Annotated in this window: 67 protein-coding genes, 1 rRNA gene and 2 other annotated features (1 of these 70 only partly in view); all 68 genes read left to right on the top strand. The window is 41.5% G+C overall.

Annotation, left to right across the window (positions count from 1 at the left end; all coding sequences use genetic code 11):
- Positions 1-26 precede the first annotated feature (26 nt).
- Positions 27-143: ribosomal RNA gene (gene rrf / locus KHA88_RS20380) — 5S ribosomal RNA — on the top strand.
- A gap of 698 nt (positions 144-841) precedes the next feature.
- The gene (locus KHA88_RS20375) at positions 842-1303 is read left to right on the top strand and encodes a CtsR family transcriptional regulator (protein WP_213108793.1); all 462 of its coding nucleotides are present in this window, start codon (positions 842-844) and stop codon (positions 1301-1303) included.
- 16 nt (positions 1304-1319) lie between these two features.
- Positions 1320-1868 carry a protein-arginine kinase activator protein McsA gene (gene mcsA / locus KHA88_RS20370; protein WP_213099981.1) on the top strand — a complete coding sequence of 183 codons (549 nt, stop codon included), beginning with the start codon at positions 1320-1322 and terminating at the stop codon, positions 1866-1868.
- Positions 1865-2938 carry a protein-arginine kinase McsB gene (gene mcsB, locus KHA88_RS20365; protein WP_213099982.1) on the top strand — a complete coding sequence of 358 codons (1074 nt, stop codon included), beginning with the start codon at positions 1865-1867 and terminating at the stop codon, positions 2936-2938. The genes mcsA and mcsB overlap by 4 nt, the downstream gene beginning before the upstream one ends.
- 11 nt (positions 2939-2949) lie before the next feature.
- Entirely contained in the window at positions 2950-5388 is a 2439-nt protein-coding gene (clpC, locus tag KHA88_RS20360) for an ATP-dependent Clp protease ATP-binding subunit (RefSeq protein WP_213099983.1), read from the top strand.
- A 106-nt stretch (positions 5389-5494) separates the two neighbouring features.
- Positions 5495-6871 carry a DNA repair protein RadA gene (radA, locus tag KHA88_RS20355; protein WP_213099984.1) on the top strand — a complete coding sequence of 459 codons (1377 nt, stop codon included), beginning with the start codon at positions 5495-5497 and terminating at the stop codon, positions 6869-6871.
- Positions 6872-7276: 405 nt separating this feature from the next.
- On the top strand, positions 7277-8374 hold the full coding sequence (locus KHA88_RS20350; RefSeq protein WP_213099985.1) for a PIN/TRAM domain-containing protein: 1098 nt from the start codon (positions 7277-7279) through the stop codon (positions 8372-8374).
- Positions 8375-8392: 18 nt separating this feature from the next.
- Entirely contained in the window at positions 8393-9082 is a 690-nt protein-coding gene (gene ispD, locus KHA88_RS20345) for a 2-C-methyl-D-erythritol 4-phosphate cytidylyltransferase (RefSeq protein WP_213099986.1), read from the top strand.
- A 43-nt stretch (positions 9083-9125) separates the two neighbouring features.
- Positions 9126-9608: a 2-C-methyl-D-erythritol 2,4-cyclodiphosphate synthase gene (ispF, locus tag KHA88_RS20340; RefSeq protein ID WP_213099987.1), complete on the top strand. Its 483-nt coding sequence runs from the start codon at positions 9126-9128 to the stop codon at positions 9606-9608.
- 78 nt (positions 9609-9686) lie between these two features.
- Positions 9687-11144, top strand: coding sequence for a glutamate--tRNA ligase (gltX, locus tag KHA88_RS20335; protein ID WP_213122745.1), 1458 nt, complete (start codon positions 9687-9689; stop codon positions 11142-11144).
- A gap of 35 nt (positions 11145-11179) precedes the next feature.
- Positions 11180-11420: a binding site (T-box leader), on the top strand.
- Between the two features lie 253 nt (positions 11421-11673).
- Positions 11674-12333 carry a serine O-acetyltransferase gene (epsC, locus tag KHA88_RS20330; RefSeq protein ID WP_249306365.1) on the top strand — a complete coding sequence of 220 codons (660 nt, stop codon included), beginning with the start codon at positions 11674-11676 and terminating at the stop codon, positions 12331-12333.
- A complete protein-coding gene (gene cysS / locus KHA88_RS20325) occupies positions 12323-13720 on the top strand; it encodes a cysteine--tRNA ligase (RefSeq protein WP_213099989.1) in 1398 nt (465 codons plus the stop codon). Before epsC ends, cysS begins: the two co-directional genes overlap by 11 nt.
- Before the next feature lie 4 nt (positions 13721-13724).
- Entirely contained in the window at positions 13725-14147 is a 423-nt protein-coding gene (locus tag KHA88_RS20320; RefSeq protein WP_213122744.1) for a Mini-ribonuclease 3, read from the top strand.
- Complete coding sequence (rlmB, locus tag KHA88_RS20315) at positions 14144-14887, top strand: 23S rRNA (guanosine(2251)-2'-O)-methyltransferase RlmB (protein WP_213122743.1); 744 nt, start codon at positions 14144-14146, stop codon at positions 14885-14887. The genes KHA88_RS20320 and rlmB overlap by 4 nt, the downstream gene beginning before the upstream one ends.
- A 3-nt stretch (positions 14888-14890) precedes the next feature.
- Positions 14891-15400, top strand: a complete 510-nt coding sequence (locus KHA88_RS20310) for an NYN domain-containing protein (protein WP_213108790.1) — start codon at positions 14891-14893, stop codon at positions 15398-15400.
- 66 nt (positions 15401-15466) lie between these two features.
- Entirely contained in the window at positions 15467-16120 is a 654-nt protein-coding gene (gene sigH / locus KHA88_RS20305) for an RNA polymerase sporulation sigma factor SigH (RefSeq protein WP_213108789.1), read from the top strand.
- A 114-nt stretch (positions 16121-16234) separates the two neighbouring features.
- Positions 16235-16384, top strand: coding sequence for a 50S ribosomal protein L33 (gene rpmG, locus KHA88_RS20300; protein WP_213108788.1), 150 nt, complete (start codon positions 16235-16237; stop codon positions 16382-16384).
- Between the two features lie 47 nt (positions 16385-16431).
- Positions 16432-16617, top strand: a complete 186-nt coding sequence (gene secE / locus KHA88_RS20295; RefSeq protein ID WP_213099995.1) for a preprotein translocase subunit SecE — start codon at positions 16432-16434, stop codon at positions 16615-16617.
- 183 nt (positions 16618-16800) lie between these two features.
- A complete protein-coding gene (gene nusG, locus KHA88_RS20290; protein ID WP_213099996.1) occupies positions 16801-17334 on the top strand; it encodes a transcription termination/antitermination protein NusG in 534 nt (177 codons plus the stop codon).
- Between the two features lie 159 nt (positions 17335-17493).
- A complete protein-coding gene (rplK, locus tag KHA88_RS20285) occupies positions 17494-17919 on the top strand; it encodes a 50S ribosomal protein L11 (RefSeq protein ID WP_213099997.1) in 426 nt (141 codons plus the stop codon).
- Positions 17920-18028: 109 nt separating this feature from the next.
- Positions 18029-18730: a 50S ribosomal protein L1 gene (gene rplA / locus KHA88_RS20280; protein WP_213099998.1), complete on the top strand. Its 702-nt coding sequence runs from the start codon at positions 18029-18031 to the stop codon at positions 18728-18730.
- Positions 18731-18776: 46 nt separating this feature from the next.
- Positions 18777-18920: a sequence feature (ribosomal protein L10 leader region), on the top strand.
- Positions 18921-18955: 35 nt separating this feature from the next.
- Complete coding sequence (gene rplJ, locus KHA88_RS20275; RefSeq protein WP_213099999.1) at positions 18956-19456, top strand: 50S ribosomal protein L10; 501 nt, start codon at positions 18956-18958, stop codon at positions 19454-19456.
- A gap of 51 nt (positions 19457-19507) precedes the next feature.
- Positions 19508-19873, top strand: a complete 366-nt coding sequence (gene rplL / locus KHA88_RS20270) for a 50S ribosomal protein L7/L12 (RefSeq protein WP_213100000.1) — start codon at positions 19508-19510, stop codon at positions 19871-19873.
- 84 nt (positions 19874-19957) lie between these two features.
- Complete coding sequence (locus KHA88_RS20265) at positions 19958-20560, top strand: class I SAM-dependent methyltransferase (RefSeq protein WP_213122742.1); 603 nt, start codon at positions 19958-19960, stop codon at positions 20558-20560.
- 247 nt (positions 20561-20807) lie between these two features.
- Positions 20808-24359, top strand: a complete 3552-nt coding sequence (gene rpoB, locus KHA88_RS20260; RefSeq protein ID WP_213100002.1) for a DNA-directed RNA polymerase subunit beta — start codon at positions 20808-20810, stop codon at positions 24357-24359.
- Positions 24360-24416: 57 nt separating this feature from the next.
- Entirely contained in the window at positions 24417-28007 is a 3591-nt protein-coding gene (rpoC, locus tag KHA88_RS20255) for a DNA-directed RNA polymerase subunit beta' (protein WP_213100003.1), read from the top strand.
- Between the two features lie 149 nt (positions 28008-28156).
- The gene (locus KHA88_RS20250) at positions 28157-28405 is read left to right on the top strand and encodes a 50S ribosomal protein L7ae-like protein (protein WP_213108787.1); all 249 of its coding nucleotides are present in this window, start codon (positions 28157-28159) and stop codon (positions 28403-28405) included.
- 103 nt (positions 28406-28508) lie between these two features.
- A complete protein-coding gene (gene rpsL / locus KHA88_RS20245; RefSeq protein ID WP_213100005.1) occupies positions 28509-28928 on the top strand; it encodes a 30S ribosomal protein S12 in 420 nt (139 codons plus the stop codon).
- Positions 28929-28970: 42 nt separating this feature from the next.
- A complete protein-coding gene (rpsG, locus tag KHA88_RS20240) occupies positions 28971-29441 on the top strand; it encodes a 30S ribosomal protein S7 (protein ID WP_213100006.1) in 471 nt (156 codons plus the stop codon).
- 57 nt (positions 29442-29498) lie between these two features.
- Positions 29499-31577, top strand: coding sequence for an elongation factor G (gene fusA, locus KHA88_RS20235; RefSeq protein WP_213122741.1), 2079 nt, complete (start codon positions 29499-29501; stop codon positions 31575-31577).
- Positions 31578-31707: 130 nt separating this feature from the next.
- Entirely contained in the window at positions 31708-32895 is a 1188-nt protein-coding gene (tuf, locus tag KHA88_RS20230) for an elongation factor Tu (RefSeq protein ID WP_213100008.1), read from the top strand.
- Positions 32896-33258: 363 nt separating this feature from the next.
- Positions 33259-33567 (top strand): 30S ribosomal protein S10, encoded by a 309-nt coding sequence (gene rpsJ, locus KHA88_RS20225; RefSeq protein WP_213100009.1) that lies wholly within the window; start codon positions 33259-33261, stop codon positions 33565-33567.
- Between the two features lie 35 nt (positions 33568-33602).
- Positions 33603-34232: a 50S ribosomal protein L3 gene (gene rplC / locus KHA88_RS20220; protein WP_213122740.1), complete on the top strand. Its 630-nt coding sequence runs from the start codon at positions 33603-33605 to the stop codon at positions 34230-34232.
- Positions 34233-34261: 29 nt separating this feature from the next.
- Entirely contained in the window at positions 34262-34885 is a 624-nt protein-coding gene (rplD, locus tag KHA88_RS20215; protein WP_213100011.1) for a 50S ribosomal protein L4, read from the top strand.
- On the top strand, positions 34885-35169 hold the full coding sequence (gene rplW / locus KHA88_RS20210) for a 50S ribosomal protein L23 (RefSeq protein WP_249306345.1): 285 nt from the start codon (positions 34885-34887) through the stop codon (positions 35167-35169). Before rplD ends, rplW begins: the two co-directional genes overlap by 1 nt.
- Positions 35170-35206: 37 nt before the next feature.
- On the top strand, positions 35207-36040 hold the full coding sequence (gene rplB / locus KHA88_RS20205) for a 50S ribosomal protein L2 (RefSeq protein WP_213100012.1): 834 nt from the start codon (positions 35207-35209) through the stop codon (positions 36038-36040).
- 60 nt (positions 36041-36100) lie between these two features.
- Positions 36101-36379, top strand: a complete 279-nt coding sequence (gene rpsS / locus KHA88_RS20200; protein ID WP_213100013.1) for a 30S ribosomal protein S19 — start codon at positions 36101-36103, stop codon at positions 36377-36379.
- Positions 36380-36397: 18 nt separating this feature from the next.
- Complete coding sequence (gene rplV, locus KHA88_RS20195; RefSeq protein WP_213100014.1) at positions 36398-36739, top strand: 50S ribosomal protein L22; 342 nt, start codon at positions 36398-36400, stop codon at positions 36737-36739.
- Positions 36740-36742: 3 nt separating this feature from the next.
- The gene (rpsC, locus tag KHA88_RS20190; RefSeq protein WP_213100015.1) at positions 36743-37399 is read left to right on the top strand and encodes a 30S ribosomal protein S3; all 657 of its coding nucleotides are present in this window, start codon (positions 36743-36745) and stop codon (positions 37397-37399) included.
- 2 nt (positions 37400-37401) lie between these two features.
- Positions 37402-37836, top strand: a complete 435-nt coding sequence (rplP, locus tag KHA88_RS20185; protein WP_213100016.1) for a 50S ribosomal protein L16 — start codon at positions 37402-37404, stop codon at positions 37834-37836.
- Positions 37826-38029, top strand: a complete 204-nt coding sequence (rpmC, locus tag KHA88_RS20180; RefSeq protein WP_213100017.1) for a 50S ribosomal protein L29 — start codon at positions 37826-37828, stop codon at positions 38027-38029. The genes rplP and rpmC overlap by 11 nt, the downstream gene beginning before the upstream one ends.
- Before the next feature lie 20 nt (positions 38030-38049).
- Positions 38050-38313, top strand: coding sequence for a 30S ribosomal protein S17 (gene rpsQ / locus KHA88_RS20175; RefSeq protein ID WP_213100018.1), 264 nt, complete (start codon positions 38050-38052; stop codon positions 38311-38313).
- A 42-nt stretch (positions 38314-38355) separates the two neighbouring features.
- A complete protein-coding gene (gene rplN, locus KHA88_RS20170) occupies positions 38356-38724 on the top strand; it encodes a 50S ribosomal protein L14 (RefSeq protein ID WP_213100019.1) in 369 nt (122 codons plus the stop codon).
- 41 nt (positions 38725-38765) lie between these two features.
- The gene (gene rplX, locus KHA88_RS20165; protein ID WP_213122739.1) at positions 38766-39077 is read left to right on the top strand and encodes a 50S ribosomal protein L24; all 312 of its coding nucleotides are present in this window, start codon (positions 38766-38768) and stop codon (positions 39075-39077) included.
- Between the two features lie 26 nt (positions 39078-39103).
- Positions 39104-39643 carry a 50S ribosomal protein L5 gene (gene rplE, locus KHA88_RS20160; RefSeq protein WP_213100021.1) on the top strand — a complete coding sequence of 180 codons (540 nt, stop codon included), beginning with the start codon at positions 39104-39106 and terminating at the stop codon, positions 39641-39643.
- Positions 39644-39667: 24 nt separating this feature from the next.
- A complete protein-coding gene (rpsN, locus tag KHA88_RS20155) occupies positions 39668-39853 on the top strand; it encodes a 30S ribosomal protein S14 (protein WP_066145251.1) in 186 nt (61 codons plus the stop codon).
- Between the two features lie 29 nt (positions 39854-39882).
- Entirely contained in the window at positions 39883-40281 is a 399-nt protein-coding gene (rpsH, locus tag KHA88_RS20150) for a 30S ribosomal protein S8 (protein WP_213100022.1), read from the top strand.
- Positions 40282-40311: 30 nt separating this feature from the next.
- Positions 40312-40848: a 50S ribosomal protein L6 gene (rplF, locus tag KHA88_RS20145; protein ID WP_213122738.1), complete on the top strand. Its 537-nt coding sequence runs from the start codon at positions 40312-40314 to the stop codon at positions 40846-40848.
- Positions 40849-40880: 32 nt separating this feature from the next.
- Positions 40881-41243 (top strand): 50S ribosomal protein L18, encoded by a 363-nt coding sequence (gene rplR, locus KHA88_RS20140; RefSeq protein ID WP_213100024.1) that lies wholly within the window; start codon positions 40881-40883, stop codon positions 41241-41243.
- Positions 41244-41266: 23 nt separating this feature from the next.
- On the top strand, positions 41267-41767 hold the full coding sequence (gene rpsE / locus KHA88_RS20135) for a 30S ribosomal protein S5 (RefSeq protein WP_213100025.1): 501 nt from the start codon (positions 41267-41269) through the stop codon (positions 41765-41767).
- 13 nt (positions 41768-41780) lie between these two features.
- Positions 41781-41963 (top strand): 50S ribosomal protein L30, encoded by a 183-nt coding sequence (rpmD, locus tag KHA88_RS20130; RefSeq protein WP_213100026.1) that lies wholly within the window; start codon positions 41781-41783, stop codon positions 41961-41963.
- 31 nt (positions 41964-41994) lie between these two features.
- Entirely contained in the window at positions 41995-42435 is a 441-nt protein-coding gene (gene rplO / locus KHA88_RS20125; RefSeq protein WP_213100027.1) for a 50S ribosomal protein L15, read from the top strand.
- 1 nt (position 42436) lies between these two features.
- Positions 42437-43729: a preprotein translocase subunit SecY gene (secY, locus tag KHA88_RS20120; protein ID WP_213100028.1), complete on the top strand. Its 1293-nt coding sequence runs from the start codon at positions 42437-42439 to the stop codon at positions 43727-43729.
- Positions 43730-43794: 65 nt separating this feature from the next.
- The gene (locus KHA88_RS20115) at positions 43795-44448 is read left to right on the top strand and encodes an adenylate kinase (RefSeq protein ID WP_213122737.1); all 654 of its coding nucleotides are present in this window, start codon (positions 43795-43797) and stop codon (positions 44446-44448) included.
- A complete protein-coding gene (gene map / locus KHA88_RS20110; protein ID WP_213122736.1) occupies positions 44445-45191 on the top strand; it encodes a type I methionyl aminopeptidase in 747 nt (248 codons plus the stop codon). The genes KHA88_RS20115 and map overlap by 4 nt, the downstream gene beginning before the upstream one ends.
- Before the next feature lie 15 nt (positions 45192-45206).
- On the top strand, positions 45207-45542 hold the full coding sequence (locus KHA88_RS20105) for a KOW domain-containing RNA-binding protein (protein ID WP_213100031.1): 336 nt from the start codon (positions 45207-45209) through the stop codon (positions 45540-45542).
- Positions 45520-45738, top strand: a complete 219-nt coding sequence (gene infA / locus KHA88_RS20100) for a translation initiation factor IF-1 (RefSeq protein ID WP_207521113.1) — start codon at positions 45520-45522, stop codon at positions 45736-45738. Before KHA88_RS20105 ends, infA begins: the two co-directional genes overlap by 23 nt.
- A 35-nt stretch (positions 45739-45773) precedes the next feature.
- Positions 45774-45887: a 50S ribosomal protein L36 gene (rpmJ, locus tag KHA88_RS20095; protein WP_003156543.1), complete on the top strand. Its 114-nt coding sequence runs from the start codon at positions 45774-45776 to the stop codon at positions 45885-45887.
- Positions 45888-45907: 20 nt separating this feature from the next.
- Complete coding sequence (gene rpsM / locus KHA88_RS20090) at positions 45908-46273, top strand: 30S ribosomal protein S13 (protein ID WP_213100032.1); 366 nt, start codon at positions 45908-45910, stop codon at positions 46271-46273.
- A gap of 25 nt (positions 46274-46298) precedes the next feature.
- Positions 46299-46688 (top strand): 30S ribosomal protein S11, encoded by a 390-nt coding sequence (gene rpsK / locus KHA88_RS20085; protein ID WP_213100033.1) that lies wholly within the window; start codon positions 46299-46301, stop codon positions 46686-46688.
- A gap of 167 nt (positions 46689-46855) precedes the next feature.
- Positions 46856-47800, top strand: a complete 945-nt coding sequence (locus KHA88_RS20080; protein WP_213100034.1) for a DNA-directed RNA polymerase subunit alpha — start codon at positions 46856-46858, stop codon at positions 47798-47800.
- Between the two features lie 54 nt (positions 47801-47854).
- Complete coding sequence (rplQ, locus tag KHA88_RS20075; protein WP_213100035.1) at positions 47855-48217, top strand: 50S ribosomal protein L17; 363 nt, start codon at positions 47855-47857, stop codon at positions 48215-48217.
- A 278-nt stretch (positions 48218-48495) separates the two neighbouring features.
- A complete protein-coding gene (locus KHA88_RS20070; protein WP_346729018.1) occupies positions 48496-49335 on the top strand; it encodes an energy-coupling factor ABC transporter ATP-binding protein in 840 nt (279 codons plus the stop codon).
- Positions 49311-50180: an energy-coupling factor ABC transporter ATP-binding protein gene (locus KHA88_RS20065; RefSeq protein WP_213108783.1), complete on the top strand. Its 870-nt coding sequence runs from the start codon at positions 49311-49313 to the stop codon at positions 50178-50180. Before KHA88_RS20070 ends, KHA88_RS20065 begins: the two co-directional genes overlap by 25 nt.
- Positions 50177-50974, top strand: a complete 798-nt coding sequence (locus KHA88_RS20060; RefSeq protein WP_213100038.1) for an energy-coupling factor transporter transmembrane component T family protein — start codon at positions 50177-50179, stop codon at positions 50972-50974. Before KHA88_RS20065 ends, KHA88_RS20060 begins: the two co-directional genes overlap by 4 nt.
- 17 nt (positions 50975-50991) lie before the next feature.
- On the top strand, positions 50992-51732 hold the full coding sequence (gene truA, locus KHA88_RS20055; RefSeq protein ID WP_213108782.1) for a tRNA pseudouridine(38-40) synthase TruA: 741 nt from the start codon (positions 50992-50994) through the stop codon (positions 51730-51732).
- Positions 51733-51896: 164 nt separating this feature from the next.
- A complete protein-coding gene (gene rplM / locus KHA88_RS20050) occupies positions 51897-52334 on the top strand; it encodes a 50S ribosomal protein L13 (RefSeq protein ID WP_213100040.1) in 438 nt (145 codons plus the stop codon).
- 19 nt (positions 52335-52353) lie between these two features.
- Positions 52354-52397, top strand: partial view of a 30S ribosomal protein S9 gene (rpsI, locus tag KHA88_RS20045; protein WP_213100041.1) — the start only. It continues 349 nt past the right edge of the window; 44 of the gene's 393 nt are visible here — the first part of the coding sequence; it begins with the start codon at positions 52354-52356; the stop codon falls past the right edge of the window.

Below are 52397 nucleotides of genomic sequence, written 5' to 3'. Positions count from 1 at the left end.
TTGAGGGAATGAATACCTCAAAATAGTCTGGTGACGAAAGCGAAGAGGTCACACCCGTTCCCATCTCGAACACGGAAGTTAAGCTCTTCAGCGCCGATGGTAGTTGGGGGATCTCCCCCTGCAAGAGCAGGACGTTGCCGGGCAACTAAGAACACGGTATGGTTTAATCCATATCGTGTTTTTTTGTGTTTATAATTAAAGAATCAATTTCTGGAAGCTTGTCCATGTCGGCTTCATGAGTAAAGCTTTTACTAAAATACGAAGTTTCCTGTCCTCATGACGTCTTTATGAGGACAGTTTTTACCCAAATAAGAAGATTCTTGTCCTTATGACGACTTCATAAGGACAGCATTTACCAAAAAGGGTCAAAGTCTGTCCTCATACCCACCCTTTGAAGTCAGATTTATCCAAAAAGAGTAGCATTCTGTCTTCAAACCTGCTCTATAAAGACAGACTTATCCCAAAAGAGTAGCATTCTGTCTTCATACTTGCTCTATGAAGACAGATCTATCCTAAATGAGTAGCATTCTGCCTTCAAACCTTCTCTCTGAAGCCCTATTTATCCAAAATGGGCTCTTTCTTATCCTCATATCTGTTTCATAAGTACTGTTTCCAGCTTTAAGAGTAGGTTTCAGTCCTCGTGCCCCTTCATCGGTTAAAAGCAGTTTCCAATCCCCATGCCCTTCTTTTTAAATTTTTCTATCTTTAAATGGTTTCGTATTATAACCTCGTGGATAAAATGATGTTAAATATAGAAAATTGCCTTTTACGCACATTTTCCTGTATAATATAAGTCAAATATAGTCAAAGTCAAGCATACATATAGGGAGGCGGCTTGATGATGCGGAATATATCCGATGTGATTGAAAACTATTTAAAAAAAGTGCTTGAATTAAGTGAAGGTGAAATAGTTGAAATAAAAAGGAGTGAGGTGGCAGATAAATTTCAATGCGTACCTTCCCAAATTAACTATGTAATTAACACTCGCTTTACGATTGAACGAGGTTATATGGTGGAAAGCAAGCGGGGTGGTGGCGGCTATATTAGAATTACAAAAGTGAGAATTCATGATAAGGCCCACTTAATTGATCAATTAAAAGTATTAATTGGTCGAAGTATCTCCCAGACGAGTGCCCAGGATGTAATATTCCGCCTTGTCGAAGAAGGAGTGGTCTTGGAGAGGGAAGCAAAGTTAATGTTAAGTGTAATCGATCGCTCAGTCATTTATATTGATCTGCCTGTTCGGGATGAGCTAAGGGCAAGATTGCTTAAGGCGATGATTCAGGCAATTAAATACGATTGAAAAGTAGGTGAAGGCGATGATCTGCCAAGAATGTAAAGAAAGACCAGCCACTTTACATTTCACAAAAGTAGTGAACGGTGAAAAGACGGCTATTCAGCTTTGTGAAAAGTGCGCTCAAGAGAAAGGTGAGTTTTTTATGATGGATGGAGCCGGGGGCTTTTCATTCAATGATTTACTTGCGGGCTTATTAAATCTTGACCCTTCCATTCAGCAAGCACAATCAGCCCCTTCTCCGACACATCAAATTATCCAATGTGAAGTATGTAAGATGACTTTTCAACAATTTATTAATATCGGCAGATTTGGTTGTGCCAATTGCTATGAAGCATTTAAAGGCCAAATGACCCCCATTTTAAAAAGGCTGCATAGCGGTAACATTCAGCATGGAGGAAAGGTGCCTAAAAGAATTGGCGGCTCTATACATTTAAAGAAACAAGTTCAGCTTCTAAAGGAGGAGCTACGTTCGTTAGTTGTACAGGAAGAGTTTGAAAAAGCTGCCGAAGTACGTGATCAAATCCGATCCCTCGAAAATAATTTATCTAACGGGGAGGGAAAAAGCAGATGAGCCTAGAAAAGTTTCTTAATAAGGCAGTCAGTTCTTGGATGAGCGCAGAAGGTCCTGATTCCGATATTATTCTAAGTTCTCGCATTAGACTAGCTCGTAACTTACGCAATTATAAATTTCCTACATTGTTTAGTAATGATGATGCAAGGGAAATAATCAACAAGGTTAATGAAATCCTCCAAGCAAAAGTTTTCCAACCATATGGAGAAATGGAGCTTCTACAAGTCGATGAATTAAAATCCTTACAAAAAAGAGTACTTGTTGAAAAGCATTTGATTAGTCCTCGACTTGCAGATGACGCTTCCCACGGCGCTGTACTTTTATCTGAAAATGAAGATATTAGTATTATGATCAATGAAGAGGACCATGTTAGAATTCAATGTTTGTTCCCAGGATTACAACTTACCGAGGCGTTGGAACGGGCAAACGCGATTGATGATATTCTGGAAGAAAAGGTGAACTATGCTTTTGATGAAGATCTTGGATATTTAACAAGCTGTCCAACGAATGTTGGTACAGGATTAAGAGCTTCTGTCATGGTCCATTTGCCAGCTTTAATTTTAACGAGGCAAATAAACCGGATCATACCCGCAATTAATCAGCTCGGACTTGTCGTTAGGGGAATATATGGGGAAGGCAGCGAGGCGCTTGGGAACATTTTTCAAATTTCCAACCAAATTACCCTTGGTAAATCTGAGGAAGATATTATCGGTGATTTAACGAGCGTAGTGCAACAAATCATTGCACAGGAAAGGTCTGCAAGGGAAGCATTAGTAAAAACATCTAACATACAATTAGAAGATAGAGTATATCGCTCCTATGGAATATTGGCAAACAGCCGAATAATTGAAACAAAAGAAGCGGCAGAATGTTTATCTGACGTTCGATTGGGCATAGATGCAGGATATATCAATCATTTATCGAAAAATATTTTAAATGAATTGATGATTTTAACGCAGCCCGGATTTTTACAGCAATATGCAGGCGGACCTCTCCGACCTGTTGAACGCGATATAAAAAGGGCATCATTTATTCGTGAACGTTTGAAACTTGAAGAGAGAGATAGTTAGGAGGAGATCGTATGATGTTTGGCCGTTTTACAGAGAGAGCACAAAAGGTATTAGCTTTATCCCAGGAGGAAGCCATTCGTCTTGGACATAGCAATATTGGTACCGAACATATTTTACTTGGACTTGTAAGAGAAGGAGAAGGTATTGCTGCAAAAGCTTTATACGGACTTGCTCTTGGTCCGGAAAAAATTCAAAAAGAAGTTGAAAATTTAATTGGTCGAGGCAAGGATACTGCTGCACAAACAATTCATTATACACCCCGAGCAAAAAAGGTCATTGAACTTTCCATGGACGAAGCAAGAAAACTTGGCCATTCCTACGTTGGTACTGAACATATCCTGCTCGGCTTGATTCGTGAAGGAGAAGGCGTTGCAGCAAGGGTTCTTAGTAATCTAGGAGTTAGCTTGAATAAAGCCCGACAGCAAGTACTTCAACTCCTTGGGAGTAATGAGGCAAATAATCATACAGGTGGAAGCTCGTCTAGCGCCAATACACCTACACTAGATAGTCTTGCCCGTGATTTAACAGCAATTGCAAGAGAGGGAAGTCTAGATCCGGTCATTGGGAGAGGTAAAGAAATTCAAAGGGTAATTGAAGTGTTGAGCAGACGTACAAAAAACAATCCTGTGCTTATCGGTGAGCCAGGGGTTGGTAAGACTGCAATTGCCGAAGGACTTGCTCAACAAATTATCAATAATGAGGTTCCGGAAATTTTACGAGATAAACGCGTCATGACCCTTGATATGGGAACGGTTGTAGCTGGAACAAAGTATCGAGGTGAATTTGAAGATCGCCTGAAAAAAGTAATGGATGAAATTCGACAAGCAGGTAATATTATTCTGTTTATCGATGAACTGCATACCTTGATTGGTGCGGGTGGAGCGGAAGGGGCCATTGATGCTTCAAATATTTTAAAGCCATCGCTTGCCCGTGGAGAGCTGCAATGTATTGGTGCAACTACTCTAGATGAGTATCGTAAATATATTGAAAAAGATGCCGCGCTGGAACGTCGTTTCCAACCTATCCAAGTGGATGAGCCAACTGCTGAGGAATCCGTTCAAATTTTGGAAGGTCTTCGAGACAGATACGAAGCGCATCACCGTGTATCGATTACCGATGAAGCCATTCAAGCAGCCGTAAAATTATCCGATCGCTATATTTCTGATCGTTTCTTACCTGATAAGGCAATTGATTTAATTGATGAAGCAGGTTCTAAAGTGCGACTGCGTTCTTATACAACGCCTCCTAATTTAAAAGAATTAGAAGTGAAGCTTGAGACAATCCGTAAGGAAAAGGATTCAGCTGTTCAAAGTCAGGAATTTGAAAAAGCCGCATCTCTTCGTGACTCTGAACAACGTTTACGTGAAGAGCTAGAAGAAACGAAGAAGACTTGGAAAGAAAAGCAAGGGCAGGAAAATACGGAAGTGACAGTGGAAGACATTGCACATGTTGTCTCAAGCTGGACGGGAATCCCGGTTTCAAAACTTGCCGCGACAGAAACGGAAAGATTGCTAAACTTAGAAGATATTTTGCATTCAAGAGTGATCGGTCAAGAAGAAGCAGTCAAATCGGTTGCAAAAGCGGTTCGCCGCGCGAGAGCGGGACTAAAAGATCCAAAACGCCCAATTGGGTCATTTATCTTCCTTGGGCCTACAGGGGTAGGTAAAACAGAATTAGCGAGAGCACTTGCCGAATCAATGTTTGGTGATGAAGATGCCATGATTCGTATTGATATGTCAGAATACATGGAGAAGCATTCCACTTCGAGACTTGTCGGTTCACCTCCGGGTTATGTCGGATTTGAAGAAGGTGGTCAGCTAACAGAAAAAGTACGACGCAAGCCTTATTCTGTTATTTTGCTAGATGAAATTGAGAAAGCACATCCGGATGTGTTCAATATTTTACTTCAAGTTCTTGAAGACGGACGTTTGACGGATTCCAAAGGAAGAACAGTCGATTTCCGTAATACTGTGCTAATCCTGACATCAAATGTCGGTGCTGAAGCTCTCCGTAGAAATAAATATGTCGGCTTTAGTATTCAAGATGGAGAACAGGATTACAAAGATATGAAGGGCAAAGTCATGGAAGAACTGAAAAAAGCATTCCGCCCAGAGTTTCTAAACAGGGTTGATGAAATTATTGTTTTCCATTCTCTTGAGAAGCCGCATCTAAAAGAAATCGTAACATTAATGTCAGAGCAATTAACGAAGCGGTTGAAAGAACAGGATATGGATCTTGAACTTTCAGAAGCAGCGAAGGAAAAAATTACAGAAGAAGGGTATGACCCTGAGTATGGAGCCCGTCCGCTGAGAAGGGCGATTCAAAAATTTATTGAAGACCGTTTGTCTGAAGAGTTGCTAAAAGGGACCATTGCTACTGGAAACCATATTTTAATCGATGTGGAAAATGGGGAATTCACAGTAAAAACTACAGAAGAATCGGTATCTTAGAAAAGCGAAGTAGATTGAGTACTTACGCTAAACAGTTCTTAAAGGAACGGGGTACACAGGATCCAACCGTGTACCCCGTTTATTTTAAATGGGAGGAAGAAAAGGGTTGGCTAAGAAAAAAACTAAATTTATGTGTCAAGCTTGCGGATATGAATCTGCAAAATGGATGGGCCGTTGCCCTGGTTGTGGTGAATGGAATCAGATGGTTGAGGAAGTAGATATTGTTGGGAAACAACCTAAACGATCATTCCAACATTCCGCACCTGGGATTCAATCTAAGGCAACTTCCATTTCTTCAATCGAGACAAAGCAAGAACCACGAGTAACAACTGACTTAAAAGAGTTAAATAGAGTGCTTGGCGGCGGTGTCGTACCTGGCTCTCTCATTTTAATTGGTGGTGACCCGGGAATTGGCAAGTCGACGTTACTCCTGCAAGTTTCCGCCCAATTAGCTGTAGCAAATCAAAAAGTGCTCTACATATCTGGTGAGGAGTCAGTTAAACAAACAAAGCTAAGAGCTGACCGCCTTAATGTAAATTCTCCGGAATTATATATATATGCAGAAACGAATCTAGAATTAATCCACCAGACGATAGAAGATATATCCCCTCAGTTTGTCGTGGTTGACTCCATACAAACCGTTTATCATCCAGAGGTTACATCTGCTCCTGGCAGCGTCTCTCAAGTAAGAGAGTGTACAGCTGAATTAATGCGCATTGCTAAGACGAAAGGTATCGCAATCTTCATTGTCGGCCATGTTACAAAAGAAGGAGCTATTGCTGGACCAAGGCTTTTAGAGCATATGGTGGATACTGTTTTGTACTTTGAAGGTGAGCGCCATCATACATACAGAATTTTACGTGCTGTAAAAAACCGTTTTGGCTCAACCAATGAAATGGGTATATTTGAAATGAAGGAAGCGGGCCTTGAAGAAGTAGAGAATCCTTCAGAGATTTTTCTTGAAGAAAGATCGAAGGGAACTTCCGGTTCCACTGTCGTTGCCTCCATGGAAGGGACAAGACCTGTACTTGTTGAGATTCAGGCATTAATTTCACCAACGAGCTTCGGTCATCCACGGAGAATGGCGACTGGCATTGACCAAAATCGCGTTTCTTTGCTAATGGCGGTATTGGAAAAGCGTGTCGGGTTACTTCTACAAAATCAAGATGCTTATTTAAAAGTCGCGGGAGGAGTCAAGCTTGATGAGCCGGCAATTGATCTTGCTGTAGCTGTTAGTATTGCTTCAAGCTTTCGTGATAAGCAAACGAAGGCGACCGATTGTATCATAGGCGAGGTCGGATTAACTGGTGAAGTTCGCCGTGTCTCCCGAATTGAACAACGAGTTCAAGAAGCAGCCAAACTAGGTTTTGAACGGGTTTTGGTGCCGGCTAATAACATCGGAGGCTGGAAATTTCCCGATGGAATCCAAGTGATTGGTGTCGGAACAGTGGGTGAGGCATTAAAAGAGGCATTTTCTGAATAAATAAGATAGTTTAAATTCCTTTATAGATTTCCTTTGAAACTCAGTCAATGCATGTCTAGCTCCAGCTCCTAGCCCCTCGAGGTCAAATAACCCGAGCCAATCAAAGTCAAGACCGGACTTTTCTTGTCTCAGAACATTTGCTTGTCGGAGGCCCGCAGGATGCGGGTCAGGACGGCGTTGCCACAGGACGTGGCGATTTTAGCCGTTCTTCCTATAACAAGTCACTTCCGCTTTTCCCATTAAAATTGACAATAGGAATAAATATTGCTACCTTTTGGGAAAGGAATATTTTACAATTATTGTTATTTACCTATATGATTAGGTTAATTTTGATAAATATTTAAATCTATGACGTTTTAAAGCTGGTTTATTGTTTATAATTATTAGAAGGAGGTGACAGGATGTATGTTAAAACGCATTGTGCAGGCTTGTTTTTTACTGCTGGGCGGGACACTCGGGATTTTTCTAATACCAGAATTACTGAAATTGGTAAAACTCGACGAAGTGGCATTAATCAATAATCCTTATATTACTGCTATTATAGGTGCTATTATTTTTTATTTACTTACTTTTTGGGCGGTTGATTATCTTGTCAATATAGTGAAGTGGCTGGAAGACATGCTTGTTAAAGCGCCGGTTACAGATATTTTATTCGGAAGCCTGGGTCTTACATTCGGATTAATTGTGGCATTTTTAGCTGGACTGGCCATCAATCAAATGGAAATTCCGATTCTCAATACATTTGTCCCGATTTTATTAACGTTACTGCTAGGATATCTTGGATTCCAAGTTGGCTTTAAAAAACGTGATGAACTTACAAATTTATTTTCCATTAATCGCGCTGGAAAAAAACGCGGTGCAGATGGCGATGATGAGAAGGAAGAAGCTCGATCACGAAGCTTGAAAATCCTTGATACGAGTGTGATCATTGACGGAAGAATCGCTGATATTTGCCAAACTGGTTTTTTGGACGGGGTCATCGTCATCCCACAATTCGTCCTTGAAGAACTTCAACATATTGCCGACTCATCTGATGCATTAAAACGAAATCGAGGGAGAAGAGGCCTTGATATCCTTAATCGTATCCAGAAAGAAGTGGATATTCAAGTTGAAATGTATGAAGGTGACTTTGAAGACATCCAGGAAGTGGATAGCAAGCTCGTCAAATTAGCTAAAATTACAGATGGAATTGTTGTGACAAACGATTTTAATTTAAATAAAGTGTGTGAATTTCAGAACGTTAACGTGTTGAATATTAATGATCTAGCGAATGCGGTGAAGCCAGTAGTGTTGCCGGGTGAGGAACTGAGCGTTCAGGTAATTAAAGATGGTAAAGAGTACAATCAAGGTGTTGCATATTTGGATGATGGAACGATGATTGTCGTCGAAGAAGGCCGGAATTATATCGGTAAACGAATAGATGTTGTTGTCACAAGTGTGCTTCAAACTTCTGCAGGACGGATGATTTTTGCAAAGCCGAAGCTAATGGAAAAAGCATTATAAGATTGGGGAAAATTAATAATGGATTATCAGGTGATTATTCCGGCAGCTGGATCTGGGAAAAGAATGGGTGCAGGGCATAATAAATTATTTTTAAAACTGGGAAAACGACCAATCATTCTTCATACAATGGATGTTTTCACTGCTGATCCAAATTGTCGCAAGGTGATTCTCGTTATTCAACACAATGATGAAGAATACTTTAAAGAAATACTTGAAGATGTCGATCATTCGCCGAAAATCCAGCTTGTTTATGGCGGTAATGAACGTCAAGATAGTGTTTATAATGGTTTGAAGGCCGCCTATGCAGATGGAATTATTCTCGTCCACGATGGAGCTCGCCCTTTCATTCGTCTTAAAACGATCAGCCAGCTAGTGAGATCAGCGGTTGAAAGCGGAGCAGCCATCGCTGCAGTTCCTGTTAAAGATACGATAAAAAAGGCCGTTGGTCATGAAGTGGTTGAGACAGTTGAACGATCTAGCTTGTGGCAGGTGCAAACCCCACAAGCTTTTCGTTTTTCTGTGTTGTTGAATGCACATGAACAAGCAAGGAATGAATGTTTCTTAGGAACGGATGAAGCATCGCTTGTAGAGAGAACGAGCCATACGGTGAAAATTGTAGAGAGTGATTATGATAATATTAAGTTGACAACGCCGGAAGATCTTTATTTTGCAGAGGCGATTATGGAGAAACGGAAGCGCTTTGGCTGAAACTAGGCTTTATTAGACCTAGTGATGGAAGGAGAACGTATATATGTTTAGAATTGGACAAGGCTTTGATGTTCATGAATTTGCTGAAAATCGCCCCTTAATTATTGGCGGCATTAAGATACCTTATGAAAGAGGACTAATTGGTCATTCTGATGCAGATGTGCTGCTACATACCGTAGCTGATGCTTGTCTCGGAGCGATTGGAGAAGGTGATATTGGCCGTCATTTTCCAGATACGGACCAAGAATTTAAAGATGCAGATTCTGCGGAATTGTTAATTCATGTGTGGAAACTTGTAAAAGAAAAAGGCTATACATTAGTTAATATTGATTGCACGATTATGGCACAAAAACCAAAGATGGCGCCTCATATTGAAAAAATCAGTGCACGAATTGCGGAACTGCTCGAAGCTCGTACAGATCAAGTGAATGTTAAGGCAACAACGACAGAAAAGCTTGGCTTTGTAGGCAGGGAAGAAGGAATTGCTTCCCAGGCAGTTGTATTGCTTCAAAAGGTGAACGCTTGAGAAGCGTAGCTTTATTGATTAACTGAACTATTGTAAAATAAGGAAAGTGAATTAAGAGATTTTTGAGGAGGCAATCACATGTCAAATGACATTAGAGTACGTTATGCGCCGAGTCCAACTGGACATCTACATATTGGAAACGCACGTACAGCATTATTTAACTACTTATTTGCCCGTAATTTGGGTGGAAAGTTCCTAATCAGAATTGAAGATACAGATCTGAAGCGTAATATAGAGGGCGGAGAGCAAAGCCAGCTCAACTTTTTGAAATGGCTTGGAATTGACTGGGACGAAAGTGTCGATAAAGATGGCGGCTACGGCCCATACCGTCAGTCCGAGCGAATTGATATTTATAAAAAATATTATGATGATCTTTTGGAAAGAGGATTAGCTTATAAATGCTATTGTACGGAAGAAGAACTAGAAGCAGAGCGCGAGGCTCAATTAGCTCGTGGTGAAATGCCGCGTTATTCCGGGAAGTGTGCGAACCTTACAAAGGAAGAACAGGAACAGCTTGAAGCGGAAGGTAGAAAGCCAAGCATCCGTTTTAAAGTACCTAAAGGGAAAGTATATGCTTTTAATGACATGGTAAAAAGCGAAGTTTCATTCGAATCAGATGGTATTGGTGATTTTGTCATTGTTAAAAAAGACGGCATCCCAACGTATAACTTTGCGGTGGCTATTGACGACCACCTCATGAAAATCAGCCATGTTCTTCGCGGTGATGATCATATTTCCAATACACCAAAACAATTGATGATTTTTGAAGCTTTTGAGTGGGAACCACCGATATATGGTCATATGACGCTAATTGTGAATGAAAGCCGTAAGAAACTAAGTAAGCGTGATGAATCAATTATTCAGTTTATTGAGCAATACGCTGATCTTGGCTACTTGCCAGAAGCCCTTTTTAACTTTATTACTTTACTTGGATGGTCACCAGAGGGCGAGGAAGAAATTTTCTCGAAAGAGGAATTCATTAAAATATTTGATGCGAACCGACTATCTAAATCCCCAGCTTTATTCGATAAGCAGAAGCTAGCTTGGATGAACAATCAATATATGAAAAAACTCGACTTGGATGAAGTTGTGGCGCTTTCTTTACCCCATCTTGTAAAGGCTGGTGTACTTAGCGATCAGATGAATCCTGAAGAGGAAAAGTGGGCGAGAGGCTTGATTGCCTTGTATCAGGAACAAATGAGCTATGGAGCAGAGATTGTTGAGCTATCTAGCATGTTCTTTAAAGATGACATTGAATATGATGAGGCAGCTAAAGCTGTTTTAGAAGAAGAACAAGTTCCTGAAGTGCTTGCTGCTTTTTATGAGGAAGTCGATGCGCTTGAGCCATTTGAGCCAGATGGCATCAAAAAAGCAATTAAAGCTGTCCAAAAATCTACAGGGCATAAAGGGAAAAAATTATTTATGCCAATTCGGGTTGCAGTTACTGGCCAAACTCAAGGACCGGAACTTCCAAATGCGATTGAATTGCTTGGTAAAGAAAAAATAAAAAGGCGTTTGGAGAGTCTAAGGGGTTAACAATTAGAAAGAAATGTAATATATTAAAGTTATAATCGAAATCGTTGAAGAGGAAAAGTAGAAGAACGATGCTGATCAGAGAGAACCGCCACCGGCTGAGAGCGGTTCAAGCCTCCCGTTTTTTGAAGTGCCCCTCTGAGTCCTGGGCCGAACGGTAACTAACCAAGTAGGTACAGGCGGTAGCCTTGTCGTTATCAAGGGGGAAGCCGGGTCATTGCAGCATTTATTCAAAGCAATGGCCAACCAGAGTGGAACCGCGCCAAAAGCGTCTCTGATTTTTCAGAGGCGTTTTTTATTTTCCAAAAAGTAAAGAAGTTTCCTAATAATGTCTAGCTCCAGCGCCTAGCCCCTCGAGGTCAAACAACCTGAGCCAATAAAAGTCAAGACCGGACTTTTGTTGTCTCAGAACATTTGCTCGTCGGAGGCCCGCAGGATGCGGGTCAGAACGGCGTTGCCACAGGACGTGGCGAACTTAGCCGTTCTTCCATCGCAAGGCGCTTGCGCTTTTCTCATGAAAGGAGCGGCAAACATGTTCAAACGAATGAAAGAAGATATCGATACTGTGTTTGATCAGGACCCTGCTGCACGCAACAGCCTGGAAGTCATTTTGACTTACTCGGGGCTGCACGCCATTTGGGCCCACCGAATCGCACATGCTTTTTATAAAAGAAAAATGTTTTTCTTTGCCAGGGTCATTTCCCAAGTAAATCGATTTTTTACCGGCATAGAAATTCATCCGGGAGCTAAAATTGGCAGGCGCTTTTTCATTGATCATGGAATGGGCGTCGTGATCGGCGAAACTTGTGAAATTGGTGATAATGTGACTGTTTACCAAGGTGTGACCCTTGGAGGAACGGGAAAAGAAAAGGGAAAGCGGCATCCAACTATAGAAGATTATGCATTAATCGCAACGGGTGCGAAAGTGCTCGGGAACATTATTATTGGTGAAAACTCCAAAGTAGGCGCAGGTTCGGTCGTTTTAAAAAATGTACCGCCCAATTCTACAGTGGTAGGCATACCAGGACGAATTGTTGTAAAAGATGGAGTTAAACTTAAAAATGATCTGAACCATTGTGATCTGCCGGACCCAATTGCAGATAGATGTTCAGAAATAGAAAATAAAGTTGCTCGATTGGAAGCAGAAATTGTACGACTAAAATCGAAAGGAGCCACGGAAGATGGCAATTAAAATATATAATACTTTAACACGAAAAAAAGAAACCTTCGTTCCACTTGAAGAAGGAAAAGTGAAAATGTATGTTTGTGGACCGACTGTCTATAATTATATTCATATTGGTAATGCAAGGCCTGCCATTGTATTTGATACGGTCCGCCGTTATTTGGAATACAGAGGATATGATGTTAATTACGTCTCTAATTTTACCGATGTAGATGATAAATTAATTCGTGCGGCACAGGAACTTGGGAAAGATGTACCGACAATTGCTGATCAATTTATTGAAGCCTTTTTTGAAGACGTCTCTGCGTTGGGGTGCAAAAAAGCGGATCTACATCCGCGAGTAATGGAAAACATGGATATTATCATTGAATTCATAGATAATTTAATCGAAAAAGGGTATGCATATGAATCAGAAGGTGACGTCTATTACAAGACAAGAAAATTTGCCGATTACGGGAAACTTTCTCAGCAATCAATCGATGAATTAAAAGTAGGAGCAAGAATACAAGTTGGTGAGAAAAAAGCAGATGCACTTGATTTTGCCCTTTGGAAAGCTGCCAAAGAAGGCGAAATCTCCTGGGACAGTCCCTGGGGTAAAGGTCGTCCAGGATGGCATATTGAGTGCTCTGCGATGGCACGTAAATATTTGGGTGATACAATCGATATTCATGCAGGAGGACAGGATTTAACATTTCCACATCATGAAAATGAAATTGCGCAGTCTGAAGCATTAACAGGGAAGACTTTCTCCCGTTATTGGATGCATAACGGCTATATCAATATCGATAATGAGAAGATGTCCAAATCCCTTGGAAACTTTGTCCTGGTACATGACATAATCAAGCATGTGGACCCTCAGGTGTTAAGATTTTTCATGCTGGCAGTCCACTATCGTAATCCGATTAATTACAATGAGGAACTACTTGAAAATGCAGGAGCTGGCCTCGAGCGGCTGAAAACGTCTTACCAAAATTTAAAACATCGTCTGGATGTAAGTGCCGATTTAACGGATAATAACGAAGAGTGGATGCAAAAGATCAATGATTTAACTTCTACTTTTGTAAAAGAAATGGATGATGACTTTAATACGGCAGATGGTATTTCTGTTTTATTCGATTTGGCGCAGCAAGCAAATTATTACTTAATGGAAAAGAACACATCAACTAAAGTAATCGAAGCATTTATGCACGCCTTTGAAGAGTTATTTTCCGTTCTTGGTCTTGACCTCGAAATAGCAGACCTGCTTGATGAAGATATCGATCTTTTAATTGAAAAGCGGCTGAATGCTAGGAAAAATCGTGATTTTCAACTTGCAGATGACATTCGTGATCAATTAAAAGAAATGAATATTATTCTTGAAGATACTCCACAAGGCACCCGATGGAAGCGGGGATAGAAGCATGAATTTGTCGGAAAAAAGAATAGATTATCAGCAATTAAATAGTTTGGCACTCGCTTATATGGGTGATGCGGTTTATGATGTATTCATCAGGCGGTATCTCTTAGATAGTGGGAAGACCAAGCCACATAGACTTCATCGTGAAGCTACCCGCTATGTTTCTGCAAAAGCACAGTCTGCCATTTTGAAAAAAATGGTGGACGAAGGCTTTTTGAACGAAGAGGAATTAGCCGTTATGAAGCGGGGAAGAAACGCGAAATCAGGGACCATACCAAAAAATACAGATGTTCAAACGTATCGGCATAGTACTGCTTTTGAAGCTGTGATCGGATGGGTATATTTAGCGAATAATATGGATCGACTTAACGCCATTATGGAAGAAGCGGTTAAAAAGATTGAAACCAGGGGAGTGGATACAGCATGAGCCAAGAATGGATTGCGGGAAAAAACCCTGTTATTGAAGCATTGAAATCAGACCGAGATATAAATAAAATTTGGATTGCTGAAGGATCGCAAAAAGGACAAATGCAAGTCATTACTAAGCTTGCGAAACAACGTAACGTCCTCGTTCAATTTGTCCCAAAGCAAAAAATTGAACAAATGACAGAAGAGAATCACCAAGGTGTTGTTGCCCAGGTTGCTGCTTATCAATATGCGGAAGTGGAAGATTTATTTACTCGTGCAACTGAAAAAGGAGAAGACCCATTTTTTCTCATTTTGGACGAGCTCGAAGATCCGCATAACCTCGGATCGATTCTAAGAACTGCTGATGCAGCGGGTGTCCATGGCATCATCATCCCTAAGCGTAGAGCTGTTGGCTTGACGGCCACAGTTGCCAAGCTTTCAACAGGAGCAATCGAGTATATTCCCGTTGCCCGAGTGACAAATATCGCAAGAACAATTGACGAATTAAAGAGTCGAGGAGTCTGGGTGTTTGGCACTGACGCGGAAGGAAGTCAGGATTATCGTAAAATGGACGTGACATTGCCACTAGCTGTCGTTATTGGAAGTGAGGGAAAGGGGATAGGTCGTCTCATTAGGGAAAAGTGCGATTTTCTCATTCATTTACCGATGACGGGGCATGTTACATCACTAAATGCCTCGGTAGCAGCGGCCTTGCTTATGTATGAAGTTCATCGTAATCGGCACCCTCTTGAGGGTTGACAAATGGATATCCTCATTGTTGATGGCTACAATATCATCGGCGCGTGGCCTGAACTGAATGACCTAAAAAAGAAAGACCTAGCCTCTGCCAGAGATCGATTAATTGAAATCATGGCTGACTATCAAGCTTATACAGGATATAAAGTTATTGTGGTGTTCGATGCCTATGAGGTTAAAGGGATCGAAAAAAAATATCGTAAACATAAAATCGATGTAATTTTTACAAAAGTGGAAGAAACGGCTGACGAGCGAATTGAAAAGTTAGCCGTTGAACTAAATAATATTAAAACACAAATTCATGTTGCAACCTCTGATTTTACAGAACAATGGGCTATCTTTGGACAAGGGGCCCTTAGAATATCCGCGAGGGAATTACTAATTGAGGTAGAAGCGGTAGACCGTAAAATAGACGGTAGACTGGAAAAAACGAAAGAGACAATCCCTGCGGCTAAAATCCCGTTAAGTGTCGAAGTTGCAGAAATTTTTGAGAAATGGCGACGCGGAAAAAAATGACTGGTTGACGCTTGAAAATTCTGTCATGTATAATAATTGTATCTACTGTTTTTTAAGGGCGGGGATATGGTGGTCTCAAATATCAGATTAGAGGAAGAAATCAGATTTGATTTGCTTGAAGATGAAGAATTGATTGAAATGATTCATGAAGGAGAAAGTGAAGCACTAGATTATCTCATTAAAAAATACCGCAACTTTGTAAGAGCCAAAGCCCGTTCATATTTTTTAATCGGCGCAGATAGGGAAGATATCGTGCAAGAAGGCATGATTGGACTTTATAAATCAATTCGTGATTTTCAAGAAGATAAGCGTGCTTCTTTCAAAGCTTTTGCTGAGCTCTGCATTACAAGACAAATCATTACTGCAATCAAAACAGCCACTCGTCAAAAACACATTCCACTTAATTCCTATGTTTCCTTGGACAAGCCTATATACGATGAAGAGTCTGACCGGACGTTAATGGATGTTATTTCAGGTGCAAAAATTCTCGATCCTGAGGAATTGCTCATCAATCGAGAAAAACTTAGTAATATTGAAGGAAAAGTAATAGAGCTGTTAAGTGACTTGGAAAGAAGGGTCCTTGCTCTTTATTTGGACGGGCGATCCTATCAGGAGATATCTGAAGAATTGGATCGTCATGTGAAATCAATTGATAACGCTTTACAAAGAGTTAAGCGTAAGTTGGAACGGTATTTGGAAATTCGCGAATTCAGTATGTAAGGCTTATATCCTTTGTTGACAGAAACAAACATCCGTGATATTTTTTATAGGATATTCATCAGGAAGCGTTTATTCGCTGAATTTTAAAAATCCCGGGAGAGCGGGTGCTGCATCATGAATAAGAAAGTCGCGTTAGCCTGCGCAGTCTGTGGATCGCGAAATTATTCGACAGACCGAAATAAAGAAGCAACTTCAGGTCGTCTTGAGGTAAAAAAGTATTGCAAACGATGTAATGCTCATGTCATTCATAAAGAAACGAAATAGCTCTTTTTAATATATATAAGCAGTTATCTACTTTTGGAGGTACAATCATGACAAGCTTAACGCAATTCTTTCGCAACGTAAGCTCAGAGATGAGAAAGGTGAGCTGGCCGAAGCGGAAAGAACTTACCGGTTATACGGTTACGGTTATTGTAACAGTTACGATACTCGCTTTGTTTTTCGCGGGGATTGATCAAATCATCTCCAGATCCGTCCGCTTTATTCTCGGACTATAATAATCGCAAAACCTTATTTTTACCGGATGACTTGTATAATATGCACTTTCTCATGGTATAATAAAAACATAAGAATAAATGTCGCAAAAAAACCCGGGTTACGGGTTTTTTATTTTGGTGGAAAAATATCGAATAAAACATCGAAATGACTAATAGGGAGGGAAGGACGTTACGTCCTATTAAATGGAAAAGAACTGGTATGTTGTCCATACTTATTCCGGTTATGAAAATAAAGTTAAAGCAAACCTTGAAAAACGTGTAGAATCAATGGGTATGCAAGATAAAATCTTTCGGGTGATCGTTCCTGAAGAAGAGGAAACAGATATTAAAAATGGTAAAAAGAAAACCGTAAAAAGAAAGGTATTTCCTGGATATGTGTTAGTCGAAATTATTATGACGGACGATTCTTGGTATGTTGTCCGTAACACTCCAGGCGTAACCGGATTTGTTGGTTCTTCTGGTTCCGGCTCGAAACCGACACCGCTTTTACCGGAAGAAATTAACTTTATCCTTAAACGGATGGGCATGGAAGAAAAACGTGCAGATGTGGATTTTGAACCAGGTGAAACTGTAACTGTAAAAGAAGGTCCATTTGCGAATTTTACAGGAAAAATCGAAGATATGGACAAAGACAAAGGAAAAGCAAGGGTTATGGTGAATATGTTTGGCCGTGAAACGCCTGTTGAATTAGATTTTACACAAATTGATAAAATATAATTTGAAAAAACTTGAAATCCTTTGTGAAAAGTGATAATATCTTTTAAGTCAGTATGCTCAAATAGAGAAGCTGAACAATTGTAAATCATTCTATTTTTATATGTTGAGTGGGAGGGGCCAACCCTATTACCACATCACGGACTTAAGGAGGTGTGTCTCGTGGCTAAAAAAGTAATTAAACTTGTAAAATTGCAAATTCCTGCAGGCAAAGCGAATCCGGCTCCACCAGTTGGACCGGCACTTGGTCAAGCGGGTGTAAATATCATGGGATTCTGTAAGGAGTTTAACGCTCGTACAGCAGATCAAGCTGGATTAATCATCCCTGTTGAAATTACGGTATTTGAAGACCGTTCATTTACATTTATCACTAAAACTCCGCCCGCTGCAGTTCTTCTGAAGAAAGCAGCTGGTATCGAATCTGGTTCTGGTGAACCGAATAAAAAAGCAGTTGCTGTTGTTAAACGCGATAAAGTACGTGAAATCGCTGAAACAAAAATGCCTGACTTGAACGCTGCAAGCGTTGAAGCAGCTATGCTTATGGTAGAAGGCACTGCGCGCAGCATGGGTATCACGATCGAAGACTGATCCTAGTTGCGAGTTACGTTGTTGGAGGGAGGCTGTGATAAAAAATCTCAGCCTTTCTTTATTCGTGGGAGGTTATTCCGCTAAAACCACATAACAGGAGGAAATAATAATGGCTAAAAAAGGCAAAAAGTATGTAGAAGCGTTAAAGCTTGTTGATCGTTCAAAAGCTTATTCAGTTAACGAAGCAATTGAACTTGTAAAGAAAATTGACTATGCAAAATTCGATGCAACAGTTGAAGCTGCATTCCGTTTAGGGGTAGACCCTAAAAAAGCAGACCAACAAATTCGTGGTGCAGTAGTGCTTCCGAATGGTACTGGTAAAACTCAACGTGTATTAGTTTTTGCTAAAGGCGATAAGCTTAAAGAAGCAGAAGCAGCTGGTGCAGATTATGTTGGAGATGCAGAATATATCAACAAAATCAATCAAGGTTGGTTTGATTTTGATGTTATCGTTGCTACTCCTGACATGATGGGTGAAGTTGGTAAACTTGGTCGTACACTTGGACCAAAAGGTTTAATGCCAAACCCGAAAACTGGCACAGTTACATTTGATGTAGCAAAAGCTGTAAATGAAATTAAAGCTGGTAAAGTTGAATACCGTTTGGATAAAGCTGGTATCATCCATGTTCCAATCGGAAAAATTTCTTTCGATCAAGAAAAACTTGCTGAAAACTTCGCAACTATTTTCGATACATTGCTTAAAGCAAAACCTGCAGCAGCAAAAGGCACATACGTGAAGAGCGTAACTGTTACTTCTACAATGGGTCCTGGTGTGAAGGTTGATCCTTCTACTGTTGTTGAAAAAAACTAACTTGACAGCTACTAATATATTTGATATAGTTTTAGCTGTTGAAAAAACAGAATAAACATTTGTACCGTAGACAGCAGGTGCCAAAAGCTTAATTTCCTGCCGAGGTCATTGCGATATATATTCAATCTACTAAGATTGAGCGCATGAAACCTCCATGTCTAGAAAGTATGGAGGTTTTTTGCATGCTGGTATAAATGTCCATCTGGAATCTTAGGAGGTGTAAGGATGAGCAAAGTGATTGAGCAAAAGAAACAAATTGTGGAAGAGATCGCAGAAAAACTAAAAACGAGCGTTTCCACAGTCGTAGTTGATTACCGCGGACTAAGTGTTGCAGAAGTTACAGAACTTCGTAAACAACTTCGTGAAGCGGGCATTGATTTCAAAGTTTATAAAAACTCGATGTCACGTCGTGCAGCAGATGCAGCTGAACTTTCAGGTCTAAACGAAGCGTTAACTGGCCCGAATGCGATTGCTTTCAGTACGGAAGATGTTGTGGCTCCAGCTAAAATTTTGAATGACTTTGCGAAAAAGAACGAAGCACTTGAGATTAAAGCGGGTGTAATCGAAGGTAATATTGCTTCTGTTGAAGAAGTAAAAGCACTTGCAGAACTTCCATCACGCGAAGGATTGCTTTCTATGTTGCTTAGCGTTCTACAAGCTCCTATTCGTAACTTGGCACTTGCAACTAAAGCAGTGGCAGACCAAAAAGAAGAGCAAGGCGCTTAACATCGGATATTCATTATAAAAAACAAATACTATTAACGGAGGAAATAAATCATGACTAAAGAACAAATCATCGAAGCTGTCAAAGAAATGACAGTTCTTGAACTAAACGATCTTGTTAAAGCAATCGAAGAAGAATTTGGCGTAACTGCTGCTGCTCCTGTAGCTGTTGCAGGTGGCGCTGCTGGTGGCGAAGCTGCTGCAGAACAAACTGAATTTGATGTAGTACTAGCTAGCGCTGGCGCATCAAAAATTAAAGTTATCAAAGTTGTACGTGAAATCACTGGCCTTGGCTTGAAAGAAGCTAAAGAGCTTGTTGACAATGCTCCTAAAGCAGTCAAAGAAGGCGCGTCTAAAGAAGAAGCTGAAGAACTTAAAGCTAAACTTGAAGAAGTTGGAGCTGTCATCGAAGTTAAGTAATTATCTTATGAATAAAAAGCTCGCTGCTATATAGCGGGCTTTTTTTCGCTAGGCGCTATAGCTATATATGGGAGGATACCTCTAATGGCAGACCATTATTATTCGCGCAGTCCTGAGACCGCAAGCGATCCTATGTATTGGAATGCAGAATTACGTAATCACCAGTTTCGCTTCAAAACGGACCAAGGTGTTTTTTCAAAAAAAGAAGTGGACTTTGGATCGCGATTATTAATAGATACGTTTGAGCTCCCCGATAAAGCGGGTCCTATATTAGATGTAGGATGTGGATATGGCCCGATTGGTCTTAGTCTTGCGAAAGACTTTCCTGAACGTCATCTACATATGGTGGATGTTAACCAAAGGGCAATCGCACTCGCGAGGGAAAACGCGGGACTTAATATGATAGATAACGTGGATATATATGAAAGTGATCGCTTCGAAGAGATAAAGGAAACGAACTTTGCAGCTGTTTTAACAAACCCCCCGATCCGGGCGGGCAAAGATATCGTTCATGATATATTGGAAAAAAGTTTCCAACATATCATTCCTGGAGGAGACTTGTGGGTAGTTATTCAAAAAAAGCAAGGTGCTCCTTCTGCTAAGGCAAAAATGGCTGAAGTTTTCGATAGAGTAGAGATCATCGCAAAAAAGAAAGGCTACTATATTTTGAAGGCTTCAAAATATTGACTTGTAAGTTTCCTTGTGATAGCATTGTAAAATGCATATATAGTGTTTTCTAACTGATATCCAATATTCTTCCATAAGGTATGGAAGTTGGTAAAGTTGGAAAAGATTATACAATAATAGTACGTCATGTGAAAATGTGGTTTTCGAAGCAAAACCCTTTTTCTTTTTGTCTTATGATACAACATTTTTGCTGGCTAAACCAGGGAAAATGCAATCATTAAAACGCATGATTTGAGGGGTGAATCAGTTGACAGGTCAACTAGTTCAGTACGGACGGCACCGCCAACGCAGGAGCTTTGCGCGTATTAGTGAAGTATTGGAGCTGCCGAACCTTATCGAAATCCAATCTTCTTCTTACCAATGGTTTCTTGATGAGGGCTTAAAGGAAATGTTCCAGGACATCTCCCCAATTGAGGATTTTGCCGGAAATCTTTCATTGGAATTTATCGATTATACACTCGGCGAACCCAAATATTCTGTTGAAGAATCAAAAGAGCGAGATGCTACTTATTCCGCTCCTCTTCGCGTCAAGCTACGCCTTGTGAATAAGGAAACTGGTGAGGTAAAAGACCAGGATGTATTCATGGGTGATTTTCCATTGATGACAGAAATGGGAACCTTTATTATAAACGGTGCTGAGCGAGTAATCGTTTCGCAGCTCGTTCGTTCACCGAGCGTCTATTATAGTGGGAAGCTCGATAAGAACGGTAAGAAAGGCTTTACTGCCACAGTCATTCCAAACCGTGGAGCCTGGCTGGAATATGAAACAGATGCAAAAGACGTCGTCTACGTCCGCATCGATCGCACGAGAAAATTACCAGTAACGGTTCTTTTACGTGCACTAGGATTTGGTTCTGATCAAGAAATCATCGATTTGATTGGTGATAATGAATATCTCCGGAACACGCTTGAAAAAGACAATACGGAGAGCATCGAAAAAGCCTTACTCGAAATCTATGAGCGGCTTCGTCCCGGTGAACCACCTACTGTTGAAAATGCAAAGAGTTTACTCGTTTCTAGGTTCTTTGATCCGAAGCGATATGATCTTGCAAGCGTAGGTCGCTATAAGCTTAATAAAAAACTTCATATAAAGAACCGCCTCTTTGGGCAGCGTTTGGCTGAAACACTCGCAGATCCTGAAACAGGGGAAATCGTTGCGGAAAAAGGCACTTTGCTCGACCGCCGCACTTTAGATAAAATCATTCCATACCTAGAAAACGGTACGGGATTTAAAAGCTATAACCAGCATAGTGGCGTATTGGACGGCGATATTGTTGTTCAATCCATTAAAATCTATGCTCCCCATGACGAAGAAGAAAGAGTTATCAACGTTATCGGGAATGCATATGTAGAAGATACCACGAAGAATATAACTCCAGCTGATATTATTTCTTCCATCAGCTATTTCTTTGACTTGCTATACGATGTTGGAGATACGGATGACATTGATCATCTTGGTAATCGCCGACTTCGTTCAGTAGGAGAATTGCTGCAAAACCAGTTTAGAATTGGTTTGTCACGCATGGAGCGGGTTGTACGAGAGCGTATGTCTATTCAAGACATAAACACAATCACTCCACAGCAGTTGATCAATATCCGTCCTGTTATAGCATCAATCAAAGAGTTCTTCGGAAGTTCACAGCTGTCACAATTTATGGATCAGACCAATCCGTTGGCTGAATTGACTCATAAACGACGGTTATCAGCATTGGGACCAGGAGGGTTAACTCGTGAACGCGCAGGATTTGAAGTGCGTGACGTTCATTACTCTCACTATGGCCGGATGTGTCCGATTGAGACGCCGGAGGGTCCGAATATTGGATTGATTAACTCCTTGTCATCATTTGCAAAGGTCAATCGTTTTGGTTTTATCGAAACGCCATATCGCCGTGTTGATCCAGAAACTGGCTTAGTTACGGCGCAAATAGATTATTTGACTGCCGATGAGGAAGACAACTATGTAGTAGCGCAAGCAAATGCTCCGCTTTCCGATGAAGGAGCTTTTATAAATGAAGAAGTAATTGCTCGTTTCCGCGGTGAAAACACCGTTGTGAGAAGAGAGCGAATTGATTATATGGATGTATCACCAAAACAAGTTGTTTCAGCAGCCACAGCTTGTATTCCATTCTTAGAAAACGATGACTCCAACCGTGCTTTGATGGGGGCGAACATGCAACGTCAAGCTGTGCCGCTTATGCAGCCAGAGGCGCCGCTCGTTGGTACAGGAATGGAGTATGTATCTGCAAAGGATTCCGGTGCTGCAGTTATTTGTAAGCATGATGGCATTGTAGAACATGTAGAATCCCGCGAAGTATGGATCCGTCGAGTTAAAGAAGTTGATGGACAAGAAGTAAAAGGTGATCTTGACAAATATCGCATGCAGAAGTTTATCCGTTCTAACCAAGGAACGTGTTATAACCAGCGTCCGATTGTAAGTGTCGGCGAACGGATTACAAAAGGAGAAATCCTTGGCGATGGACCATCAATGGATAAAGGTGAACTTGCACTTGGACGAAATGTTCTTATCGGATTTATGACTTGGGAAGGTTACAACTATGAGGATGCAATCATCATGAGTGAACGCCTTGTCAAAGATGATGTGTATACATCGATTCATATTGAAGAGTACGAATCAGAGGCCCGTGACACGAAGCTTGGTCCAGAAGAAATGACTCGTGATATTCCAAACGTTGGTGAAGATGCACTGCGTAATCTTGATGAGCGTGGAATCATCCGAATCGGAGCTGAAGTTAAAGATGGTGATCTGCTTGTCGGAAAAGTAACACCAAAAGGTGTAACAGAACTGACAGCTGAAGAACGTTTACTTCATGCTATTTTTGGAGAAAAAGCCCGTGAAGTTCGCGATACTTCCTTACGTGTGCCACACGGAGGCGGGGGAATCGTCTTGGATGTAAAAGTATTCAACCGTGAAGATGGCGACGAATTACCACCAGGTGTTAACCAGCTAGTACGTGTTTATATCGTGCAAAAGCGTAAAATTTCCGAAGGGGACAAAATGGCAGGTCGCCACGGAAATAAGGGTGTTATTTCTCGTATTCTCCCGGAAGAGGATATGCCGTATATGCCAGACGGTACTCCAATCGACGTCATGTTGAACCCACTAGGTGTTCCATCACGGATGAACATCGGACAGGTGCTTGAAATGCATTTAGGTATGGCAGCCAGACATCTTGGTCTCCATATGGCATCACCAGTTTTTGATGGTGCGACAGAAGAAGACGTATGGGAAACAATCGAAGAAGCGGGTATGGCTCGTGATGCGAAAACAGTTCTATACGATGGTCGTACTGGAGAAGCTTTTGATAACAGAGTATCCGTTGGAATTATGTATATGATCAAGCTTGCACATATGGTTGACGATAAGTTGCACGCGCGTTCTACCGGACCTTATTCTCTAGTAACACAGCAGCCACTTGGCGGTAAAGCTCAATTTGGCGGACAGCGTTTTGGAGAGATGGAAGTATGGGCGCTTGAGGCATATGGTGCAGCTTATACACTTCAAGAAATCTTGACAGTTAAATCAGATGATGTTGTTGGTCGTGTGAAAACATACGAAGCAATCGTTAAAGGTGAAAATGTTCCTGAACCAGGAGTACCTGAATCATTTAAAGTATTGATTAAAGAACTCCAAAGCCTTGGTATGGATGTGAAAATCCTCTCTGGCGACGAACAGGAAATTGAAATGCGCGATCTAGATGATGAGGATGAAGCTCATCAAGCAGATACGCTTAATATCGCACCGGATACAAAAGTCGAAGAGACTGTCCCACACGAATAAATTAATCAGTTTGAGCAATAAGGGTAGAACCTGTATACGAAAAGGGAGGTAGGCCCCTTGCTGGATGTAAATAATTTTGAGTATATGAAAATTGGCCTCGCTTCGCCGGATAAAATCCGTTCTTGGTCCTTCGGTGAAGTTAAGAAGCCGGAAACAATCAACTATCGTACGTTGAAACCGGAAAAAGACGGTTTGTTCTGTGAGCGGATTTTCGGTCCTACGAAGGATTGGGAATGTCATTGCGGAAAATACAAACGCGTCCGTTACAAAGGCGTTGTATGTGACCGCTGTGGCGTAGAAGTTACACGAGCAAAAGTTCGTCGTGAACGCATGGGTCATATTGAACTAGCTGCGCCGGTTTCACATATTTGGTATTTCAAAGGTATTCCAAGCCGGATGGGACTTATTCTTGATATGTCCCCCCGCGCTTTAGAGGAAATTATTTATTTTGCGTCTTATGTTGTTACAGACATTGGTGATACGACATTAGATAAGAAACAACTACTTTCTGAAAAAGAGTATCGTGCATACCGCGAGAAATATGGCACGAAATTTCAAGCGGGAATGGGTGCTGAAGCAATTAAAAAATTGCTTCAAGATATCGAATTAGAAAAAGAAACAGATCAGCTTAAGGAAGAGCTAAAAACAGCTCAAGGCCAGCGTCGTACTCGTGCGATCAAGAGGCTTGAAGTACTTGAGGCGTTTAGACATTCAGGGAATCATCCTGATTGGATGGTCTTGGATGTTCTTCCGGTCATTCCACCTGAATTGCGTCCAATGGTTCAGTTAGAAGGCGGACGTTTTGCTACTTCAGACTTAAATGACTTGTACCGCCGGGTAATTAACCGGAATAACCGCTTGAAAAGACTACTCGATCTTGGAGCACCAAGCATTATCGTGCAAAACGAAAAGCGTATGCTTCAAGAAGCAGTCGATGCATTAATCGATAACGGCAGAAGAGGCCGCCCGGTAACAGGGCCGGGAAATCGTCCGCTTAAATCACTTTCACATATGCTGAAAGGAAAACAAGGACGTTTCCGCCAAAACTTACTTGGTAAACGTGTTGACTATTCAGGCCGTTCTGTTATCGTCGTTGGTCCAAACTTAAAAATGTATCAATGCGGACTTCCAAAAGAAATGGCTCTTGAACTTTTTAAACCTTTTGTTATGAAAGAGCTTGTCGAAAAAGGACTCGCACATAATATCAAAAGTGCAAAAAGAAAAATAGAACGAGTTCAGCCAGAAGTTTGGGATGTACTAGAAGATGTCATTCGTGAGCACCCAGTTTTATTAAACAGGGCACCAACACTTCATAGGCTAGGTATTCAAGCTTTCGAACCGACGCTTGTGGAAGGACGAGCGATTCGTCTTCATCCGCTTGTATGTACGGCTTATAACGCCGACTTTGACGGAGACCAAATGGCTGTACACGTTCCACTTTCTGCCGAAGCTCAAGCTGAAGCACGCTTACTCATGCTTGCAGCACAAAACATTCTTAACCCAAGAGATGGTAAGCCAGTTGTTACACCGTCCCAAGATATGGTGCTGGGTAACTACTACTTAACACTCGAACGAGAAGGCACAGATGGAGAAGGAATGATCTTCAAAGACACAAACGAAGCGCTCCTTGCATACCAAAGTGGTTATGTGCATCTTCATACACGGGTAGCTATCCATGCCGGATCACTTAAAAATGAAAAGTTTACGGATGAACAAAGGAAAAGACTGCTTGTTACAACAGTTGGGAAGCTGATTTTTAATGAAATACTTCCGCCTTCATTCCCGTATATTAATGAACCTACAATTGAAAATCTAGAAGTAAATACACCTGATAAATACTTTATTGAGCCATCGACAAATGTCGCTGACTTTATCAAACAGCAACCGCTTGTCGCGCCATTCAAAAAGAAAATACTTGGGAATATCATCTCGGAGATCTTTAAACGATTCCATATTACGGAAACGTCAAAAATGCTTGACCGAATGAAAAACCTTGGATTTAAATATTCAACCAAAGCAGGAATTACGGTCGGTGTATCTGATATCGTTGTTTTGGCGGAAAAAGAAACTATTTTGAATGAGGCCCAAGAAAAAGTAGATAATGTCTTGAAGCAATTCAAACGTGGATTAATTACGGAAGAAGAACGTTATGACCGCGTCATTTCCATCTGGAGTGCTGCAAAAGATGTCATTCAAGAAAAGTTGATGAAGACACTCGAAAGCTTGAACCCGATCTACATGATGAGTGATTCTGGAGCAAGGGGTAACGCTTCGAACTTTACACAACTTGCAGGAATGCGTGGTTTGATGGCCAACCCGGCTGGACGGATTATTGAGTTGCCTATCAAATCCAGTTTCCGCGAAGGGTTAACGGTTCTCGAATACTTTATCTCTACGCACGGTGCTCGTAAAGGTCTTGCAGATACAGCCCTGAAAACAGCTGACTCCGGATACCTAACGAGAAGACTAGTAGATGTTGCGCAAGATGTCATCATTCGTGAAGACGACTGTGGAACAGATAAAGGACTTCTAGTCGCTTCCTTGAAAGACGGAACTGAAGTAATCGAACCACTTGAAGAGCGTTTAATCGGACGTTATGCACGGAAAAAAATCGCTCATCCTGAAACAGGAGAAATTCTTGTCTCAGAAAACGAGTTAATAGATGAAGATTTGGCGAAAGAAATAGATCATGCGGGTATCAAGGAAGTCTGGATTCGTTCAGCCTTTACATGTAATACACGCCATGGTGTATGTAAAAAATGTTATGGCCGTAACTTGGCCACTGGCACCGTAGTAGATGTGGGTGAAGCAGTAGGGATCATTGCAGCTCAGTCTATCGGAGAACCAGGAACACAGCTGACAATGAGAACATTCCATACAGGTGGGGTAGCCGGGGATGATATTACTCAAGGTCTTCCACGTATTCAGGAATTGTTTGAGGCCCGAAATCCAAAAGGTCAGGCTGTTATTACAGAAATCAGCGGGGTTGTTACTTCGATTTCAGAAGGTCGTGACCGACAGCATGAAATCGTTGTTCAAGGAGATATCGAGGCACGAACATATAATGCTCCATATACAGCGAGATTAAAAGTAGCAGTCAACGATCAAGTAACTCGCGGACAGGAATTAACTGAAGGGTCTATTGATCCGAAAGAATTACTACGTGTTCGTGATGTTGCGGCAGTACAAGAATATCTGCTGCTCGAAGTTCAAAAAGTATATCGTATGCAAGGTGTTGAGATTGGCGACAAACACGTAGAAGTAATGGTTCGCCAAATGCTCAGAAAAGTACGAGTTGCTGATGCGGGTGATACGGATGTATTACCAGGAACGCTGCTTGACGTCCATCAATTTACTGATGCTAACGAAAAAGCGCTTCTTGAAGGCGGGCAACCTGCGACTGGACGCCCTGTTTTACTCGGTATTACAAAAGCATCATTAGAAACAGATTCATTCTTATCAGCAGCATCCTTCCAAGAAACTACCCGCGTTCTAACAGACGCTGCTATAAAAGGTAAACGAGATGAATTGCTTGGACTAAAAGAAAACGTCATAATCGGTAAGCTTGTTCCAGCAGGAACGGGTATGCAACGCTACCGTAAAACGATTACTGTTATGGCGGATGAAGAAGTGCAAACTGTGGAATAATCAAATGTCGCCGGCGAACTTCGCCGGCTGACATTTATAATATTATTCTTATAAAATTTTTCGTATTTTATGTTGACATTGAAAAAAGCAGATGTTACTATATTCAAGGTGCTCCTATCATTAACCTGTTACTTTGGAGGATAGTCAAATTGTCTTATGAAAAAGTGTCGCAGGCTTCAAATTTAATTGTAGGAACAAAGCAGACAGTCAGAGCTCTTAAATCAGGGCATGTGCTGGAAGTATTCGTGGCTGCAGATGCTGATCCGCGAATTACCGAAAGTATTATTCACACAGCGAAAGAAATGGACACCCCGATCACGATGGTGGATTCCATGAAAAAGCTTGGGAAAGCATGCGGAATTGATGTCGGAGCAACAACTGTTGCCATTATCCAATAAAGGTGTTTTTGCAGTTGTTTCATCTGCAAAAACTTGTTTTTTACCTTAAAAAGATCCACCTGGATGTGTGGGCTTAAGAAAAAGAATGAAAGGAGGAAATATAATGCCTACTATTAACCAATTAGTGCGCAAACGTCGTAAATCAAAAGTAACTACTTCTGACTCGCCGGCACTTAACAAAGGCTATAACAGCTTTAAAAAAGTTAACACGAACGTATCTTCACCACAAAAACGCGGTGTTTGTACTCGTGTTGGTACGATGACACCGAAAAAACCGAACTCAGCGCTTCGTAAATATGCCCGTGTTCGTTTGACTAACGGAATCGAGGTAACAGCTTATATCCCTGGTATCGGTCATAACCTGCAAGAGCACAGTGTTGTACTCATTCGCGGGGGCCGTGTGAAAGACTTACCGGGTGTTCGTTACCACATCGTTCGTGGTGCGCTTGATACAGCTGGTGTTGAAAACCGCGCGCAAAGCCGTTCAAAATACGGTACTAAGCGTCCTAAAGCTAAAAAATAATTGATTGAAACATACTAGTTTCGTTTGAAAGGAGGAAATCCGATGCCACGTAAAGGACCTGTAGCAAAAAGAGACGTTCTACCAGATCCAATTCATAATTCAAAGCTTGTAACACGTTTAATCAACAAGCTAATGGTAGACGGTAAAAGAGGTAAAGCACAATCAATTCTTTATTCTGCATTTGATATTATTCAAGATCGTACAGGTAAAGAACCAATGGAAGTATTTGATCAAGCTCTAAAAAACATTATGCCAGTACTTGAAGTTAAAGCTCGCCGTGTTGGTGGTGCAAACTATCAAGTGCCGATTGAGGTTCGTCCAGAACGCCGCTCAACTCTTGGGTTGCGTTGGTTAGTAAACTACGCTCGTCTTCGCGGAGAAAAAACGATGGAAGAGCGTCTTGCTTATGAAATCATGGATGCTGCTAATAATAGCGGAGCTTCTGTTAAGAAGCGTGAAGATACTCATAAAATGGCAGAAGCAAACAAAGCATTTGCTCACTACCGCTGGTAAGATTATCTTTCTACTTATTAATCAATATATACTCATCCCAGGAAGGAGAAATACGAAATGGCTAGAGAGTTCTCCTTAGAAAAGACACGTAATATCGGAATAATGGCTCATATCGATGCCGGTAAAACTACTACAACCGAGCGTATTCTTTTCTATACAGGGCGCATTCACAAAATTGGTGAAACCCATGAAGGTGCGTCGCAAATGGACTGGATGGAACAGGAGCAGGAACGCGGTATCACAATCACTTCTGCAGCAACAACTGCACAGTGGAAAAACCACCGCGTTAACATCATCGACACTCCGGGACACGTTGACTTTACAGTTGAAGTTGAACGTTCTCTCCGTGTTCTCGATGGAGCTGTAACTGTACTTGACGCCCAATCAGGTGTTGAGCCACAAACTGAAACAGTTTGGCGCCAGGCTACAACTTATGGTGTTCCACGGATTGTATTCGTCAATAAAATGGATAAAATCGGTGCGGACTTCCTTTATTCAGTTAAAACACTTCATGAGCGCCTTCAAGCAAATGCGCATCCAATCCAACTTCCGATTGGAGCAGAAGACAACTTCAGAGGTATGGTTGACCTTGTAGAAATGAAAGCGTGGTTCTACGAGGGAGATGCGGCTCTTGATGCAGTTGAAGGAGAAATTCCTGAAGATCTTCAAGAACAAGCTGAAGAGCTTCGTGGAAACTTAATTGAAGCTGTAGCTGACTTCGACGAAGAATTAATGATGAAATACCTCGAAGGAGAAGAAATCTCGAACGAGGAATTGAAAACTGCAATCCGTCAAGCAACCCTAAAAGTAGAATTCTACCCAGTGCTTTGCGGAACTGCGTTCAAAAACAAAGGTGTTCAAAAGGTGCTTGATGCAGTAATTGATTACTTGCCAGCTCCAACAGACATCGAAGCTATCAATGGTACTGTTCCTGATACAGATGAAGAGGTAGCACGTCACGCTGATGATAGCGAACCATTCTCATCTCTTGCTTTCAAAGTAATGACTGACCCTTATGTCGGTCGTCTAACTTTCTTCCGTGTGTATTCTGGAACATTAAACTCGGGTTCTTACGTATTTAACTCTACAAAGGGTAAACGTGAGCGAGTAGGGCGTATTCTGCAAATGCATGCTAATCACCGTGAAGAAATCAGCACTGTATATAGTGGTGATATTGCAGCAGCGGTTGGTTTGAAAGATACAGGCACTGGTGATACTCTATGTGATGAAAAGGATGTAGTAATTCTTGAGTCCATGGTATTCCCTGAACCAGTTATCTCGGTTGCGATTGAACCAAAATCAAAAGCTGACCAAGATAAGATGGGTACAGCACTTGGAAAACTTCAAGAAGAGGATCCGACATTCCGTGCGGAAACAAATCCTGAAACAGGCCAAGTTATCATCTCAGGTATGGGTGAGCTTCATCTTGATATTCTCGTCGACCGCATGAAGCGTGAATTTAAGGTAGAGGCTAACGTTGGTGCGCCACAAGTTTCTTACCGTGAGACATTCCGCAGTACTGCTCAAGTTGAAGGGAAATTTGTACGCCAATCTGGTGGACGTGGACAATTTGGACACGTTTGGATCGAATTCTCTCCAAATGAAGAAGGAAAAGGCTTTGAATTTATCAATGCCATAGTTGGTGGTGTTGTACCACGTGAATACATTCCTGCGGTACAAGCTGGACTAGAAGCTTCTTTGGACAACGGTGTTATTGCTGGATATCCACTTATTGATGTAAAAGCAAAATTATATGATGGTTCATACCATGATGTAGACTCCAACGAAATGGCGTTTAAAATTGCCGCATCAATGGCACTTAAAAACGCAGCGAAAAAATGTGATCCCGCATTACTTGAGCCGATTATGAAGGTTGAAGTAGTTATCCCTGAGGAGTACCTCGGTGGTATTATGGGTGATATTACATCTCGTCGCGGACGCGTAGAAGGTATGGAAGCTCGTGGAAATGCACAAGTTGTAAAAGCATTTGTTCCGCTTGCTGAAATGTTCGGATACGCAACTTCACTTCGTTCTAACACACAAGGTCGTGGAACATCTTCCATGCACTTTGATCATTACGAAGAAGTTCCTAAGTCAATCGCTGAACAAATTATCAAAAAAAATAGCGGAGAATAATTGATTTTATCCCGCTTATCAAGTATAACTACTATTAGATATGCAAAGAGACGCTTTGAAATTAGTATTATCTAATTTTAAGGCGCCCTCTTATACTTAATATTTTCTTAATTTAAAGGAGGATTTCCAAATGGGTAAGGAAAAATTTGATCGTTCCAAGGAACATGCGAATATTGGTACACTAGGTCACGTTGACCATGGTAAAACAACACTTACTGCTGCTATTACAACTGTAATGGCTAAGCAAGGCGGCGGAGACGCTAAAGGTTATGATATGATTGACAACGCTCCTGAAGAGCGCGAGCGTGGAATTACAATCTCCACTTCTCACGTAGAATATGAAACTGAAAAGCGCCACTATGCACACGTAGACTGCCCAGGTCACGCTGACTATGTTAAAAACATGATCACTGGTGCAGCTCAAATGGACGGAGCAATTCTTGTTGTATCTGCTGCTGATGGCCCAATGCCACAAACGCGTGAGCACATCTTGCTTTCTCGTCAAGTAGGTGTTCCATACTTCGTAGTATTCATGAACAAATGTGACATGGTTGACGACGAGGAACTACTTGAGCTAGTAGAAATGGAGATCCGTGATCTTCTTTCTGAGTATGACTTCCCTGGCGATGACATTCCTGTTATTAAAGGTTCTGCTCTTAAAGCTCTTGAAGGAGAGCCTGAGTGGGAAGAAAAAGTTATCGAATTGATGAACGCTGTTGATGAGTACATCCCAACTCCAACACGCGACACTGACAAACCATTCATGATGCCTGTTGAGGACGTATTCTCAATCACAGGTCGTGGTACAGTTGCTACAGGACGTGTTGAGCGTGGACAAGTTAAAGTCGGTGAAGAAGTTGAAATCATCGGTCTTCAAGAAGAAAACAAGAAAGTTGTTGTTACTGGAGTAGAAATGTTCCGTAAACTTCTTGACTATGCTGAAGCTGGAGACAACATCGGTGCACTACTTCGTGGTGTAGCTCGTGACGATATCCAACGTGGTCAAGTATTGGCTAAGCCTGGTACTATCACACCACACACTAAGTTTAAAGCGGAAGTTTATGTACTTTCAAAAGAAGAAGGTGGACGTCACACTCCATTCTTCACTAACTACCGCCCACAATTCTACTTCCGTACTACTGACGTAACAGGAATTTGTAACCTTCCTGAAGGAGTAGAAATGGTTATGCCTGGCGACAACGTTGAAATGACTGTTGAATTGATCTCTCCAATCGCGATTGAAGAAGGTACTAAATTCTCAATCCGTGAAGGTGGACGTACAGTAGGCGCTGGCGTTGTAGCAACAATCCAAGCTTAATAACTGTTTTTATAAAAAAGCAAATGGATGACGATCCATTTGCTTTTTCTTTTGTTGTTTATTACTTTTCTTCTATAATATATTCGTTGTAATTCAGTATGGTAAACTATATATTCTGAATCTATCCAAACCCTTGATTTCATGCCGAAATCTATGTATAATCTTATGGGTGCGAAAGTGTAAAGAAATGTTTTAAATAATATTGCATCTGCTTTATATTTTCTGTATAATAGACAATGTTGGTCTTTGACAGCAATGAAATGGAAGGTTGCTGACACACCCGGCCGCTTTGCCATGGCGAGTGTGTGGGAAATTTCCATGGAGTATGTCTATTTTAAAAATAGGCGAAAAGGAGGGAAAGTAATGGCAAAACAAAAAATTCGAATCAGATTAAAGGCGTATGATCACCGAATTCTTGATCAATCAGCGGAAAAAATCGTTGAAACAGCAAAACGTTCGGGTGCAAATGTCTCAGGGCCGATTCCATTGCCAACTGAGAAAACTATTTACACAATCCTTCGTGCGGTGCACAAATATAAGGATTCACGTGAGCAATTTGAAATGCGCACACATAAACGTCTAATTGATATCATCAACCCTACACCACAAACTGTAGATTCATTGATGAGATTGGACCTGCCATCTGGCGTTGACATTGAAATTAAACTTTAATTAATAAATTGAATTTGAAACAGGAGGTGTGACTCATGACCAAAGGAATCTTAGGAAGAAAGATCGGTATGACGCAGATTTTTGCTGAAAATGGTGAATTAATCCCTGTAACAGTAATCGAAGCTGCTCCAAACGTAGTTCTTCAAAAGAAAACAGTTGAAACTGATGGATATGAAGCAGTCCAGCTTGGATTTGAAGACAAGCGCGAGAAGCTTGCGAACAAGCCTGCGAAAGGACACTTTGCTAAAGCAAACTCTGCTCCTAAGCGCTTCATCCGTGAATTTAACGGAGTTAATTTAGACGAGTACGAAGTTGGTCAAGAAGTCAAGGTTGATATTTTCGCAGAAGGCGATTTAGTAGATGTATCAGGAATTTCAAAAGGTAAAGGATTCCAAGGTGTTATTAAACGCCACGGACAATCACGTGGACCTATGACTCATGGTTCTCGTTTCCATCGTCGACCAGGTTCAATGGGCCCGGTAGATCCAGCGCGCGTTTTCAAACAGAAATTGTTGCCAGGACGTATGGGTGGAGAAAGAATCACGATTCAAAACTTGCCAGTTGTTAAAGTTGATGCAGAACGCAACTTGATTTTGGTAAAAGGTAACGTTCCAGGACCTAAAAAAGCAATGCTTGAAATTAAAACAGGAATTAAAGTGAAATAAATAGTAGTTGAAGAAAGGAGGAAATAGGAATGCCGAAAGTAGCATTATATAACCAAGCGGGATCCAAGGTTGGAGAAGTCGACCTGAATGAATCTGTTTTTGGTATTGAACCTAACAATCATGTATTGTTTGAAGCTATCGTTATGCAACAAGCTTCATTAAGACAAGGAACATCAAAAGTAAAAAATCGCTCGGAAGTACGCGGCGGCGGACGTAAACCATGGCGTCAAAAAGGAACAGGACGTGCTCGTCAAGGTTCTATTCGTTCCCCACAATGGCGCGGCGGTGGTACAGTATTTGGACCGGTTCCACGCAGCTATAGCTATAAGCTTCCTAAGAAAGTACGTCGCTTGGCAATTAAATCAGCACTATCCACAAAAGTGTTGGAAGAAAGCGTACTAGTATTAGAAACTTTATCTTTTGATGCACCAAAAACGAAAGATTTTGCTAATGTTCTAGCTAGCCTTCCAGTAGGCAAGAAAGCTCTTGTTGTTACTGAAACACTTGACGAGAACGTAGCACTTTCTGCAAGAAATATCCCAGGAGTGACAGTGATTGACGCTGGCAACATCAATGTATTGGATGTTGTAGGGCACAATACATTGATCATTACGAAAGCCGCAGTTGAAAAAGTAGAGGAGGTGCTTGGATAATGGATGTACGTGATGTTCTAAAGCGCCCCGTTATCACAGAACGATCTACTGATCTTATGGCTGAGAAAAAATATACGTTTGAAGTAGACGTAAAGGCGAATAAAACACAAGTGAAAGATGCGGTTGAAAGCATCTTCGGCGTTAAAGTCGCAAAAGTTAACGTATTGAATTACAAAGGTAAGTTTAAGCGTATGGGCCGTTTCGGCGGATATACAAATAAACGCCGTAAAGCAGTCGTTACTTTAACTCAAGACAGCAAAGAAATCGAATTCTTTGAAGTTTAATATAAAAGGCATTTAAAAAAGTAGAGGAGGGAAAAAAATGGCGATCAAAAAATACAAACCTACCTCAAACGGACGTCGTAATATGACAGCTTTGGATTTCGCAGAAATCACTACTGATAAACCAGAGAAATCTTTATTACAGCCTCTTCATAGAAAAGGCGGCCGTAACAACCAAGGTAGAACTACAGTTCGCTATCGCGGCGGTGGTCATAAGCGTCAATACCGTATTATCGACTTTAAACGCATTAAAGATGGTATACCAGGACGCGTTGCTACAATCGAGTATGATCCAAACCGTTCCGCAAACATTGCACTCATCAACTATCTTGATGGTGAGAAACGCTACATCTTAGCACCGAAAAACTTGAAAGTGGGCATGGAAGTAATGTCTGGTCCTGAGGCTGACATTAAAGTAGGTAATGCACTTCCACTTGCAAACATTCCAGTTGGTACAGTAGTGCACAATATTGAGTTGAAACCAGGAAAAGGTGGACAATTAGTTCGCTCTGCAGGAACATCTGCACAAGTTCTTGGTAAAGAAGGAACAAAATATGTGCTTGTACGCTTAAACTCTGGTGAGGTTCGAATGATTCTTGCAACTTGCCGCGCTTCAATTGGCCAAGTAGGCAACGAACAGCACGAACTTGTCAACATTGGTAAAGCAGGCCGTTCTCGTTGGTTGGGCAAACGTCCACATGTACGCGGATCTGTTATGAACCCGAACGATCACCCGCATGGTGGTGGAGAAGGTCGTACACCAATTGGCCGAAAATCTCCAGTTACACCTTGGGGCAAACCAACACTTGGTTACAAAACACGCAAAAAAACCAACAAGTCGGATAAATTCATTGTACGCCGCCGTAAAAAATAACGGGATTGACCTACGGTTCATAGTAGGAACCGTAGCGCAATCACGAAGGGAGGTTCAACCATGGGTCGTAGCCTGAAAAAAGGGCCTTTTGTAGATGAGCATTTGATGAACAAAGTGGAGAAGTTGAATGAAGGCGAGAAGAAACAAGTAGTAAAAACTTGGTCTCGTCGTTCCACAATTTTCCCGAATTTTGTCGGACACACAATTGCAGTCTATGATGGCCGCAAACATGTACCTGTATATATCAGTGAAGATATGGTAGGCCACAAGCTTGGTGAATTTGCACCAACGCGCGCATACAGAGGTCATGCCGCAGATGATAGAAAAACAAGACGCTAATGAGAGGAGGGCATCCTGATGCAAGCTAAAGCTGTTGCAAGAACAGTGCGAATTGCTCCTCGTAAAGCACGATTAGTAGTTGATCTTATTCGAGGAAAGCAAGTGGGCGAAGCAGTTGCGATTTTGAAATTAACACCAAAAGCTGCCTCCCCAATCGTAGAAAAACTATTGAATTCTGCTATCGCAAACGCAGAGCATAACTATGACATGGATATTAACAACCTTCTAGTGTCAGCAGCATTTGTTGACGAAGGTCCAACAATGAAACGTTTCCGTCCACGTGCACAAGGCCGTGCGAGCCAGATCAACAAACGCACAAGCCACATTACAATCGTGGTATCAGAAAAGAAGGAGGGATAATTCGTGGGTCAAAAAGTAAATCCAATCGGTATGCGTATCGGCGTTATCCGTGATTGGGAATCCAAATGGTACGCTGAAAAAGACTACGCAACATTATTACACGAAGACATTAAGATTCGTGAATATATAACAAAACGTTTGGCTGATGCTTCTGTTTCACGCGTTGAAATTGAGCGTGCTGCAAACCGCGTCAACATTACAATCCACACTGCCAAGCCTGGCATGGTTATCGGTAAAGGTGGAAGTGAAGTTGAAGCATTGCGTAAAGCATTGAACCAACTAACAAATAAACGTGTACACATCAATATTATCGAAATTAAAAGAGCAGATCTTGATGCTAAATTAGTTGCTGAAAATATTGCACGTCAACTTGAGAACCGCGTTTCTTTCCGTCGTGCACAAAAACAAGCAATCCAACGCACAATGCGTGCAGGAGCTCAAGGGATTAAGACTCAAGTATCCGGCCGTCTAGGTGGAGCGGATATTGCTCGTGCTGAACATTACAGCGAAGGAACAGTTCCACTTCATACACTTCGCGCTGACATCGATTATGCACATGCTGAAGCAGATACAACTTACGGCAAGCTCGGCGTTAAAGTATGGATTTATCGTGGAGAGGTCCTTCCAGAAAAGAAAAAGTCTGCGGAAGGAGGAAAATAATTATGTTAATGCCTAAACGCGTTAAGTATCGTCGCGAACACCGTGGAAAAATGCGTGGTCGTGCTAAAGGCGGCACAGAAGTATCGTTTGGTGAATATGGTTTGCAAGCTGTTGAAGCTGCGTGGATCACTAATCGTCAAATCGAAGCTGCAAGGATAGCAATGACTCGTTACATGAAACGTGGCGGTAAAGTTTGGATTAAAATTTTCCCTCACAAACCATATACAGCTAAACCTCTTGAAGTACGTATGGGTTCCGGTAAAGGTGCTCCTGAAGGATGGGTAGCAGTAGTAAAGCCTGGCAAGATCATGTTTGAAATTGCTGGGGTATCAGAAGAGGTGGCACGTGAAGCGCTTCGTCTTGCTGCGCACAAACTTCCTATTAAATGTAAGTTTGTAAAACGAGAAGAAATTGGTGGTGAACGTAATGAAGGCTAATGAAATCCGTGACTTGACCACTGCCGAAATTGAACAAAATGTAAAATCGTTGAAGGAAGAATTATTCAACCTTCGCTTCCAATTAGCAACAGGGCAACTTGAAAACACTGCCCGCCTTCGCGAAGTTCGCAAAGCGATCGCTCGTGCGAAAACTGTGATTCGTGAAAGAGAACTTGAAGTTAACAATCGATAAACAGAGAGGAGGTTTGCAGAATGAGTGAACGCAACCAGCGTAAAGTTTATACAGGACGCGTTGTTTCCGATAAAATGGATAAGACCGTTACTGTTATGGTTGAAACTTACAAGAAACATTCATTATACGGCAAACGCGTAAAGTACTCTAAAAAATTCAAAGCTCATGATGAGCAAAACGAAGCAAAAATTGGCGATGTTGTTCGTATCATGGAAACTCGTCCGCTATCAGCAACTAAACGTTTCCGTCTATTAGAGGTTGTTGAGAAAGCAGTCATTATTTAATAATTGTTTCGGATTTAAGCTTTCCGAAGGGAGGTAAACTAGATGATTCAACAAGAATCTCGTTTAAAAGTGGCTGACAACTCTGGTGCACGTGAAGTTTTAACGATTAAAGTCTTAGGTGGCTCAGGCCGTAAGACTGCAAATATTGGCGATGTAATCGTCTGTACAGTAAAACAAGCAACACCAGGCGGCGTTGTCAAAAAAGGTGAAATTGTTAAAGCTGTAATCGTAAGAACAAAAAGTGGTGCTCGCCGAGCAGACGGTTCTTACATTAAGTTCGATGAAAATGCTTGTGTAATAATCCGTGATGATAAAGCTCCTCGAGGAACTCGTATCTTCGGACCTGTTGCCCGCGAACTTCGTGATAACAACTTCATGAAAATCGTATCATTAGCTCCAGAAGTTCTTTAATTAAATTTTTATGATTCGGTCACTCAAGGAGGTGCGATTCAATGCATGTTAAAAAAGGTGACAAAGTAATGGTCATCACTGGCAAGGATAAAGGGAAAACTGGTACAGTATTAGCTGCCTTTCCGAAGAAAGACCGTGTGCTTGTTGAAGGTGTGAACGTTGTTAAAAAACATTCCAAGCCATCACAAGATAACCCACAAGGCGGAATCATCAGCAAGGAAGCTGCAATCCATGTTTCTAACGTTATGCTGCTGGATCCTAAAACAAACGAACCAACTAGAATTGGTTTTAAAGATATAAATGGCAAAAAAGTACGTGTAGCTAAAAAATCAGGTGAAGCTTTAGATAAATAGTTCTTAGATGAAGGGAGGTACACTACATGAACCGCCTAAAGGAAAAATTTCAAAAAGAAGTTACTCCTGCTCTGATGAGCAAGTTCAACTATAAATCCGTAATGGAAGTACCTAAATTAGAGAAAATTGTTATCAATATGGGTGTCGGCGACGCTGTACAAAACGCAAAAGTTTTGGATAATGCTGTTGAAGAATTGACATTAATCACAGGTCAAAAACCAGTTGTAACAAAAGCAAAAAATTCAATTGCAGGGTTCCGCCTACGTGAAGGTATGCCAATCGGCGCTAAAGTTACTCTTCGCGGAGAGCGTATGTATGAGTTCTTTGACAAGTTAGTTTCCGTATCACTTCCACGTGTACGTGACTTCCGTGGAATCTCGAAAAAAGCATTCGACGGCCGCGGCAACTATACACTTGGCGTTAAAGAACAGCTCATCTTCCCTGAAATTGATTATGATAAAGTGAGCAAGATTCGTGGTATGGACATTGTTATCGTTACAACTGCGAATACAGACGAAGAAGCTCGTGAACTACTGACTGCATTTGGAATGCCGTTCCAAAAGTAATCGCTAAATAAGGGAGGCGAAAACGTGGCTAAAAAATCTATGATCGTGAAACAGAAACGTACTCCGAAGTTTAAAGTGCAAGGATACACACGCTGCGAACGTTGCGGTCGTCCACATTCCGTAATTCGTAAATTTAAACTTTGCCGTATTTGTTTCCGTGAACTGGCATATAAGGGTCAAATTCCTGGCGTTAAAAAAGCCAGCTGGTAAGACCGAAATTGGGAAGGAGGTAAATATAAATGGTTATGACTGATCCAATTGCAGATTTGCTTACACGCATCCGCAACGCGAACATGGTCCGACATGAAAAGCTGGAGGTTCCTGCTTCCAACATCAAAAAAGAGATTGCTGAAATTCTTAAACGTGAAGGATTCGTCCGCGACGTGGAATTTATCGAAGATAACAAACAAGGCATCATTCGTATTTTCCTTAAATACGGTGCAAATAACGAACGAGTTATTACTGGCCTTAAGCGCATCAGCAAACCTGGTCTGCGCGTATACGCAAAAGCTAATGAAGTTCCTAAAGTACTTAACGGACTCGGTATCGCACTTGTCTCTACTTCTACAGGCGTTTTGTCTGATAAAGAAGCAAGAGCGAAACAAGTTGGCGGAGAAGTACTAGCATACGTTTGGTAATATTCTTCTGAAGAACGGAGGTGCAAAGAAATGTCCCGTATTGGTAAAAAACCAATTGAAATTCCTGAAGGCGTAACAGTTACAATGGACGGACAGACAGTGACTGTCAAAGGGCCTAAAGGTGAATTAACAAATACATTCAATTCTGATATGGCTATCGCTATCGAAGATAACATCATCAACGTTACTCGTCCATCTGAAGCAAAGGAACACCGTTCTATTCATGGAACAACTCGTTCCCTAATTGCAAACATGGTCGAAGGCGTTTCTAAAGGTTACGAAAAAACACTTGAACTTGTTGGTGTTGGATACCGTGCACAAAAACAAGGTACAAAACTTGTTTTGAACGTAGGGTACTCTCACCCGGTTGAGTTTGAACCGGAAGCAGGCGTTGAAGTTGACGTTCCAGCTAACACTAAGATCATTGTTAAAGGTTACAATAAAGAAAAAGTTGGTGCTTTAGCATCTAATATCCGTGCAGTACGTCCACCTGAGCCATATAAAGGTAAAGGAATTCGCTACGAAGGCGAAAACGTTCGACGCAAAGAAGGTAAGACAGGTAAATAATGCCGCTTAGGCACTGAAAGGAGTGACTCGTAATGATCACTAAGCAAGATAAGAACAAAGTGCGCAAAAAAAGACACGCACGTGTCCGAGCTAAGTTAAGTGGAACTGAAATGCGTCCTCGTTTGAATGTGTATCGTTCTAACAAGAACATTTACGCTCAATTAATCGATGATGAAAATGGCGTAACATTAGCTAGCGCTTCTACACTTGATAAAGATTTAAACATCGAGTCTGCAGGTAATGTTGAAGCGGCTCAAAAAGTAGGCGAATTAATCGCGAAGCGTGCAGTTGAAAAAGGTGTTAAAACAGTTGTTTTTGACCGTGGAGGTTATTTATACCACGGACGTGTTAAAGCTCTTGCAGATGCAGCACGTGAAAACGGCCTTGAATTTTAATCGAAAAAGGAGGGACATAATAGATGCGTCAAATCGATGCTAACAAACTTGAACTTGAAGAACGCGTAGTTACAGTTAATCGTGTAGCTAAAGTTGTAAAGGGTGGACGTCGCTTCCGCTTTACCGCGCTTGTAGTTGTCGGCGACAAAAATGGCCATGTTGGTTTTGGTACTGGAAAAGCACAGGAAGTTCCAGATGCAATCCGTAAGGCAATTGAAGATGCGAAGAAGAATATGGTTGCTGTTCCAATTGTGGGCACAACAATTCCTCACGAAATTATCGGCCGTTTCGGCGGTGGACAAATTTTACTAAAACCTGCAAGCACAGGTTCTGGAGTTATCGCAGGTGGACCAGTCCGTGCGGTACTTGAACTTGCTGGTATTGCTGATATTACTTCAAAATCTCTTGGTTCAAGCACACCAATTAATATGGTTCGTGCGACAATCGAAGGTATTAAAAATCTTAAACGTGCTGAGGACGTAGCAAAATTACGTAATAAATCAGTAGAAGAACTGTTAGGTTAAGGAGGGAATCATAATGGCGAAGAAATTAGCAATTACCCTCACTAAAAGTTTGATTGGTCGTACTGAAGGCCAACGTGAAACTGTCAAAGCGCTTGGATTAAGCAAATTGCATCAAACAGTAGAACATGATGACAATGTTTCAATCCGCGGTATGATCAATAAAGTTTCTCATCTAGTCACTGTAAAAGAACAGTAATCTATTTATGAATAATAAGGAGGTGCCAACTATGAAACTTCATGAGCTAAAACCTGCTGAAGGATCCCGCAAAGAACGCAATCGCGTTGGTCGAGGCATCGGTTCAGGTAACGGCAAGACAGCCGGTAAGGGCCATAAAGGGCAAAATGCACGTTCTGGCGGCGGTGTACGTCTAGGATTTGAAGGTGGTCAAACTCCTTTATTCCAACGTTTGCCAAAGCGCGGCTTTACAAACATTCACCGCAAAGAATTTGCAGTCGTGAACCTTGACGCATTAAATCGCTTTGAAGACGGTACTGAAGTAACTCCAGAACTTCTTATCGAAACAGGTGTTGTACGTAACGAGAAGTCAGGAATCAAAATTCTTGCTAAAGGCAACATCGAGAAAAAGCTTACTGTAAAAGCAAACAAATTCTCCTCTGCTGCTATAGAGGCGATTGAGGCTGCCGGCGGTAAAACTGAGGTGATTTAAGTTGTTTCGGACAATCTCCAATTTTATGCGCGTGGGTGATATAAGACGAAAGATTATTTTCACCCTATTAATGTTAGTTGTATTTCGCCTAGGAGCATTTATACCGGTTCCCAATGTAGATGCAAATGTGCTCAAAATGCAAGATCAGGCAAGTTTGTTTGGATTCATGAATATTTTTGGCGGGGGCGCCCTTAAAAACTTCTCCATTTTTGCAATGGGCATCATGCCGTATATCACGGCTTCCATTATTGTTCAGCTTTTGCAAATGGATGTAGTGCCAAAATTCACAGAGTGGTCCAAGCAGGGTGAAGTCGGACGTCGTAAGCTGGCTCAGTTCACACGCTACTTCACAATTGTTCTTGCTTTGATTCAAGCTATGGGTATGTCTTATGGTTTCAACCGGATGACACAATTGCAGCTCATCAAGAATCCGGGTTTTGGCACGTATGTGATTATCGCAATCGTGCTTACAGCAGGTACAGCATTCCTAATGTGGCTCGGTGAAGAAATTACAGCTAAAGGTGTTGGCAACGGAATTTCCATTATCATTTTTGCTGGGATAGTTGCTGGGATACCAACAGCAGTGAATCAGATATATGCCCAACAGTTTGAAGGTGCCGGAGAACAACTGTTTCTACGCATTGTAATCATGCTACTTGTTCTTCTTGCCATCGTTGCGATTATTGTTGGTGTCGTTTTTGTACAGCAGGCGCTGCGCAAAATTCCAATCCAATATGCTAAACGAATGGATGGACGCAGTCCGGTTGGCGGGCAATCCACACACTTGCCGTTGAAAGTGAATGCGGCTGGAGTTATTCCGGTCATTTTCGCGAGCGCATTTATGGTGACTCCGCAGACGATCACTACTTTTTTCGGATCTAATGATATAGCTAGTACCATTCAATATATCTTCGATCATACAAAGCCGATTGGAATGGTCATTTTTGTTGCTCTCATTATCGCATTCACATATTTCTATGCTTTTGTTCAAGTGAATCCTGAACAAGTATCGGAAAATTTGAAGAAGCAAGGCGGCTATATACCAGGTATTCGTCCAGGGAAAAACACGCAGGAGTATTTAACGAGAGTGTTATATCGTTTGACTTTTGTCGGTGCGATTTTCCTAGCGGGCATCTCCGTATTACCTGTCTTCTTCATTAAATTTGCAGGGTTACCCCAATCAGCTCAGATTGGTGGAACAGGCTTATTGATTGTGGTAGGAGTGGCACTTGAAACAATGAAACAATTGGAAGCCCAGTTGGTGAAGCGTCACTATAAAGGCTTCATTAAATAATCGAGATGGTTTTAGGAACAAGATGTTTGTTCCTGAACCCATTTAGATGCTCGGGGGCGTTACGGATGAACTTAGTTCTAATGGGCCTTCCTGGTGCCGGTAAAGGTACACAGGCCGATAAAATTGTAGAAAAGTATGGGATTCCTCATATTTCTACTGGAGATATGTTCCGCGCTGCCATGAAAGATGGCACGGAACTTGGATTAAAAGCTAAATCCTTTATGGATAAAGGCGAGCTTGTTCCGGACGAAGTAACGATTGGAATTGTCCGTGAACGGTTAAGCAAAGACGATTGTGCACAAGGCTTTTTGCTGGATGGCTTTCCAAGAACAGTCGCGCAAGCAGAAGCACTTGAAAATATTCTTGCCGATATGGGTAAGAAAATTGACTATGTCGTCAATATTGAAGTGGATCAAAGCATTTTGATGGATCGCCTTACTGGCAGACGCATTTGCAAAAGCTGTGGAGCTACCTATCATCTTGTATTTAATCCTCCAACAGAATCTGGCGTTTGCGACCGCTGTGGCGGGGAGCTTTATCAACGTCCAGATGATAATGAAGAAACAGTCCAAAATCGCCTTGAAGTGAACATGAAGCAAACACAGCCACTTCTTGATTTTTATCACGGAAAAGGTTATTTGAAAAACATCAATGGCCAACGGCATATCGATGAAGTGTTTTTAAACATTGATTCGTTACTTAAAGGTTTGAAATCATGATAATTAGTAAAACGCCTCGTGAAATAGAAATCATGAGAGAAGCTGGTAGAATTGTTGCATTAACACATCAAGAGCTTCAAAAACATATTCAGCCAGGAATTACGACAAAAGAACTGGATGTCATTGCAGAAAGGTTTATCAAAGAGCATGATGCTTTGCCTTCCTTTAAAGGATATAACGGCTTCAGTGGGAGTGTATGTGCATCAGTTAATGAGGAGCTTGTACATGGCATACCGGGCAGTCGTGTTCTTAAAGAGGGCGATATTATCAGCCTTGATATTGGTGCCCACTATAGTGGTTACCATGGGGATTCCGCATGGACATATGCAGTAGGAAGCATCGACGATGAAACTCAAAAGCTTCTTGACGTCACAGAAAAATCTCTCTATCTCGGCTTGGAAGAAGCTAAGCCAGGCGAACGTCTTTCTAACATATCTCATGCGATTCAAACATTTGTTGAGTCGAACGGTTTTTCCATCGTCCGTGAATATGTAGGACATGGAATTGGCCAAAATTTACATGAGGATCCACAAATTCCTCACTACGGTCCGCCTAACAAAGGGCCACGTCTTAAACCCGGCATGGTGCTTTGCATTGAACCGATGGTTAATGCGGGAAGTCGCTATGTAAGAACTCTGGCGGATAATTGGACTGTCGTTACAGTCGACGGAAAAATGTGTGCACATTTCGAACATACAATAGCAATAACAGAAACAGGTTTTGAGATTTTAACAAGAATTTAAGCGCAGGTGATCTGGTTGAATGAGTCTGATTCGACTCCCCGTATAGGTCAAATCGTGCTTATTAATAAGGGACGAGACGCTGGACAATTCGCGGTTATTATCCAACACATCGATGAACGGTTCGTTCTTATTGCGGATGGGGATAAAAGGAAATTTGATAGTCCAAAAAAGAAGAACATCCAACATCTTAAATGTTACAACTATGTTTCTACGGAAGTTCGAGACAGTATCAAAGAAGCCAATCGAGTTACAAACGGAAAGTTACGATGGGCACTAGGCAAATTTGTAGAAGAGGTTAAGGATGTTTTAGAGAAGGGAGACGGGTTTGATGGCGAAAGAGGATGTAATTGAAGTTGAAGGCACAGTCGTTGATACTTTGCCAAACGCTATGTTTAAGGTAGAATTAGAAAATGGCCATACGGTTCTTGCCCATGTTTCGGGCAAAATCCGCATGCACTTTATTCGCATTCTGCCTGGCGACAAAGTGACTGTAGAACTTTCTCCGTACGATTTGACGCGCGGAAGAATCACATACCGTTTTAAATAACAATGCACTCCGGACTACTAAGGAGGTTATAAACAATGAAAGTAAGACCATCTGTGAAGCCAATCTGTGAGAAGTGTAAAGTTATCCGCAGAAAAGGCAAAGTCATGGTTATTTGTGAAAACCCAAAACATAAACAAAAACAAGGATAAAAAGGAGGTGCGCATTTTTTATGGCACGTATTGCTGGTGTAGACATTCCACGTGAAAAACGTGTAGTCATTTCTCTAACATACATTTTCGGAATTGGTAAAAATACTGCTGCTAAGATTCTTGCTGAAGCGGGTGTTTCTGAAGATACACGCGTTCGCGATCTTACTGATGAAGAGCTTGGCAAGATCCGTGACATCATCGACAAATTGAAAGTTGAAGGAGACCTTCGTCGTGAAGTATCCCTTAACATCAAACGTCTGATGGAAATTGGATCATACCGTGGTCTTCGCCACCGTCGCGGTCTTCCTGTTCGCGGACAAAATACTAAAAATAATGCTCGTACACGTAAAGGCCCTCGTAAAACTGTAGCGGGCAAGAAAAAATAATTGGTAAAGGAGGTAACTTACTAACATGGCACGCAAAACTAATACTCGTAAACGTCGTGTGAGAAAAAATATCGAAACTGGTATTGCACACATTCGTTCTACTTTCAACAATACAATCGTTACAATTACTGATTCACAAGGTAATGCTATCTCTTGGTCTTCTGCTGGAGCACTTGGATTTAAAGGTTCACGTAAATCTACTCCATTCGCAGCGCAAATGGCTGCAGAAACGGCTGCAAAGACTTCTATTGAACATGGCATGAAAACTCTTGAAGTAACTGTTAAAGGACCTGGTGCTGGTCGTGAAGCGGCAATTCGTGCTTTACAAGCTGCAGGACTTGAAGTTACAGCAATCAGAGACGTAACTCCTGTTCCACATAACGGATGCCGTCCACCAAAACGTCGTCGTGTGTAATGATTCTGTATAAATTTTAAAATACCTGTCTATAATGGGTTATTATATGAATTTATGCACGTATAGAATTATTCTTCATCCAGTTGTTGCACAAATGGGAATGTAACATGGGGAATTTCGGGAAATATACTCCGGGATTTCGACGTTTTGAAGGAGGGTATATTTGAATGATCGAAATTGAAAAACCGAAAATTGAAACGATTGAGATCAGCGATGATGCCAAATTTGGAAAGTTTGTTGTAGAACCGCTAGAGCGTGGATATGGTACAACTTTGGGTAACTCCTTACGTCGTATCCTTCTATCATCTCTTCCGGGTGCTGCTGTTACATCTATCCAAATCGAAGGTGTACAACATGAATTTTCTACTATTGAAGGCGTCGTTGAAGATGTTACCTCTATCATCCTTAACATAAAGAAACTAGCTTTGAAAGTTTACTCTGACGAAGAAAAGACTTTAGAAATCGATGTACAAGGTGAAGGCGTAGTAAAGGCGTCAGATATTATGCATGACAGTGATGTGGAAATCCTTAACCCAGATTTGGAGATTGCAACTCTTGGGGAAAATGCTAATTTCCGTATGCGCATGTCAGCTAAACGTGGCCGTGGCTACACGCCCGCTGACCAAAACAAGCGTGATGATCTACCAATTGGTGTGATTCCAATTGATTCGATCTATACTCCGGTATCACGTGTAAACTATCAAGTTGAAAATACACGTGTTGGTCAGATGACAAACTATGACAAACTTTCACTCGATGTATGGACAGATGGAAGTATCGGCCCGAAAGAAGCTATTTCTTTAGGTGCTAAAATCTTAACTGAGCATTTGAATATTTTTGTTGGACTGACAGACGAAGCCCAACATGCTGAAATTATGGTTGAAAAAGAAGAAGATCAGAAAGAAAAAGTCCTTGAGATGACGATCGAGGAGCTAGACCTTTCCGTTCGTTCTTATAACTGCCTAAAGCGTGCTGGAATCAATACTGTCCAAGAACTGGCTAATAAGTCAGAAGAGGACATGATGAAGGTTCGAAACTTGGGAAGAAAATCTTTGGAAGAAGTAAAAGCCAAACTAGATGATCTTGGACTTGGACTTCGTAAAGACGACTGACCGAAACTCCTGATTTAATACACATAAATATTATCAACAAAGGAGGGAAACTTGATGTCTTACAGAAAACTAGGACGTACGAGCTCTCAACGTAAAGCCATGCTTCGCGATTTGACAACTGATCTTATCATCAGCGAACGCATTGAGACAACTGAAGCACGCGCAAAAGAACTTCGCTCAGTTGTAGAGAAAATGATCACTCTTGGAAAACGCGGTGATTTACATGCACGCCGTCAAGCTTCATCATTTATCCGTAATGAAGTAGCTAATGCTGAAACAAACCAAGACGCAGTTCAAAAACTATTTGCTGATATCGCTCCACGTTATGCTGAGCGCCAAGGCGGTTACACTCGCATCATGAAACTTGGACCTCGCCGCGGAGACGGTGCACCAATGGTAATTATTGAATTAGTATAAGGTTAAAGCTACAAAGGGCAGGGCAATTGCTTTGCCCTTTTTTAAAAACCAAACGATTACAAAGCTTATAAAGAGCGTTACGATAGGCACTATGTAAGTTGGTGATCCTGTCTAGCTCGATGCGCCTCCTCCCTCAACTCTGAGAAGATCCATTTATGGATCTGAAACTGGATAGCCGGTTTCTTGGATTGAGGCGCAGGCTTTTTTTCTATTTATAGACTTTTTCAAAAATAGTAAGAATTGTTGAGCACAGCTGAGCGGAGAGGAGAAAAAAGATGGTGGCTACCCCTGTAATCTCGATTAATAATATCTCCTTTAAATATGACGGACAAGAATCGTATGCTTTGAAAGATGTTTCATTTTCTATTGCTAAAGGAGAATGGCTTGCCGTAGTAGGTCATAATGGATCCGGTAAATCTACGCTGGCAAAAATATTAAATGGTCTGCAATTCCCCGAGAGCGGAGCCGTCATTGTTGAGGATGAAACTTTATCAGAGGAAACGGTCTGGGATATTCGTAGATTGGTGGGAATGGTATTTCAAAGTCCTGATAACCAATTTGTTGGAGCGACGGTTCAAGATGATGTGGCTTTTGGGCTAGAGAACAACGGAGTCCCGCATGATGAAATGAAAACGCGGGTAAAAAATGCACTGGAACGAGTAAAAATGGCTGATTTTCTTGACCAAGAGCCACACCATCTTTCAGGAGGCCAGAAACAGCGAGTAGCCATTGCCGGTGTGATTGCATTAAGGCCGAAAGTGATTATTCTTGATGAAGCTACATCTATGCTCGATCCTTTGGGACGTGAAGAGGTTTTGAGAACTGTCAGAGAGTTGAAGGATGAACAAGGGCTAACCGTTATTTCTATTACACATGACCTAGAGGAAGCGGCAAAAGCGGATCGAATTGTGGTTATGAATAAGGGCGAAGTATATACAGAAGGTAACCCTGATGATATTTTTCAACTTGAAGAAGAACTGATTAAACTTGGGCTCGATATCCCCTTTCCAATTAAAATGGCAAACGCATTACGAGAAAAAGGTTTAGATGTCCCGAAGAGTTATTTGACAGATGAAGAGTTGGTGAATGAGCTATGGACATTGCACTTCAGCAAGTAGAATACAAGTATCAGGCCAATACCCCATTTGAACGACTTGCTATTCAGAATGTCAATTTGTCGATTCCACATGGAGTATTTATGGCGTTAATTGGTCATACTGGATCCGGAAAGTCAACGATCCTTCAACACCTGAATGCCCTTTTAAAGCCGACAAAAGGTCAGGTTGTGATTGGTGACCGGATCATTGATGCAGGGAAAAAAGAAAAGAACCTCCGTCCGATTCGCCAGAAAGTAGGGATTGTTTTTCAATTCCCGGAACATCAGCTTTTTGATGAAACCGTAGAGAAGGATATTTGCTTTGGGCCGATGAATTTTGGTGTTTCCGAAGAAGAAGCAAAGAAACGGGCAAGACAGTTAATTGCAGATGTCGGGTTGCCAGAAGAGGTATTGCAAAAATCCCCCTTTGATTTATCTGGTGGACAAATGCGCCGTGTTGCTATAGCAGGCGTACTTGCTATGGAGCCTGAAGTCCTTGTGTTGGATGAGCCTACCGCTGGTTTAGACCCGAGAGGCCGAACGGAAATTATGGAGATGTTCTATCGACTTCATAAACAAAAAGGATTATCTACAATCCTCGTAACGCATAGCATGGAAGACGCAGCCAACTATGCTGATGAAATTGTGATCATGCATCGTGGACACGTGAAAAAAACAGCCGATCCGAGGACGATCTTTTCTAATCCTGAGGAACTTCTTGAATTGGGCCTTGATGTACCAGAGGTTGTTAAATTTCAATATATGCTAGAGAGAAAAATGAACAAGAAAATAGGTAAGACTTGCTTAACGATAGAAGAATTATCGGAGGCTTTAATAGAATTGCAGAAGCGGGGTGAACCGCTATGATGGAGAAAATGATTTTTGGACGCTATATCCCTGGGACGTCTATCCTTCATCGTCTTGATCCGCGCTCTAAATTATTGTTTGTATTCGGCTTTATTTGTATCGTTTTCCTAGCAAATAACACTTATACTTACGGACTACTTCTATTATTCGTCGCTTTTATTATTCTATTATCGAAGCTGAATATTAAGTTTTTAATTAATGGGTTGAAACCCGTATTATATCTTGTCATATTCACCTTTTTCCTTCAGCTATTTTTTAATAAAGAGGGAGAGGTCATTTACTCTTTAAGTTTTATTGACATCCATGAGGAAGGGCTGCGACAAGGGATTTTTATTTCGATGCGTTTTGTGCTGCTCGTTTTTGTTACGTCGCTCTTGACGCTAACGACTACGCCGATAACGTTAACAGATGGCCTGGAAAGCATCATGAAGCCTTTAAATAAGGTCAAATTTCCGGTACATGAATTAGCGTTGATGATGTCGATCTCACTCCGCTTCATCCCTACATTAATGGACGAAACGGATAAAATTATGAAAGCCCAAATGGCAAGAGGTGTAGAGTTTACGAGTGGACCGATTAAGGAAAGAATTAAAGCTATCGTCCCTTTGCTCATTCCATTATTTGTTAGTTCCTTTAAGCGGGCTGAAGAGCTTGCGACAGCCATGGAAGCGAGAGGGTATCGCGGGGGCGAGGGGCGGACGAAATACCGTCTGCTGATGTGGGAGCCTCGTGATACAGCGGTAGCAGGAGCGTTGATTTTATTAGCAGTTCTGCTGATTATTTTCAGATCTTAAATAAGGATTGAAGAAACATGCAGCGTTACAAAGCGAAGATTGCTTATGATGGATCCAGGTATTCCGGATTCCAAATTCAGCCTAATGGCAGAACGGTCCAAGAAGAACTTGAGAAGGCATTGAAGAAAATGCACAAGGGGACACTTGTTAAAGTCACAAGCTCAGGCCGTACAGACGCAGGTGTTCATGCACGTGGACAAGTATTTCATTTTGACTCGCCACTTCTACTGCCATCAGAAAGATGGGTTAACGCAGTGAATGGCTTGCTGCCGTATGACCTATCCCTTTTAGAGGTTGAAAAGGCAGATCCCGGCTTCCATGCACGTTACGATGTAGTCGGGAAGACGTATAAGTATTTTTTATACACCGGTAAGATAAGAGATCCTTTCAGGCATCATTATACTTCTTATTATCCATATAAGTTGGATGTTCATCAGATGAGGGAAGCCGCAGGATATTTGGTCGGTACGCTCGATTTCACGAGCTTTTGCTCCGCAAAAACGACGAAAGAGAATAGAGTCAGGACCATCTCCGTCATCGATATTGAAGTGGTAGGAGATGAAATCATCTTCACCTTCACGGGAACTGGCTTTTTATATAATATGGTCAGAATTATTGTCGGGACGTTGCTAAAAGTAGGATCGGGTAAAATTAAACCTGGTGACATACCAGAAATCCTAGCGGCCCACGACCGAAAGCGTGCAGGCAAAACCGCCGCTGCGAAAGGGCTATACTTATGGGAAGTGTATTATAAATAAAGCTAAACAACTTCACCTGGTGTATAAAAATTTTCTTGACTTTACTTGCAAAAAACGATAAGATATCCTATGGTATTGTTTTTAATCCCACGATAAGCCCCGGAAACTTATTGTGATCAAAATAAATACGAACTTGAATTTTTAAATTTTTGGGAGGGTAACAAATGCGCACTACGTATATGGCTAAAGCCAGCGAAATCGACCGTAAATGGTTCGTTGTAGACGCTGAAGGTAAAACACTTGGCCGTCTTGCAACTGAAGTAGCTTCCATTTTGCGCGGTAAACACAAACCAACTTTCACACCGCATGTTGACACAGGCGATCACGTGATTTTGATTAATGCTGAGAAAATCGAATTAACTGGTAAGAAATTAACTGATAAAATTTACTATCGCCACACAGGATTCGCAGGCGGAATTAAAACAAGAACTGCTCTAGAAATGCGTACGAAATATCCAACAAAAATGCTTGAGCTTGCAATCAAAGGCATGCTTCCTAAAGGTTCTTTAGGACGTCAAATGTTCAAAAAGCTTCACGTTTATGCTGGAGCAGAACATCCACATCAAGCACAAAAACCGGAAGTATACGAGCTTCGCGGATAATTAAAGGGAGGGCATTATATTGGCACAAGTTCAATACTATGGTACAGGTCGCCGTAAAAGCTC

This window comes from Lederbergia citrea, from assembly GCF_018343525.1.
In the GTDB taxonomy this organism is placed as follows: domain Bacteria; phylum Bacillota; class Bacilli; order Bacillales; family Bacillaceae_C; genus Lederbergia; species Lederbergia citrea.
This window is presented reverse-complemented; position numbering and strand designations above follow the sequence as displayed.

What these genes read in the sequence shown, in the direction of transcription:
- KHA88_RS20375 (WP_213108793.1), top strand. Translation starts at nt 842, where the DNA reads ATGCGGAATATATCCGATGTGATTGAAAACTATTTAAAAAAAGTGCTT.
- mcsA (WP_213099981.1), top strand. Translation starts at nt 1,320, where the DNA reads ATGATCTGCCAAGAATGTAAAGAAAGACCAGCCACTTTACATTTCACA.
- mcsB (WP_213099982.1), top strand. Translation starts at nt 1,865, where the DNA reads ATGAGCCTAGAAAAGTTTCTTAATAAGGCAGTCAGTTCTTGGATGAGC.
- clpC (WP_213099983.1), top strand. Translation starts at nt 2,950, where the DNA reads ATGATGTTTGGCCGTTTTACAGAGAGAGCACAAAAGGTATTAGCTTTA.
- KHA88_RS20350 (WP_213099985.1), top strand. Translation starts at nt 7,277, where the DNA reads ATGTTAAAACGCATTGTGCAGGCTTGTTTTTTACTGCTGGGCGGGACA.
- ispD (WP_213099986.1), top strand. Translation starts at nt 8,393, where the DNA reads ATGGATTATCAGGTGATTATTCCGGCAGCTGGATCTGGGAAAAGAATG.
- ispF (WP_213099987.1), top strand. Translation starts at nt 9,126, where the DNA reads ATGTTTAGAATTGGACAAGGCTTTGATGTTCATGAATTTGCTGAAAAT.
- gltX (WP_213122745.1), top strand. Translation starts at nt 9,687, where the DNA reads ATGTCAAATGACATTAGAGTACGTTATGCGCCGAGTCCAACTGGACAT.
- epsC (WP_249306365.1), top strand. Translation starts at nt 11,674, where the DNA reads ATGTTCAAACGAATGAAAGAAGATATCGATACTGTGTTTGATCAGGAC.
- cysS (WP_213099989.1), top strand. Translation starts at nt 12,323, where the DNA reads ATGGCAATTAAAATATATAATACTTTAACACGAAAAAAAGAAACCTTC.
- KHA88_RS20320 (WP_213122744.1), top strand. Translation starts at nt 13,725, where the DNA reads ATGAATTTGTCGGAAAAAAGAATAGATTATCAGCAATTAAATAGTTTG.
- rlmB (WP_213122743.1), top strand. Translation starts at nt 14,144, where the DNA reads ATGAGCCAAGAATGGATTGCGGGAAAAAACCCTGTTATTGAAGCATTG.
- KHA88_RS20310 (WP_213108790.1), top strand. Translation starts at nt 14,891, where the DNA reads ATGGATATCCTCATTGTTGATGGCTACAATATCATCGGCGCGTGGCCT.
- sigH (WP_213108789.1), top strand. Translation starts at nt 15,467, where the DNA reads ATGGTGGTCTCAAATATCAGATTAGAGGAAGAAATCAGATTTGATTTG.
- rpmG (WP_213108788.1), top strand. Translation starts at nt 16,235, where the DNA reads ATGAATAAGAAAGTCGCGTTAGCCTGCGCAGTCTGTGGATCGCGAAAT.
- secE (WP_213099995.1), top strand. Translation starts at nt 16,432, where the DNA reads ATGACAAGCTTAACGCAATTCTTTCGCAACGTAAGCTCAGAGATGAGA.
- nusG (WP_213099996.1), top strand. Translation starts at nt 16,801, where the DNA reads ATGGAAAAGAACTGGTATGTTGTCCATACTTATTCCGGTTATGAAAAT.
- rplA (WP_213099998.1), top strand. Translation starts at nt 18,029, where the DNA reads ATGGCTAAAAAAGGCAAAAAGTATGTAGAAGCGTTAAAGCTTGTTGAT.
- rplJ (WP_213099999.1), top strand. Translation starts at nt 18,956, where the DNA reads ATGAGCAAAGTGATTGAGCAAAAGAAACAAATTGTGGAAGAGATCGCA.
- rplL (WP_213100000.1), top strand. Translation starts at nt 19,508, where the DNA reads ATGACTAAAGAACAAATCATCGAAGCTGTCAAAGAAATGACAGTTCTT.
- KHA88_RS20265 (WP_213122742.1), top strand. Translation starts at nt 19,958, where the DNA reads ATGGCAGACCATTATTATTCGCGCAGTCCTGAGACCGCAAGCGATCCT.
- rpsL (WP_213100005.1), top strand. Translation starts at nt 28,509, where the DNA reads ATGCCTACTATTAACCAATTAGTGCGCAAACGTCGTAAATCAAAAGTA.
- rpsG (WP_213100006.1), top strand. Translation starts at nt 28,971, where the DNA reads ATGCCACGTAAAGGACCTGTAGCAAAAAGAGACGTTCTACCAGATCCA.
- fusA (WP_213122741.1), top strand. Translation starts at nt 29,499, where the DNA reads ATGGCTAGAGAGTTCTCCTTAGAAAAGACACGTAATATCGGAATAATG.
- tuf (WP_213100008.1), top strand. Translation starts at nt 31,708, where the DNA reads ATGGGTAAGGAAAAATTTGATCGTTCCAAGGAACATGCGAATATTGGT.
- rpsJ (WP_213100009.1), top strand. Translation starts at nt 33,259, where the DNA reads ATGGCAAAACAAAAAATTCGAATCAGATTAAAGGCGTATGATCACCGA.
- rplC (WP_213122740.1), top strand. Translation starts at nt 33,603, where the DNA reads ATGACCAAAGGAATCTTAGGAAGAAAGATCGGTATGACGCAGATTTTT.
- rplD (WP_213100011.1), top strand. Translation starts at nt 34,262, where the DNA reads ATGCCGAAAGTAGCATTATATAACCAAGCGGGATCCAAGGTTGGAGAA.
- rplW (WP_249306345.1), top strand. Translation starts at nt 34,885, where the DNA reads ATGGATGTACGTGATGTTCTAAAGCGCCCCGTTATCACAGAACGATCT.
- rplB (WP_213100012.1), top strand. Translation starts at nt 35,207, where the DNA reads ATGGCGATCAAAAAATACAAACCTACCTCAAACGGACGTCGTAATATG.
- rpsS (WP_213100013.1), top strand. Translation starts at nt 36,101, where the DNA reads ATGGGTCGTAGCCTGAAAAAAGGGCCTTTTGTAGATGAGCATTTGATG.
- rplV (WP_213100014.1), top strand. Translation starts at nt 36,398, where the DNA reads ATGCAAGCTAAAGCTGTTGCAAGAACAGTGCGAATTGCTCCTCGTAAA.
- rplP (WP_213100016.1), top strand. Translation starts at nt 37,402, where the DNA reads ATGTTAATGCCTAAACGCGTTAAGTATCGTCGCGAACACCGTGGAAAA.
- rpmC (WP_213100017.1), top strand. Translation starts at nt 37,826, where the DNA reads ATGAAGGCTAATGAAATCCGTGACTTGACCACTGCCGAAATTGAACAA.
- rpsQ (WP_213100018.1), top strand. Translation starts at nt 38,050, where the DNA reads ATGAGTGAACGCAACCAGCGTAAAGTTTATACAGGACGCGTTGTTTCC.
- rplN (WP_213100019.1), top strand. Translation starts at nt 38,356, where the DNA reads ATGATTCAACAAGAATCTCGTTTAAAAGTGGCTGACAACTCTGGTGCA.
- rplX (WP_213122739.1), top strand. Translation starts at nt 38,766, where the DNA reads ATGCATGTTAAAAAAGGTGACAAAGTAATGGTCATCACTGGCAAGGAT.
- rplE (WP_213100021.1), top strand. Translation starts at nt 39,104, where the DNA reads ATGAACCGCCTAAAGGAAAAATTTCAAAAAGAAGTTACTCCTGCTCTG.
- rpsH (WP_213100022.1), top strand. Translation starts at nt 39,883, where the DNA reads ATGGTTATGACTGATCCAATTGCAGATTTGCTTACACGCATCCGCAAC.
- rplF (WP_213122738.1), top strand. Translation starts at nt 40,312, where the DNA reads ATGTCCCGTATTGGTAAAAAACCAATTGAAATTCCTGAAGGCGTAACA.
- rplR (WP_213100024.1), top strand. Translation starts at nt 40,881, where the DNA reads ATGATCACTAAGCAAGATAAGAACAAAGTGCGCAAAAAAAGACACGCA.
- rpsE (WP_213100025.1), top strand. Translation starts at nt 41,267, where the DNA reads ATGCGTCAAATCGATGCTAACAAACTTGAACTTGAAGAACGCGTAGTT.
- rpmD (WP_213100026.1), top strand. Translation starts at nt 41,781, where the DNA reads ATGGCGAAGAAATTAGCAATTACCCTCACTAAAAGTTTGATTGGTCGT.
- rplO (WP_213100027.1), top strand. Translation starts at nt 41,995, where the DNA reads ATGAAACTTCATGAGCTAAAACCTGCTGAAGGATCCCGCAAAGAACGC.
- KHA88_RS20115 (WP_213122737.1), top strand. Translation starts at nt 43,795, where the DNA reads ATGAACTTAGTTCTAATGGGCCTTCCTGGTGCCGGTAAAGGTACACAG.
- map (WP_213122736.1), top strand. Translation starts at nt 44,445, where the DNA reads ATGATAATTAGTAAAACGCCTCGTGAAATAGAAATCATGAGAGAAGCT.
- infA (WP_207521113.1), top strand. Translation starts at nt 45,520, where the DNA reads ATGGCGAAAGAGGATGTAATTGAAGTTGAAGGCACAGTCGTTGATACT.
- rpmJ (WP_003156543.1), top strand. Translation starts at nt 45,774, where the DNA reads ATGAAAGTAAGACCATCTGTGAAGCCAATCTGTGAGAAGTGTAAAGTT.
- rpsM (WP_213100032.1), top strand. Translation starts at nt 45,908, where the DNA reads ATGGCACGTATTGCTGGTGTAGACATTCCACGTGAAAAACGTGTAGTC.
- rpsK (WP_213100033.1), top strand. Translation starts at nt 46,299, where the DNA reads ATGGCACGCAAAACTAATACTCGTAAACGTCGTGTGAGAAAAAATATC.
- KHA88_RS20080 (WP_213100034.1), top strand. Translation starts at nt 46,856, where the DNA reads ATGATCGAAATTGAAAAACCGAAAATTGAAACGATTGAGATCAGCGAT.
- rplQ (WP_213100035.1), top strand. Translation starts at nt 47,855, where the DNA reads ATGTCTTACAGAAAACTAGGACGTACGAGCTCTCAACGTAAAGCCATG.
- KHA88_RS20065 (WP_213108783.1), top strand. Translation starts at nt 49,311, where the DNA reads ATGGACATTGCACTTCAGCAAGTAGAATACAAGTATCAGGCCAATACC.
- KHA88_RS20060 (WP_213100038.1), top strand. Translation starts at nt 50,177, where the DNA reads ATGATGGAGAAAATGATTTTTGGACGCTATATCCCTGGGACGTCTATC.
- truA (WP_213108782.1), top strand. Translation starts at nt 50,992, where the DNA reads ATGCAGCGTTACAAAGCGAAGATTGCTTATGATGGATCCAGGTATTCC.
- rplM (WP_213100040.1), top strand. Translation starts at nt 51,897, where the DNA reads ATGCGCACTACGTATATGGCTAAAGCCAGCGAAATCGACCGTAAATGG.